This is a genomic window from Vreelandella sulfidaeris Esulfide1 (assembly GCF_054072535.1).
On the sequence record NZ_CM133364.1, the window covers coordinates 341,336 to 397,805 of the forward strand.

General features: G+C 55.3%; 51 protein-coding genes, 1 tRNA gene and 3 rRNA genes (2 of these 55 cut by a window edge). 22 read left to right on the plus strand and 33 right to left on the minus strand.

What is annotated here, in order from left to right; genetic code table 11:
• The 4 genes from truB to ACW44H_RS01670 form a co-directional block, all read left to right on the plus strand.
• On the plus strand, window positions 1-147 hold the 3' portion of the coding sequence (gene truB / locus ACW44H_RS01655; protein WP_457506400.1) for a tRNA pseudouridine(55) synthase TruB. It extends 774 nt beyond the left edge of the window; only the last 147 of its 921 coding nucleotides appear in the window; the start codon falls outside the window, past its left edge; the stop codon is at window positions 145-147.
• Between the two features lie 122 nt (window positions 148-269).
• Entirely contained in the window at window positions 270-539 is a 270-nt protein-coding gene (gene rpsO / locus ACW44H_RS01660; RefSeq protein ID WP_007111823.1) for a 30S ribosomal protein S15, read from the plus strand.
• A 187-nt stretch (window positions 540-726) separates the two neighbouring features.
• Window positions 727-2,895, plus strand: coding sequence for a polyribonucleotide nucleotidyltransferase (gene pnp, locus ACW44H_RS01665; protein WP_457506402.1), 2,169 nt, complete (start codon window positions 727-729; stop codon window positions 2,893-2,895).
• Window positions 2,896-3,033: 138 nt separating this feature from the next.
• A complete protein-coding gene (locus tag ACW44H_RS01670) occupies window positions 3,034-4,203 on the plus strand; it encodes an MFS transporter (protein WP_457506404.1) in 1,170 nt (389 codons plus the stop codon).
• Window positions 4,204-4,273: 70 nt separating this feature from the next.
• Here the strand turns inward: ACW44H_RS01670 and ACW44H_RS01675 are convergent, their stop codons facing one another.
• From ACW44H_RS01675 to dksA, 11 genes are all read right to left on the minus strand, one after another.
• The gene (locus tag ACW44H_RS01675; protein WP_457506406.1) at window positions 4,274-5,452 is read right to left on the minus strand and encodes an acetyl-CoA C-acetyltransferase; all 1,179 of its coding nucleotides are present in this window, start codon (window positions 5,450-5,452) and stop codon (window positions 4,274-4,276) included.
• A gap of 205 nt (window positions 5,453-5,657) precedes the next feature.
• On the minus strand, window positions 5,658-6,038 hold the full coding sequence (panD, locus tag ACW44H_RS01680; RefSeq protein WP_113269730.1) for an aspartate 1-decarboxylase: 381 nt from the start codon (window positions 6,036-6,038) through the stop codon (window positions 5,658-5,660).
• A gap of 28 nt (window positions 6,039-6,066) precedes the next feature.
• Window positions 6,067-6,939 (minus strand): pantoate--beta-alanine ligase, encoded by an 873-nt coding sequence (panC, locus tag ACW44H_RS01685; RefSeq protein ID WP_457506408.1) that lies wholly within the window; start codon window positions 6,937-6,939, stop codon window positions 6,067-6,069.
• 96 nt (window positions 6,940-7,035) lie between these two features.
• On the minus strand, window positions 7,036-7,827 hold the full coding sequence (panB, locus tag ACW44H_RS01690) for a 3-methyl-2-oxobutanoate hydroxymethyltransferase (protein WP_457506409.1): 792 nt from the start codon (window positions 7,825-7,827) through the stop codon (window positions 7,036-7,038).
• A gap of 187 nt (window positions 7,828-8,014) precedes the next feature.
• Window positions 8,015-8,506, minus strand: a complete 492-nt coding sequence (gene folK, locus ACW44H_RS01695; RefSeq protein ID WP_457508889.1) for a 2-amino-4-hydroxy-6-hydroxymethyldihydropteridine diphosphokinase — start codon at window positions 8,504-8,506, stop codon at window positions 8,015-8,017.
• Window positions 8,507-8,515: 9 nt separating this feature from the next.
• On the minus strand, window positions 8,516-9,898 hold the full coding sequence (gene pcnB / locus ACW44H_RS01700) for a polynucleotide adenylyltransferase PcnB (RefSeq protein ID WP_113269726.1): 1,383 nt from the start codon (window positions 9,896-9,898) through the stop codon (window positions 8,516-8,518).
• Window positions 9,899-10,785: 887 nt separating this feature from the next.
• A complete protein-coding gene (locus tag ACW44H_RS01705) occupies window positions 10,786-12,174 on the minus strand; it encodes a sigma-54-dependent transcriptional regulator (RefSeq protein WP_457506411.1) in 1,389 nt (462 codons plus the stop codon).
• Entirely contained in the window at window positions 12,152-15,112 is a 2,961-nt protein-coding gene (locus ACW44H_RS01710) for an ATP-binding protein (protein WP_457506413.1), read from the minus strand. The genes ACW44H_RS01705 and ACW44H_RS01710 overlap by 23 nt, the downstream gene beginning before the upstream one ends.
• Entirely contained in the window at window positions 15,102-15,278 is a 177-nt protein-coding gene (locus tag ACW44H_RS01715; protein ID WP_175540387.1) for a hypothetical protein, read from the minus strand. Before ACW44H_RS01715 ends, ACW44H_RS01710 begins: the two co-directional genes overlap by 11 nt.
• A gap of 1 nt (window position 15,279) precedes the next feature.
• Window positions 15,280-16,215 (minus strand): tRNA glutamyl-Q(34) synthetase GluQRS, encoded by a 936-nt coding sequence (gluQRS, locus tag ACW44H_RS01720; RefSeq protein WP_457506415.1) that lies wholly within the window; start codon window positions 16,213-16,215, stop codon window positions 15,280-15,282.
• A gap of 124 nt (window positions 16,216-16,339) precedes the next feature.
• A complete protein-coding gene (gene dksA, locus ACW44H_RS01725) occupies window positions 16,340-16,777 on the minus strand; it encodes an RNA polymerase-binding protein DksA (RefSeq protein WP_088702211.1) in 438 nt (145 codons plus the stop codon).
• Between the two features lie 216 nt (window positions 16,778-16,993).
• Between dksA and ACW44H_RS01730 the strand changes: the two genes are divergently transcribed.
• On the plus strand, window positions 16,994-18,154 hold the full coding sequence (locus ACW44H_RS01730) for an aminotransferase class I/II-fold pyridoxal phosphate-dependent enzyme (RefSeq protein ID WP_457506418.1): 1,161 nt from the start codon (window positions 16,994-16,996) through the stop codon (window positions 18,152-18,154).
• On the plus strand, window positions 18,154-18,882 hold the full coding sequence (sfsA, locus tag ACW44H_RS01735) for a DNA/RNA nuclease SfsA (RefSeq protein ID WP_457508891.1): 729 nt from the start codon (window positions 18,154-18,156) through the stop codon (window positions 18,880-18,882). Before ACW44H_RS01730 ends, sfsA begins: the two co-directional genes overlap by 1 nt.
• Before the next feature lie 25 nt (window positions 18,883-18,907).
• Here the strand turns inward: sfsA and ACW44H_RS01740 are convergent, their stop codons facing one another.
• The 6 genes from ACW44H_RS01740 to ACW44H_RS01765 form a co-directional block, all read right to left on the minus strand.
• Entirely contained in the window at window positions 18,908-19,357 is a 450-nt protein-coding gene (locus ACW44H_RS01740) for a DUF4426 domain-containing protein (RefSeq protein ID WP_457506420.1), read from the minus strand.
• A 41-nt stretch (window positions 19,358-19,398) separates the two neighbouring features.
• The gene (gene metW / locus ACW44H_RS01745) at window positions 19,399-19,992 is read right to left on the minus strand and encodes a methionine biosynthesis protein MetW (protein WP_447045442.1); all 594 of its coding nucleotides are present in this window, start codon (window positions 19,990-19,992) and stop codon (window positions 19,399-19,401) included.
• On the minus strand, window positions 19,992-21,203 hold the full coding sequence (gene metX / locus ACW44H_RS01750; RefSeq protein WP_457506422.1) for a homoserine O-succinyltransferase MetX: 1,212 nt from the start codon (window positions 21,201-21,203) through the stop codon (window positions 19,992-19,994). The genes metW and metX overlap by 1 nt, the downstream gene beginning before the upstream one ends.
• Before the next feature lie 114 nt (window positions 21,204-21,317).
• Window positions 21,318-21,911 (minus strand): YggT family protein, encoded by a 594-nt coding sequence (locus ACW44H_RS01755; RefSeq protein ID WP_457506424.1) that lies wholly within the window; start codon window positions 21,909-21,911, stop codon window positions 21,318-21,320.
• A 41-nt stretch (window positions 21,912-21,952) separates the two neighbouring features.
• Window positions 21,953-22,777, minus strand: a complete 825-nt coding sequence (gene proC / locus ACW44H_RS01760; protein WP_457506426.1) for a pyrroline-5-carboxylate reductase — start codon at window positions 22,775-22,777, stop codon at window positions 21,953-21,955.
• A gap of 80 nt (window positions 22,778-22,857) precedes the next feature.
• Window positions 22,858-23,574 carry a YggS family pyridoxal phosphate-dependent enzyme gene (locus ACW44H_RS01765; protein WP_457506428.1) on the minus strand — a complete coding sequence of 239 codons (717 nt, stop codon included), beginning with the start codon at window positions 23,572-23,574 and terminating at the stop codon, window positions 22,858-22,860.
• A gap of 32 nt (window positions 23,575-23,606) precedes the next feature.
• Here ACW44H_RS01765 and ACW44H_RS01770 point away from each other — a divergent pair, with 32 nt between their 5' ends.
• Complete coding sequence (locus ACW44H_RS01770; RefSeq protein WP_457506430.1) at window positions 23,607-24,650, plus strand: type IV pilus twitching motility protein PilT; 1,044 nt, start codon at window positions 23,607-23,609, stop codon at window positions 24,648-24,650.
• 33 nt (window positions 24,651-24,683) lie between these two features.
• Here ACW44H_RS01770 and ACW44H_RS01775 read toward each other — a convergent pair whose 3' ends face one another.
• Entirely contained in the window at window positions 24,684-25,826 is a 1,143-nt protein-coding gene (locus ACW44H_RS01775) for an anhydro-N-acetylmuramic acid kinase (protein ID WP_457506432.1), read from the minus strand.
• 143 nt (window positions 25,827-25,969) lie between these two features.
• Between ACW44H_RS01775 and tyrS the strand changes: the two genes are divergently transcribed.
• The 6 genes from tyrS (at window position 25,970) to ACW44H_RS01805 (ending at window position 33,854) form a co-directional block, all read left to right on the plus strand.
• Window positions 25,970-27,169, plus strand: a complete 1,200-nt coding sequence (gene tyrS / locus ACW44H_RS01780) for a tyrosine--tRNA ligase (protein ID WP_457506434.1) — start codon at window positions 25,970-25,972, stop codon at window positions 27,167-27,169.
• Between the two features lie 431 nt (window positions 27,170-27,600).
• A 16S ribosomal RNA gene (locus ACW44H_RS01785) occupies window positions 27,601-29,129 on the plus strand.
• A 309-nt stretch (window positions 29,130-29,438) separates the two neighbouring features.
• Window positions 29,439-32,328, plus strand: a 23S ribosomal RNA gene (locus ACW44H_RS01790).
• Between the two features lie 155 nt (window positions 32,329-32,483).
• Window positions 32,484-32,599, plus strand: a 5S ribosomal RNA gene (rrf, locus tag ACW44H_RS01795).
• Together the 16S, 23S and 5S rRNA genes form the textbook arrangement of a ribosomal RNA operon.
• A 381-nt stretch (window positions 32,600-32,980) precedes the next feature.
• Entirely contained in the window at window positions 32,981-33,169 is a 189-nt protein-coding gene (locus ACW44H_RS01800; RefSeq protein WP_113268435.1) for a hypothetical protein, read from the plus strand.
• Between the two features lie 109 nt (window positions 33,170-33,278).
• Window positions 33,279-33,854, plus strand: coding sequence for an isochorismatase family protein (locus ACW44H_RS01805; RefSeq protein WP_457506436.1), 576 nt, complete (start codon window positions 33,279-33,281; stop codon window positions 33,852-33,854).
• 13 nt (window positions 33,855-33,867) lie between these two features.
• Here the strand turns inward: ACW44H_RS01805 and yaaA are convergent, their stop codons facing one another.
• Together yaaA and ACW44H_RS01815 are read right to left on the minus strand one after the other, a co-directional pair.
• Window positions 33,868-34,647 (minus strand): peroxide stress protein YaaA, encoded by a 780-nt coding sequence (gene yaaA / locus ACW44H_RS01810; protein WP_457506438.1) that lies wholly within the window; start codon window positions 34,645-34,647, stop codon window positions 33,868-33,870.
• A 137-nt stretch (window positions 34,648-34,784) separates the two neighbouring features.
• Window positions 34,785-35,816: an NADP(H)-dependent aldo-keto reductase gene (locus ACW44H_RS01815; protein WP_113268438.1), complete on the minus strand. Its 1,032-nt coding sequence runs from the start codon at window positions 35,814-35,816 to the stop codon at window positions 34,785-34,787.
• 246 nt (window positions 35,817-36,062) lie between these two features.
• Between ACW44H_RS01815 and ACW44H_RS01820 the strand changes: the two genes are divergently transcribed.
• Window positions 36,063-36,557: a tetratricopeptide repeat protein gene (locus ACW44H_RS01820; protein ID WP_113268439.1), complete on the plus strand. Its 495-nt coding sequence runs from the start codon at window positions 36,063-36,065 to the stop codon at window positions 36,555-36,557.
• Window positions 36,558-36,589: 32 nt separating this feature from the next.
• Window positions 36,590-37,093 carry a hypothetical protein gene (locus tag ACW44H_RS01825; protein ID WP_457506440.1) on the plus strand — a complete coding sequence of 168 codons (504 nt, stop codon included), beginning with the start codon at window positions 36,590-36,592 and terminating at the stop codon, window positions 37,091-37,093.
• A gap of 41 nt (window positions 37,094-37,134) precedes the next feature.
• On the opposite strand, the gene ACW44H_RS01830 is transcribed toward ACW44H_RS01825, so the two are convergent.
• The 6 genes from ACW44H_RS01830 to ACW44H_RS01855 all read right to left on the minus strand — a co-directional run bounded on the left by ACW44H_RS01830 (window position 37,135) and on the right by ACW44H_RS01855 (window position 40,384).
• Complete coding sequence (locus ACW44H_RS01830; RefSeq protein WP_457506442.1) at window positions 37,135-37,677, minus strand: LOG family protein; 543 nt, start codon at window positions 37,675-37,677, stop codon at window positions 37,135-37,137.
• A gap of 49 nt (window positions 37,678-37,726) precedes the next feature.
• Window positions 37,727-38,248 (minus strand): DUF501 domain-containing protein, encoded by a 522-nt coding sequence (locus ACW44H_RS01835; protein ID WP_457506444.1) that lies wholly within the window; start codon window positions 38,246-38,248, stop codon window positions 37,727-37,729.
• Window positions 38,220-38,546: a hypothetical protein gene (locus ACW44H_RS01840; protein ID WP_113268443.1), complete on the minus strand. Its 327-nt coding sequence runs from the start codon at window positions 38,544-38,546 to the stop codon at window positions 38,220-38,222. The genes ACW44H_RS01835 and ACW44H_RS01840 overlap by 29 nt, the downstream gene beginning before the upstream one ends.
• Before the next feature lie 42 nt (window positions 38,547-38,588).
• Window positions 38,589-38,996 (minus strand): acyl-CoA thioesterase, encoded by a 408-nt coding sequence (locus ACW44H_RS01845; RefSeq protein WP_457506446.1) that lies wholly within the window; start codon window positions 38,994-38,996, stop codon window positions 38,589-38,591.
• Window positions 38,997-39,090: 94 nt separating this feature from the next.
• Entirely contained in the window at window positions 39,091-39,897 is an 807-nt protein-coding gene (locus ACW44H_RS01850; RefSeq protein WP_457506448.1) for a hypothetical protein, read from the minus strand.
• Between the two features lie 55 nt (window positions 39,898-39,952).
• Entirely contained in the window at window positions 39,953-40,384 is a 432-nt protein-coding gene (locus ACW44H_RS01855) for a hypothetical protein (RefSeq protein WP_457506449.1), read from the minus strand.
• 38 nt (window positions 40,385-40,422) lie between these two features.
• Here ACW44H_RS01855 and ACW44H_RS01860 point away from each other — a divergent pair, with 38 nt between their 5' ends.
• Complete coding sequence (locus ACW44H_RS01860) at window positions 40,423-41,589, plus strand: MalY/PatB family protein (RefSeq protein ID WP_457506451.1); 1,167 nt, start codon at window positions 40,423-40,425, stop codon at window positions 41,587-41,589.
• 16 nt (window positions 41,590-41,605) lie between these two features.
• Here ACW44H_RS01860 and ACW44H_RS01865 read toward each other — a convergent pair whose 3' ends face one another.
• Both ACW44H_RS01865 and ACW44H_RS01870 read right to left on the minus strand, forming a co-directional pair.
• Window positions 41,606-42,550 carry a co-chaperone YbbN gene (locus tag ACW44H_RS01865; RefSeq protein ID WP_457506453.1) on the minus strand — a complete coding sequence of 315 codons (945 nt, stop codon included), beginning with the start codon at window positions 42,548-42,550 and terminating at the stop codon, window positions 41,606-41,608.
• A 207-nt stretch (window positions 42,551-42,757) separates the two neighbouring features.
• Window positions 42,758-43,816 carry an SDR family oxidoreductase gene (locus tag ACW44H_RS01870; protein WP_457506455.1) on the minus strand — a complete coding sequence of 353 codons (1,059 nt, stop codon included), beginning with the start codon at window positions 43,814-43,816 and terminating at the stop codon, window positions 42,758-42,760.
• Window positions 43,817-43,955: 139 nt separating this feature from the next.
• On the opposite strand from ACW44H_RS01870, the gene ACW44H_RS01875 reads away from it, so the two are divergent.
• A complete protein-coding gene (locus ACW44H_RS01875; RefSeq protein WP_457506457.1) occupies window positions 43,956-44,921 on the plus strand; it encodes a LysR substrate-binding domain-containing protein in 966 nt (321 codons plus the stop codon).
• On the opposite strand, the gene ACW44H_RS01880 is transcribed toward ACW44H_RS01875, so the two are convergent.
• Window positions 44,890-45,282 carry a gamma-glutamylcyclotransferase family protein gene (locus ACW44H_RS01880; protein WP_457506459.1) on the minus strand — a complete coding sequence of 131 codons (393 nt, stop codon included), beginning with the start codon at window positions 45,280-45,282 and terminating at the stop codon, window positions 44,890-44,892. The two genes, ACW44H_RS01875 and ACW44H_RS01880, sit on opposite strands and share 32 nt — an antisense overlap.
• Before the next feature lie 67 nt (window positions 45,283-45,349).
• Window positions 45,350-45,426: transfer RNA gene (locus tag ACW44H_RS01885), tRNA-Met, on the minus strand.
• A 274-nt stretch (window positions 45,427-45,700) separates the two neighbouring features.
• Between ACW44H_RS01885 and phbB the strand changes: the two genes are divergently transcribed.
• Window positions 45,701-46,447 carry an acetoacetyl-CoA reductase gene (phbB, locus tag ACW44H_RS01890; protein WP_113268452.1) on the plus strand — a complete coding sequence of 249 codons (747 nt, stop codon included), beginning with the start codon at window positions 45,701-45,703 and terminating at the stop codon, window positions 46,445-46,447.
• A 119-nt stretch (window positions 46,448-46,566) separates the two neighbouring features.
• Here phbB and ACW44H_RS01895 read toward each other — a convergent pair whose 3' ends face one another.
• A complete protein-coding gene (locus ACW44H_RS01895; protein WP_457506461.1) occupies window positions 46,567-49,383 on the minus strand; it encodes a DUF349 domain-containing protein in 2,817 nt (938 codons plus the stop codon).
• A 182-nt stretch (window positions 49,384-49,565) separates the two neighbouring features.
• Between ACW44H_RS01895 and minC the strand changes: the two genes are divergently transcribed.
• From minC to sbcB, 4 genes are all read left to right on the plus strand, one after another.
• Complete coding sequence (minC, locus tag ACW44H_RS01900) at window positions 49,566-50,315, plus strand: septum site-determining protein MinC (RefSeq protein ID WP_113268454.1); 750 nt, start codon at window positions 49,566-49,568, stop codon at window positions 50,313-50,315.
• Window positions 50,316-50,471: 156 nt separating this feature from the next.
• Entirely contained in the window at window positions 50,472-51,290 is an 819-nt protein-coding gene (gene minD / locus ACW44H_RS01905; protein WP_113268455.1) for a septum site-determining protein MinD, read from the plus strand.
• Window positions 51,287-51,538: a cell division topological specificity factor MinE gene (gene minE, locus ACW44H_RS01910; RefSeq protein WP_035564989.1), complete on the plus strand. Its 252-nt coding sequence runs from the start codon at window positions 51,287-51,289 to the stop codon at window positions 51,536-51,538. Before minD ends, minE begins: the two co-directional genes overlap by 4 nt.
• Window positions 51,539-51,632: 94 nt before the next feature.
• Window positions 51,633-53,126, plus strand: coding sequence for an exodeoxyribonuclease I (sbcB, locus tag ACW44H_RS01915; protein ID WP_457506464.1), 1,494 nt, complete (start codon window positions 51,633-51,635; stop codon window positions 53,124-53,126).
• A gap of 26 nt (window positions 53,127-53,152) precedes the next feature.
• Here the strand turns inward: sbcB and ACW44H_RS01920 are convergent, their stop codons facing one another.
• A complete protein-coding gene (locus ACW44H_RS01920) occupies window positions 53,153-56,038 on the minus strand; it encodes an insulinase family protein (RefSeq protein ID WP_457506466.1) in 2,886 nt (961 codons plus the stop codon).
• On the minus strand, window positions 56,038-56,470 hold the 3' portion of the coding sequence (locus ACW44H_RS01925) for an SOS response-associated peptidase (RefSeq protein ID WP_113268458.1). The gene runs 254 nt beyond the window's last position; the window shows 433 of its 687 coding nt (coding positions 255-687); its start codon lies beyond the right edge, outside the window; its stop codon occupies window positions 56,038-56,040. Before ACW44H_RS01925 ends, ACW44H_RS01920 begins: the two co-directional genes overlap by 1 nt.

The window sequence follows — 56,470 nt, forward strand, 5'->3', positions numbered from 1 at the left end:
CAGCCCGCTGCTCTTGAAACCGGCGCATTAGCTCCGGACGAAGTAGCCCGACTTTATTACGCCGAGACGTTTATCGGCCTTGGCGTAGTGAAAGGTGCTCAGGAAGTGGCGCCTAAGCGACTGTTAAGTACCGTCGCTATCTCGTAAGCAGCGTTGCAAGGATGCAGCCGTGTGCGAGAAAATCGCTAGTAGAAAGTAGCAGCTTGAGACTGCAAATATGCGTGGTCTCACCCATTCATTTTTAGGCATATTGCTTACTGGAGAGACAGATGGCTTTAACCGCTGAGAAGAAGGCCGAGATCGTTACTGAATACGGCCGCGGCGACAACGATACCGGTTCCCCTGAAGTGCAGGTTGCACTGCTGAGTGCCAATATCAATGGCCTGCAGGACCACTTCAAGACCAACAAGCAGGATCACCACTCTCGTCGTGGTCTGATCCGTATGGTTAACCAGCGTCGTAAGCTGCTGGATTACCTAAAGCGTAAAGATTTCGAACGCTATCAGTCTCTGATTCAGCGTTTAGGTCTGCGCCGCTAAGTTTAACGGCAACGATCAGAAACGGGCAGCTCCCAAGGAGCTGCCCGTTTTTTTATGGGTCGCATTTAGCAAAGAGGGAGCTGAAAGAAAGAACTGAAAGAGGGAACTGGTAGCCCTATCGCGCTCCAGCGCCTAGAATGGTAACGAGTCAAAACGACCTAAACGAATAGACAAGTAGATATTGATAATGCTGAAGGAAGTCGCTGTGAATCCGGTAAAGAAAACGTTCCAGTACGGTCGTAGCACCGTCACGCTCGAAACCGGGCGTATTGCTCGCCAGGCCACTGGCGCTGTCATGGTTACAATGGACGATACCGTCGTATTGTGTACCGTGGTAGCGAGAAAAGAAGCTAACCCGAGCCAACCCTTTTTCCCCCTCTCGGTACATTACCAAGAGAAAACCTACGCAGTGGGCAAAATTCCTGGCGGCTTCTTCAAGCGCGAAGGGCGGCCGACTGAAAAAGAGACGCTCACCTCGCGTCTGATTGATCGCCCTATTCGTCCGCTATTCCCTAAGGGCTTTATGAACGAAGTGCAGGTTGTCTGTACCGTTCTTTCTACCGATCGTAATCACGATCCGGATATTGCCGCACTGCTTGGCACCTCAGCGGCGCTGAGCATCTCTGGCGTGCCGTTTAGTGGCCCGATTGGTGCAGCCCGCGTTGGTTTTAACGAAGAGCAGGGTTACTTCCTCAATCCCACCGTGGAAGAGCTCGCTACTTCTGAGCTGGACATGGTCGTCGCCGGTACTGAAAAAGCGGTGCTGATGGTTGAGTCCGAAGCCAAAGAGCTGCTTGAAGACGAAATGCTGGGTGCCGTACTGTTCGGTCACCAGGAGATGCAGGTTGCGATTAGCGCGATTAAAGAGCTAACCGCTGAAGCGGGCAAACCGCGCTGGGAGTGGCAAGCTACCGAAGAGAACCAAGCGCTGAAAGCTGCCATTGCCGATGCTTTTGAGGCCAAGGTGGGCGATGCCTACCGCATTACCGACAAAATGCAGCGTCAGGATGCATTGGCGGAGCTGAAAGACCAGGCGATTCAACAACTGGTGGCCGATGAAGGCGAACCGGTTAACGACAAGTTCAGCAAAGATGACGTCAAAGGCGCCTTCGCGGGCTTGGAAAAGCGCGTTGTGCGTTCACGCGTCGTCAAAGGCGAGCCGCGTATCGATGGTCGTGACAACCAAACCGTGCGTCCCTTGGCCATCGAAGTAGGTGTGCTACCCAAAGCACACGGTTCTGCCGTTTTCACCCGCGGTGAGACCCAGGCGATTGCCGTGGCGACGCTGGGTACGCTGCGTGATTCCCAGCTTATCGAATCATTGGAAGGTGAGCGTAAAGACCGCTTCATGCTGCACTACAACTTCCCTCCCTACTCAGTGGGCGAAGCTGGCTTTATGGGTGGCCCGAAGCGTCGTGAAATCGGTCATGGTCGCTTAGCGCGTCGTGGCGTGCAGGCAATGCTGCCGTCAGAAGACGTTTTCCCCTACACCATTCGTGTGGTGTCTGAAATTACCGAGTCTAACGGCTCAAGCTCGATGGCCTCAGTGTGCGGTTCTTCGCTTGCTTTGATGGACGCGGGCGTTCCGCTCAAAGCGCCGGTCGCCGGTATCGCCATGGGCTTGGTAAAAGATCCAGACGGCTTTGCGGTATTGACCGATATCCTGGGTGATGAAGATCATCTTGGCGATATGGACTTTAAAGTCGCCGGTTCTGAAGAGGGCGTGACCGCCCTGCAGATGGACATCAAGATCGAAGGCATCAATGAAGAGATTATGGAGCTCGCGCTGCAGCAAGCACTGACCGCGCGTCTGAGTATCCTCGAGCAGATGAATGTCGTGATCAGCCAGAGCCGTAGCGATGTCTCTGACAACGCGCCGTCCATGGCAACGATTAAAATCGATCCAGATAAAATCCGTGACGTAATTGGCAAGGGCGGCGCTACGATCCGTAAAATTTGCGAAGACACCGGTGCGTCTATCGATCTGGATGATGACGGTACCGTTCGCATCTACGCTGAAGACAAAGCCGCTGCGAAGCGAGCGATTGACACCGTATTGGCGATTACCGCTGAAGCGGAAATCGGCAAGCTGTATCACGGCAAGGTCGTGCGTATTGCCGATTTCGGCGCGTTTGTTAACATTATGCCGGGTACTGATGGTCTGGTGCACATCTCTCAGATCGTTGCCGAGCGAGTGAATAACGTACGTGACTTCTTGAACGAAGGCGATGACGTGATTGTTAAAGTGCTCGATATCGACAATCGTAACCGCGTGAAGCTGTCGATGAAAGAGATCACTGAAGAAGAGAAAGCCGCTTTTGCAGCGGAAACAACGGAAACCGAATCTACGATTTAAGCGTTAATTTATTAATGACGATCTAAATCGCTGGTTAGGTTCCTGACACCGCCCTCGTAGCCTCTGGCTGCGGGGGCGGTGTTTTTTATTGAGCGTAAGCTTATTAAACGAAGGTTGGTTAGGCAGGGAGCAGCAGCTATGGAGCAGGAACAGGCACCGCGCTGGTGGGCGGTGGTGGCCGTGATGATTGGCATCTTTTTATTGGTAACTGCAGAGCAACTGCCGATTGGACTGCTATCTCAGGTGGCATCGAGTATGGATGTTACCCCTGGCATGGCAGGATTAATGGTTACCGTGCCTGGTGTGGTTGCGGCCTTTTCAGCCCCGCTGTTACCGGTTGCTGTAGGACGCTTGGATCGACGTATTATGCTGACGCTACTCATGGTTGTGATGGTGGTGGGCAGTGCTTTTTCGGCATTGGCAAGCAGCTTTGTATTGTTGCTTGCCGCTCGTGTATTGGTAGGGCTTAGCATTGGTGGCTTTTGGGCAGTTGCTGGCAGTATCGCGCCCCGCTTAGTACCCGAGGAGAAGGTGCCTAAGGCGATGACGATGATATTTGGTGGCGTTGCAGCAGCCTCAGTGTTGGGTGTGCCATTGGGCACGCTATTGGGGCATTTCAGTAGTTGGCGAGTGGCCTTTGGGGCGTTGGGCGGACTAAGCTTGTTGACGGCCATTGCGTTGTGGCGCTGGCTGCCGCCGTTACCGCCAAGAGAGCCAGTGCGTCTGCGTGTATTGGCGCAACAGTTTAGCAACCGTGGTGTTCGGGTGGCGGTGTTAACCACGGCTTTTGTGGTGGTCGGGCACTTCGCTGCCTACACCTTTATTAGTCCCATCCTGCAGGAGATCAGTGGTATTTCCCAACGCCATGTGGGCAGCTTGCTACTGCTTTATGGGGCGGCAGGCATTGTGGGCAATATTGCGGCAGGCATGTTCGCCGGACGGCATCCTTACCGAGCAGTGCTGGCGATTCCCAGCCTGCTGCTGGTCTTCGTCGCTGCATTTCCTTTGCTGGGTGTACAGCCAAGTAGCGGCGTTATGCTGCTAATGGCGTGGGGCGCAGTATTCGGCAGCGTATCGGTCAGCATTCAAACCTGGATTTTGCGCACCGCGCCGAATACCGAAGCCGCCACGGCGTTGATGGCGTTTACCTTCAATATGTCGATTGGTTTAGGGGCAATGCTAGGGGGGCGCTTGGTCGATGGCACTAGCCTGTCCATTGCCATGTGGGCCGCGTCAGGATTATTCCTACTGGGCGCGCTATTGGTATGGCGAACGCCTTCGCGCATTGTGGGGGAAAAGCGTCGTTGAGCAAGAACGAACCAAAAAAATACCCCCGTAAAAACGGGGGCATTGTTTGTTAGTTGCCTGAGAGGAACGATTAAGGCCGTTCAATAGCCAAGGCCACACCCTGACCACCGCCGATGCACAGCGTCGCGAGGCCTTTCTTGGCATCGCGGGCAATCATTTCATGCAGCAACGATACCAGCACGCGGCAACCGGAAGCCCCGATAGGATGGCCTAAAGCGATTGCGCCGCCGTTAACGTTCACCTTGCTGACATCCCAGCCCAGCTCTTTGTTGACCGAAAGCGCTTGTGCAGCGAACGCCTCGTTGGCTTCTGCTAAATCCAGGTCGTCCAGGCTCCAGCCCGCCTTTTCCAGGCAGCGGCGTGTCGCTGGTGCTGGGCCAATACCCATAATGGCGGGGTCAACGGCAGCGTTAGCATAACCGGCAATTCGCGCTAGCGGTTCGAGGCCAAGCTCTTTGGCTTTTTCAGCGGAACAAATCATCACCACGGCAGCACCGTCGTTTAATGAGGAGGCGTTACCCGCGGTAACGGTGCCATCTTTTTTAAACGCAGGCTTCATGCCGCCAAGTTTTTCGGCAGTGACTTCGCGCGGGTTTTCGTCGGTATCAAAAACGACCGGATCGCCTTTGCGCTGAGGGATATGTACCGGCACGATCTGACTTTTGAATTTACCCTCTTTGATAGCATTCGCAGCGTTCTGCTGGGACTGAGCGGCAAACTTATCCATCTCTTCGCGGGTAATACCGTATTTCTCGGCTAAGTTTTCAGCGGTGATGCCCATGTGGTAATTGTTAAAGGCGTCCCACAAGCCATCGTGTACCATAGTATCGATCGCTTTCCAGTCGCCCATGCGTTGGCCGTTACGCGAGTTGGGCAATACGTGGGGAGACGCAGACATGTTCTCCTGGCCGCCCGCCAGAATAAGTTCTGCATCACCGCAGCGAATGGCTTGTGTCGCTAGGTGGACTGCTTTAAGCCCAGAGCCACATACTTTATTGATGGTCATGGCCGGGACGGAATCCGGCAGGCCCGCTTTGATGGACGCCTGACGAGCTGGATTTTGACCCACACCCGCGGTAAGCACCTGTCCTAGCAGCACTTCGTCAACTTGATCAGGGGCGACACCAGTGGATTCGAGGATATCTTTAATCACTAAAGCGCCAAGATCACTTGCAGGGATGCCAGCAAGCGAACCACCAAAAGAACCAACAGCGGTGCGACGAGCCGCAACAATGACTACTTCTTTCATAAGATGACTCCTGGAATAAATAACAGACAGTCTGAAGCCAGATGCCTGATAGGCGTACTCTGTCAGCCGTACTCTTTTATTTGTACTCTGTCAGCCGTCTCTTCAGCATAGGGGAAGGGGGTGCTTTGCGGCAATACGCATTTATAGGCAAATAAAAACGGGCCAACATGTGGCCCGTCATCGAAAAGGGTTAGATACGCTAAGACTACGCTAATTGGACGGGAATAATATTGCTGGTGTGGCTGACGTGGTTGCCTTCCTGGAGATACACCAGCGCAGGCTGATGGGTTTCCAGTTCGGTATTAGAGTAGTGGGCGTAGCTGCAAATAATGATGCGGTGGCCCGGTGCGGCGAGGTGGGCCGCAGCGCCGTTGATCGAGATGAGCTTGGAGCCTTCTTCACCGCGAATAGCGTATGTAGTGAAGCGTTCTCCGTTTTCGACGTTGTAAATTTGAATCTGCTCGTTTTCGCGAATACCCGCTAGGTCGAGTAAATCACCGTCGATGGCGCAGGAGCCTTCATAGTTGAGTACTGCATGAGTAACGCGTGCCATGTGCAGCTTGGCTTTGAGCATAATGGTATGCATGTGAATTCCTTTATGACCCGATGTTTGGTTATTCTCTGTTACCACTGACAGTGCTAGCCGGGAGTTGAACAGGGAGGTTGTCAATTAGCCGCGCAGGACCTAGCTTGGCAGCCGCCAGCAGTATCGCCTGGCGCGTTGTAGAGCTAACTGGGCCGAGCATGGTATCGCGCAGCTCTAGGTAATCTGGTGTAAAGCCCGCATCATACAGCGTGGTGTTGCCCTGGTGTAATACCTTTTCGATAGACTCGCCGCGCTCCAATGCGCTACGCAGTGTACATAGTGTGCGATACAACGCGGGCGCTTTAGCTCGTTCCTCGCTATTCAAATAGCCATTGCGTGATGACAGCGCCAAGCCATCCTCCGCGCGAACGATAGGCACACCGATAATCTCGACCGGCATGTGCAGATCCCGCACCAGCTTGCGAATGACGGCAAGCTGTTGGTAATCCTTTTCCCCAAAGCAGGCAATGTCTGGCTGTACCAAGTTGAACAGCATGCTGACCACGGTGGAAACACCGTCGAAGTGACCTGGGCGTGAACCGCCGCACAGCCCTTCACCCACCATGGGCACATGGACACGGGTCTGTGCGTCCAAGCCGTTGGGGTAGAGCGAGCTCACCGCCGGGGCGAACAGTACGTCGCAGCCGGCTTTGATAAGCTGCGCTTGATCGGCATCAAAGGTACGCGGATATCCGTCTAAATCTTCCCCTGGGCCGAATTGCATTGGGTTTACAAATAGGCTTGAGACTACGATATCGGCGTGCTGGCGCGCGCAGGCCACCAGTGCTAGATGCCCGGCATGGAGGTTACCCATGGTGGGCACCAAGGCAATGCGCTGACCGCGCTGGCGGTGTTCCTGCAGCGTGCTACGTAGCTGATCAATTTCTCGCAAAGTGCGCATAGTCGTTTCAAGTTAATATTAAAAGGTGGCGGAGAGGCGAGCCGTTCGAAACTGTTTTTTGAACCTGTCTTTAAAGAAGGGCCTTAAAGACCGTTTTCAAAAACAGTGCTCTTGGGCCGGGAAGGTGCGGTTTTTGACGGCGTTGTGGTAAAGCTCGAAGGCTGCTTGAATGTTGTCTGCGTCGGTCATGAAGTTTTTAACGAAGCGCGGCGTGCGACCGTGGGTGATGCCGAGCACATCGTGCATGACCAGAATCTGACCATCGGTATCGGGGCCAGCGCCAATGCCGATCACCGGCACATCCAGCGCTTCGGTCACCGCTTTGCCCAAGCTGGCAGGGACGCATTCGAGCAGGATCACCGAGGCACCTGCATCGACCAAAACTTTAGCATCGTTAATGATCCGTTCGGCATGAGCGGCGTCACGCCCTTGCACTTTATAACCGCCTAACTGATGCACCGTTTGGGGGGTTAAGCCCAGATGGGCACAAACCGGTACGCCGCGGCGGGTCAGTTCTCGAATGCCATCGGCCATCCATGCTTCGCCTTCCAGCTTAACCAGTTCCGCCCCTGCACGCATCACGACGCCCGCATCTTCCAGCATGCGCTCGGTGGTGGCGTTGCTCATAAATGGCAAGTCAACCATCAATAGGCTATGGCCTTTGCCACGTGCCGCGCAGCGGGTGTGGTAGGCAATGTCGTCGATAGTGACGGGTAAGGTACTGTTATGGCCTTGTAGCACCATGCCCAGCGAATCGCCGACCAACAATACATCAATGCCTGCCTGGCTTGCCGCATGCGCAAAGGAGGCGTCATAGGCGGTCAGGCAACTGAATGTCTCACCAGCCTGCTTGTAGGCTTGCAGCGTGCTTAGGGTGACGGTTTTCATGGCGTACTCTCGTGTTCTACGTAAGGCCGATACGACAAAGGCTATGCTTGAAAACGTGCTGCGCTTACTGAATTTTCAGACATACCCGAGGCAGCCGACCATTATTGTGTATGGCGTAACCGGCAATTGTTACCTGAATGGGTGGTCGGTGTCGAGATTTGTGTCAAATGGTAGCGTTAGCCGCACACTAGGCGTCGGGTAGGCGTTCCAAGCCTTGTTTCTCAACTCGTTCAAGCCATTCAGATAGCGGCTGTTGGAGAAAGTTGAGCGAGGGGGCGATCTCTGAAAGAGGGAGGAGTACAAAGGCCCGGGCAGTCATTTGCGGGTGTGGTACGCGCAAACGCGACGAATTAATCTGGTCATTAGCGTAGAGCAGCAGGTCAAGGTCGAGCGTGCGGGGCCCCCAGTGACGCTGGCGGCGGCGGCGATGCTGTTGTTCCAGGGCCTGAAGTTGGTCAAGCAGGGCCAATGGCGAAAGGCGCGTTTCCAGCGCTACCACGGCATTGATAAAGTCCGGTTGGTCCTGCGGCCCGACAGGACGACTAGCATAGAGCGATGACGCTGCTGTCAATCGACTCAACGGCAGTGTGGCAAGCTCGTTCAGGGCTTGAAGAACTTGCTCAATAGGTGACTCAAGATTGCTGCCAAGGCCAATATAGGCAAGTTGAAATGCCACTATTGGGTCTCGCTATTCTGTCGCACGCGGCTTACGCCGCCGTTTGCGACGACCATCGCCTTGACTTGCCGGGTCGCCGCCAACTTTTTGCAGCAAGCGACGCTGCTCGTGCTCATCACCGCGCTGAAAGGCGGTCCACCAGTCGCCCAAACCGCGCGGTATCTCGCCCGCTTGTTCACGTAGCAGGAGTAAGTCATATCCCGCTCGAAAGCGTGGATGCTCACGAGTTTGAAAGGCTTTTTTACCACGCCGTTGAGGCAGCCGCTGCTGCAGTTCCCAAATTTCCCGCATGGGAATACCAAAGCGCTTGGGAATTGATGTGAATTCTAACTGACGAGAGACCACTTGCTGAGCGGCGGCTTGCAAGGCAGGAATAGCCGGCATGCCCTCTTGCTCCAGCTCTTCCTGGCGTTGTTTAACCGGCGCCCACAAAAATGCTGCCAGCAGGAAGGCCGGAGTGACCGGGCGCTCTTCGGCAATGCGTTTGTCGGTATTGGTAAGCGCTTGCTCAATTAGCTCTTCTGCCCAGGCGGCATCGGCCATGGCTTCTTCTGCTTCAGGGAACAGCATGCCGAATAGACCGTAGTGGCTCAGCATACGAAAGGTCACTAAACCATGGCCCGACATAAACAGCTTGAGCACTTCATCGAATAGCCGCGCTGGCGGTATCTGCAGCAGCAGCGGCGCCTGATCGTACATCGGCGCTTCGGTGGCAGGGTCTAGTGTGAAGTCCAGTTTGGCTGCAAAGCGCACCGCCCGGAGCATCCGCACGGGGTCTTCGCGATAACGCGTCGCCGGGTCGCCAATTAAACGCAGGGTGCGCGTTTCAATGTCCTTCGCACCATTGGCAAAATCGGTGATGCTGAAGTCGGCAATATTGTAGTAGAGCGCATTAACAGTGAAGTCGCGACGCAACGCATCCTCTTCGATATTACCCCATACATTGTCGCGCAGCAGTAACCCTTCATCGGACTGGTGGGCAATGTGATCGCCATGCTCGTCTTGGGGTTTGCCACGGAAGGTGGTGACCTCGATGACCTCGCGGCCAAAGCGCACATGGACAATCCGAAAACGGCGGCCGATCAGTCGCGAATTACGAAACAGATCGCGTACCTGCTCGGGAGTGGCGTTGGTGGCAACGTCGAAGTCCTTGGGCATTTTGCCAAGCAGTGCATCGCGAATGCAGCCGCCCACCAAGTAAGCGTCGTAACCTGCGCCACTAAGGCGATAAAGCACTTTTAGAGCAGCATCGCTAATATGTTGGCGAGAAACAGGGTGCTCGGACCGAGGGATGTTACGTGGAGAGAGTGCGTTGGTAGTGCTCTCTTGGGGATCGAGCAAGGTCTTCAATTGCTCCCCCGGGCTGTGTAGGAAACGGGTAAATCCTTTAAACATGCGATAATTTCAACTCGCAGGGTACGAAAAAATAGTCATTATTAAGCACTTCAAACGAGTACTGAACATAAACAGTTAGTGGCTGAGTGTAGCCGACCCTCTATGTCTTGCAAAGAGGGGCTTGCAAAGAGCTGTTTACAAAGCACTTGACGCTTGCGCGGATAACGCAAGCCTCAGACACGGAAAAGGGAGGCTAAGAGAGCCTCCCCTATTAAGCAGCAAATCAGCGTCCATGCTGCTGTTTTTCTTCATGATGGCACATCGCCCTGAATACGCACCGCAGTCGGTAGGCGTAAGGATCACGATGGTTCCGACCGCCTCGTATTCAAAACAATAATCCAACCGCGAACTTTTCTCCCCCCGGGGAATTATTATTGGCGCCGGGGTGTACACATTGACTGCTATTGTTGTTGTTAGGATGCAAGTTCTTGTATACGTCGCGTCCTTTCGGGCTACTTACACTCTTTATTGTTGTTGTCAGCGCCTGTGTTGCCTGCGCCAGTAAGTAATGAGACTCAAGCCTGTTGTTTTTATTGGTACCGTTATCTCTACCTGGCCCTGTTGTTTTTATTGTGGCTCAGGTTAGGGCGGATCATGTTGTTTTTGTTAGTGACCTACCGCTATGCCCATTTTGTTTTTCTTACTCAGTAATATTGCAGGCGCTGTGCCACCTGTTAGATAAATCATAAATTTCAGGTGGTTGGCATTTTAAAAAAAGTATAGGAATTTTTTGGTGGGATAAGTGTTACCCCTTTTGCGTCCGTTTGTGCACGCCGTTGTGTGGGAAGGTAACAGTTTTATAGCCGCGAAGAAGCGGGCAATTGCTATTTAAATCAGCATATTAGACGATGGTCTTAGTTGGCCGCTGCCAAGCCGATACCAGCTCATTAGCCTGGACGGCGGGCAGTTTTTTTGCGCGGTATGCCTAGCCGCTGGCGCCGTTCCCAGAGGTTTTTCCGGCTAATACCGAGCTTTTGCGCCAGCTCGGTTTCACTCATTTGATCTTGGTGTTCAAGTACAAAGTGCTGAAAGTAATCTTCCAAAGAGAGGTCATCTTCATTCTCTTCAGCGGTTTTATCTACGCTGCCGCTGAGCACTGAGGAGCTGGCGGAAGGGGAATGGGGACGCGTCGGTGTTGGCGTCAAACCTAAGTCATCCGGGTGGATGAGATGCCCCTCGGCAAGAATAACCCCGCGTTCAAGGGCGTTCTCCAGCTCACGAACATTGCCCGGCCAAGGGTAATCACGCAGGTCCTGGCGGGCCGCTCGGGATAGGCGCAGGCCCGTGCGCTCATGACGTTTACACGCTTTGTCGAGCAGAATATCGGCAATCTCAAGGACGTCCTCCTCACGCTCGCGCAGGGGGGGCAGCTCGATCTGCATGACATTCAGGCGGTAGTAAAGGTCGAGGCGGAACTCGCCGGTTTTTGACAGTGCGCGTAGGTCACGGTGGGTGGCGGCAATTAAGCGGACATTAACGTGGCGGGTTTCTACCGAACCAATTTTACGGATTTCCCCCTCTTGCAGCACACGTAACAGGCGCGCCTGGGCATCCAGCGGCAGTTCACCAATTTCATCCAAAAATAGCGTGCCGCCATCAGCGGCTTCCACCAAGCCTGTGCGTGCTGCGCTGGCGCCGGTGAAAGCCCCTTTCTCATGGCCGAATAGTTCGGATTCGATCAGTGTTTCGGGAATTGCCGCGCAGTTTACGCTGATCAGTGGTGCTTTAGCGCGCTTACTCTGCTGGTGAATGGCGCGCGCCACGAGTTCTTTGCCAGTGCCCGACTCGCCTAGAATCAATACGGTGACATCGGCTGGCGCGGTTTTACGAATGCGGGTATACACCTGCTGCATGGCAACGCAGTTGCCGATCATGGTCTGGCGGCCGCCGCCTGCGTCAGTGATATCCGGCGGCGGGCTTTGCTGCATCGACTGCTTATGCAGGATCCGCTCAACGGTTTCCAGCAGTTCGGCGTGGTCAAACGGCTTGGCGACATAATCCACCGCGCCCTGTTTTAACGCATCTACCGCCGAGCGCATGCTTGCATAGCTGGTCATGATCAATACCGGCACGGGGGCTGCAGCGGCAATCAGAGATGTACCTGGCTCGCCGGGTAGGCGCAGGTCGCTGATAATGAGATCGAACCCTGTAAGTTCAAGCTGGCACGCCTCCTCCGCATTGCCGGCTTCGCTGACCGTGTAGTCGTGACGTTCCAGCAGCCGCTTTAACGCGCTGCGAATAATCGCTTCATCTTCAACAATCAGAATCCTGGGCATGGGTTAGCTGATCATCCTGTTGGTAAAGCGGCAGCCATAAGGTAATGGCAGTGCCGCGAGGCTGTCCGGGCGGTGGTGAGGCCACCTCTATTTTACCCTGGTGCTCGGCGATAATTTGATAAGCCAGTGAAAGGCCGAGACCGGTGCCTTCGCCTGCTGGTTTGGTGGTGGTAAAGGGTTCAAATAAGTGATCACGTACTTTTGGATCGATGCCCTGGCCATTGTCGGTTATCCGCCACCAGGCAAGTTGCTCATGGCAGCCTGCGTCAATGTGCACTTGCCCACCTGGGCCGCAAGCATCTCTGGCATTGCTGAGTAGGTTAACCATCACCTGGGTTAACCGTTGAGCATCGCCACGTACCACCAGATTATCGGGTATAGCATACGTTAAAGTAACATCCTCTCCCGAGCGGGCTAGGTGGATCAAGTGCAAGGCATCTTCGCTTATCGATGCAAGCGCAACGGGGGAGCTGGGGAGTGGCACCGTTTGACGACCACCGTGGGCAAAGCCAACCAGTGAGTTGACGATTTTGGTGACTCGCTGAGTGAGTTGCTGTATTTGGTCAGCGGTTTCCAGCAGCGCCGGATCGCTGGTGTCATAGCGTAGATTTTGCGCCAGTGACGAGATGCCGGTAATCGGGTTGCCGATTTCATGGGCGACCCCGGCAGCTAGTTGACCGATTGAGGCGAGGCGCGCTGCATGCACCAGCTCGTCTTCCAGCCACTTCATTTCGGTATGGTCTTCAATCAGGATGACACTACCGCCGCGGCTGTCATGGCCGCTGAGAATCGCTTTATGCAGGGTCAGAAAGTAGTCCTTGCCGTGCAGCGTAACGGGCTGTTTATAAAGCGGCGTTGTCGTGGCCGCTAATACGCTCCCCAGCAGGCTGGGCCAGGGGGCGGGTAGGCTGTCGCGGCGCGAGCCGATGACGCTTTCACCGCTGATCCCCGAAAGCTGTGAAAGTGCTTGGTTCCACATCAGCAGCTCATCATCATCGCCCAATACGCATAGCCCTACAGGCAAATAAGCCAGCGTTTGGCGATGGTGGCGGCGCAAGCCATCAAGTTCCCGGGCTAGCCCGGTGAGCCGCGAGCGGTAGGCTTCCAAGCGGCTCTCGACAAAGTGGATGTCGTCGGTTTCAGGGGTGTTGTCGTGGCGGTAGGGAAGGTAGCGGTCAACAATATCCCGCGCCACGGATGGCCCCATTAATCCTGAAAGATTGGCCTGGATTCGGTCGCGTAAACGGCGCAGTGCGTAGGGGCGACGCTCTTGAGGCGTTAAGTTGAGCGCTTTCAAAGCACGAGCAACTTCGCGGCTGGCGGCTTCATCGCCGAGGGCATGGGCCAGGTGGGCGGAAAAGTCGCTAGCCGTCGCGGCTTCTAATGGAAAACGCTTGGAACGGATCACCGCATCCACCGAACACGCCTCCGCGGCGGATTGTTCCCCTTCAGAAGTACGCGTAAACAGCGATATGACAATCAGTAGCAGGATATTGGTGGTTAACGACAGCAGCGTGATGTTGTACCACAGCGGTGCATCGGCGGGAGTGAGCGGCGTAAAGGGCAACGATGGCGCAGGCAGGGAGAACATAAGTGGCACCCAGAGGCCCCACAACCACACAATGACGCCCGCGACCAAGCCAACAATCATTCCTTTACGGTTTGCGCCCGGCCAATAGAGGAGTGCCAGCATGCCGGGCAGGCATTGGGCCATACCCACAAAGGCGGCTAATCCCAAGCCGATTAAGCCGTGATGGCGGCCTACCCACTGGTAAAACAGCCAGCCGCTAATGATCACCGCAACCATCAGCCCACGACGTAACCACAATAGCCAGCCGTATAAATCGCTGCGTGCCTCTGGCGGCCTAGCCACCAGCACAATGTGGTTGAGCAGCATGCCAGATAATGCCAGGGCGATCATAATCATGGTGCCACTGGCGGCGGCGAGTCCGCCGATAAACGCCAGCGCCCCTACCCACCAGTGTTCTGTCATCACAAAAGCGGCATAAGCCGCGATGGGGATGTCGGGATTGACTGATTGAGCCGCCCACCAAATCAAGGGTACGGGCAGCGCCATTAGCAGTAAAAATAGCGGCAGCGCCCAGCTGGCTTGTAGCAAGGTATGTCGCGATAGGCTTTCTGCGAAACTGATATGAAACAGGTGCGGCATCATAAAGGCCGCGGCGAAAAACAGCAGTAGCAGGGTTCGCCACTGAGCTGGATCAAGCTGAGGTGTCTGTTGCTGAAGGGCGGCGCCAGGACCTTCCAGCCACAAGTGAAGGTCGCCAGGGCCGTCAAAAACCATCCACAGTGCCACCGCGCCGAGCCCGAGCATTGCCAGCAGCTTAACGAGGGATTCGAACGCGATGGCGCTGAGGAGGGTGTCATGGCGGCCATGAGCCTGAGAGTGACGTGCGCCAAACATCACTGAAAAGATGGCAATCAGCGCACAAAAAAGCAGCGCAACGCTGCTCCCTGCTTGGCTGGCGCTCAAAAAATCGATGGCATCGCCCAGGGTTTGTACTTGAATGCCGAGCAGGGGAAGCACTGCCAACAGACTGACTAAGGTGACCAGCGTACCCGCCCACCGTGAGCGAAAGCGAAAAGCAAACAGATCTGCAAGAGAGGTCAACTGATAGGTGCGGGTGATGCGCTGAATAGGCACCAGCAGGACGGGGGCGAGCAAAAATGCCCCTGCTGCGCCTAGATAGTAAGCAAGAAAGCCAAACCCTGCATGGGCGGCCATTTCCACGCTGCCGTAAATTGCCCAGGCGCTGGCGTAAACACCCAGTGTAAGGGTATAGACAATCGGGTGGTGGGTAATGCGAACGGGCACCCAGCCACGTTCCACTGCAAAGCCACAGCCAAACAGTAATGCCAAGTAGCCTAGTCCAAGCAGCAGGACGCCAACTATCTCAACGTGCACCTCAACGTTCATCAAGCTTCCTCTTTTGCTCCAGCCAGAGCGTTAAGGCAATCAAACCGCCCCAGATGGCAAACGGGCGGTACCAGGCAGACTCAGGGTCACTCCAACCGTTCATTAGCAGCGGTGAGAGCAAGTAACCGCCGAACACCAAAAACAACATGATGCGATAGACGTACATATCAGTCTCCTGTTGGTATTGAAGGTGGTGTCGATGGTGGCATTGATGCTGGCGTTTGGCGGTGAGCCGTAGGCCGTAATCGTTGCAGCGACCAATTTGCTATCGCCCAGTGTAACTGAGTCGCTGGTGACTCAGAGGCAAGCACTTGCGGCGGCGCTTGATCCAGCGCTTCAAGCGCCTGAAAAAGCTGGCGGCGCACGCCTTGCTCATTCTCGCTCAAAGCGGGGGCCAGATTTTGCTTCGAGAGCTTTTGGCCCTCGGTAGTGACGATGAGCGGCAAGTGTAGGTAGCGTGGCTGCGGTAACTGAAGCGCACTCTGCAACTGGTGCTGCCAAGGGGTGTTGTCGAGCAAATCGAGCCCGCGTACCACATCGGTAATCTGCTGCTCGGCGTCATCTACTACCACGGCGAGCTGATACGCCCATAGGCCATCTTTGCGCTTTAAGACAACGTCGCCCAGATCAGCCGGGTCAAACCGCTGTTCGCCGAACAGCCGGTCTTGCCAACAGGTCGGGCGCTTGCCAAGGTCGCTGCGCAGCCGCCAGGCCACCGGTTTATTCGCATCGCAAACACCCTCGCGACACCAGCCGGGATAGATATCAAACGCCTGCCACTGCTTGCGCGAACAGCTGCAGGGATAGGCAAGGCCAAGTTGGATAAGCTGGTCGAGAGCCTGTTGGTAAGCATCGCCGCGGGTGTGTTGCCACATAATCGCTTCGTCCCACTCCAAACCGAAGGTTTCCAGCTGGCGTAGAATAGTGCTCGCCGCACCTTGAGGGCAGCGCGGTGGGTCGATATCTTCTATGCGTACCAGCCATTGCCCACCGGCCGCACGGGCGTCTAAATAGCTGCCTAAGGCGGCGACCAGCGAGCCAAAGTGCAGCGGACCCGAGGGGGTAGGGGCAAAGCGGCCACGGTAGCGGGACGAGCGGGGCATATCAGGTTGTCCTAGTCAGCGTTGTCCTAGATAGTAGCGCCCTCTTGGGTAGGTCAGGCGAGCGCCGTCAACAAAAACGGGCACCCATAGGTGCCCGTGCTTGGCTATCACGTTCCAACTGAACTCAGCCGCCGAGCTGTTTCTCTTTCAGCTCCGCCAATGTCTTGCAATCCACGCAGAGCGTAGCGGTCGGGCGAGCTTCCAATCGACGGATGCCGATTTCGACACCGCAGGCTTCGCAAAAGCCGTAGTCATCATCATCGATTTTATCGATGGTTTCGTTGATCTTCTTGAGCAGTTTACGCTCACGATCCCGGGTGCGTAACTCCAGGCTGAAGCCCTCTTCCTGGGTAGCGCGGTCGGCGGGGTCGGCGTAGTTGTTAGCATCCTCTTGTAGGTGGCGTACGGTACGATCCACCTCTTCCATGAGATCCTGTTTCCAATCCAGCAGCAGCTGACGGAAGTGTGCTAGCTGCTGCTCGTTCATATACTCTTCGCCCGGTGCTGGCTCATACGGGGTGAAGGACTTGGACGCTTCCGGTTTCTTTTCTGCTACTGGCATGGGACTGCCCCTTACATATGTGACTACTGATCGACCATGAGCGACTGTCACGATCTCACGCCAAAGGGATGCTTGTTTAGCTGAAAAATGACTGGGTTGCAAGCATAATGGCGAGCTTTCTACGATAGTCGGGCCTTGAATATGACTAGCGCCATGTTTTAGTTAGTTTTTCAATATTTGCCCGGTTTTTTAAAATGATGAGATGAAGGAGCCGTTATGGCCTGGAATTCGCGCGTCGATCACGTTGCCCCGTTTCGGGTCATGCATTTGTTGGAAATGGCCCAGGCGCGGGAAGCCGCCGGCCACGACGTGATCCACTTGGAGGTGGGCGAACCCGACTTTGCTACGCCGGAGCCGATTATTGCTGCTGGGCAGCAGGCGCTGACCAGTGGCCATACTCGCTACACCCCCGCAGCGGGCTTACCCGCACTTCGCGAGGCGATCGCCGGGCATTATGCTGAGCACTTTAATGCCACGGTGGACCCTACGCGTATATTGGTGACGCCAGGTGCGTCGGGGGCGCTGATGTTGGCGAGCCAGCTATTGGTCGAAACCGGCTCACGAGTACTAATGGCGGATCCGAACTACCCTTGCAATCGCCACTTTATGGCATTGGCGGGTGCTGAGATCGACGCGGTATCGGTTGGCCGTGATAGCGGCTGGCAGTTGGATGCGGCGTTGGTCGCCGAGCACTGGCGCGAGGAGACGAGCCTTGCCATGCTGGCATCGCCCTCTAACCCTACCGGCCACACGTTGAGCGCGCAGCAGCTCTCTGCCGTACTGACGGCGGTTGCTGAGCGTGAAGGCGAGGTTATCGTCGATGAGATCTATCAGGGGCTCAACTACGATGATGCGCCACTATCGGCGACCTCGCTCTCGGCCAACGCCTTTGTAGTCAACAGCTTCTCAAAATACTTCGGCATGACCGGCTGGCGCTTGGGCTGGCTGGTGGCACCTGAGCATGCCGTGGAGCCGTTAACGCGGCTGGCGCAAAACATGTTTTTGGCCGCAGCGACACCTTCACAGCATGCGGCGCTGGCGGCGTTTACGTCCGAGTGCCGGAATATTCTTGAGCAGCGCCGTGAAACCCTGAAAGAGCGCCGTCAGGTGCTATTGAAAGGCTTGGCAAGCTTAGGGCTGGCGCCGGATCTACCACCCCAAGGGGCGTTCTATTTGTGGCTGGATATCTCCCGCTACAGCCGCGATAGCCAGACCTTCTGCGAGCGCCTGCTGCTGGAAGAAAATGTGGCGATTACCCCCGGCATTGATTTTGCCGTACGCGGCGGTGAACACCATGTGCGGATTGCTTTCACCAATGATGTTGCCCGTTTGGAAGAAGCGGTGGCGCGGATTGAGCGTTTTGTGAGCAGGCTGTGATGCTGGCCTATCCAGCGCTGGTGCCGGGCACACTGATCAAGCGTTATAAGCGCTTTCTAGCCGATGTGCGCTTGGATGATGGCCGAGAGGTAGTCGCACACTGCCCCAATACCGGCTCAATGAAAGCGGTGAACGTGCCGGGCTGCCGAGTGTGGCTGTCACCTAGCGATAACCCTAAGCGCAAACTAGCCTGGACCTGGGAGTTTATCGAGCTGCCGCAGGCCGGTGGACAGGTGGCGCTCGCCTCAGTGCATACCGGCCGCGCTAACCGTATCGTGGAATCGGCACTGGAGGCGGGGACTTTGGCACCATTGGCAAGCTATGCCACTTTGCGCCGAGAAGTGAAAGTGGCCGATGCCCGTCTCGATTTTATGCTCGATGATCCTGTGAGGGGGCGTGCTTATATCGAGGTGAAGCAGGTCACCCTGAAAGAGGAGGATGGTCACGGCTACTTCCCCGATTCGGTCAGCGTGCGCGGTACCAAGCATCTGCATTCGCTGAGGGTGCTGGCGGAGCAAGGCGAGCGGGCGGTGTTGCTGTTTTGTGTCGCCCACGAAGGCATTGCTGACGTGGCCGCCGCAGCCCATATCGACGCGACTTACGCCGCAGCTCTGGCGGAGGCCTCGGCCAGCGGGGTGGAAGTGCTGGCCTATGGTATTACCGTAGAGAGAGAGCAGGGGCACCCGACGGGGGTGCAGTTAACCCGGAAGCTGCCCGTGCGGTTATAAGGTGTTTTGCGGCTAAGGTTAAGGTCTAACGGTCAATATAGAAACGCTGAATAAAGTTCACCGGCTCGGGGGCGGCGTTACGGTCGTAGCGCACGCTTAGCTCAAAGCGCATGCTTTCATCTTCGCGCATGGTAAAAGGTGCAAGATGGTAAGTGGCATCGCCGTCGTGCACGGTGCGAAAACTGAGCGATTCCTGAACGCCCGTCAACCCACTCACTTGGCCTTGCACGCTGGCGTTAACAGGACGTGTGCTGCCATCCTCCTGGCGCTCGCGTACGCTGATATTCACCAGGCCGCGATTAGCGCTTCGCTGGAGGTTGTTTGCCTGAGCCACTTCCGGGGTTAAAAAACTGCTGTTCACCGCGCTGTAATGAATCTCGTAATCGCCCACGCTGACGAACTGCTCAGCGTGGGCAGCAGCGGTAGCGAAGAGCGTGCCGACAAGAGCGGCACCGATCATTAATCTACGTAACATGGCGTGGCTCCTTGGATGATCGATAAGTTGAATGTCTAAGCCTAGCGTCGGCGAACGCGGAAAATGGCAATTTCACCAAATAGATTGGGCCAAAGCCGCGATTTCCAGTGTCCTTGATGATCTCCCACGCCCACTGCACGATCAACAATGACGAGCCCCTTCTCGCGGCACAGATGCTCAAAGTCGTTGAACGTTGAGAGGTGGATATTGGGCGTGTCGTACCAGGCGTGGGGAAGCGATTTGGATACCGGCATATAGCCACGCAGACCCAAATGAACGCGGTGACGCCAGTAGGCGAAGTTGGGAAAAGTGATAATGCCCTCTTCGGCGACGCGCAGCATTTCATCGAGCATCTTGTCCGGACGGCGCAACGCCTGCAGCGCCTGGGTCATGATCACCTGATCATAGCTATTGTCACAAAAGCTGCTTAAACCATCATCCAGGTTGTGCTCAATCACGCTAACACCGCGTTCCACGCAGGCATTAATGCCGTCGTGATCAATCTCCAAGCCATAACCTGTCACGCCCTTGTTGCGCGCAAGTGTCTCAAGCAGTTCGCCATTGCCACAGGCGAGATCAAGCACATGTGCCCCTTCAGGCACCCAGTCATAAATCAGTTCAAGATCGGCGCGCATCATGACGCCTTCTCCGAGCTCGTTACATATTCGGCCGGTTCGGCAAGATTAAGCTCGCGGGCAGCGCGGTTCATAAAGGCACTGAAGATGGCATCGTAGCGCGGCTCCGAGAGCAAGAAGGCATCGTGGCCATGGGGCGAATCAATGTTGGCGTAGCTGACTGACTTGCCTGCACGGGTGAGCGCATCGACCAGCTCTCGCGAGCGCGAAGGTGGAAAGCGCCAGTCGGTAGTAAAGCTGACAATCAAAAACGGACACTGCGCAGGCGCCAAGGCTTTGGCAAAGTCACCGCCTTGGGTAGCCGCTGGGTCAAAGTAGTCCAGTGCTTTGGTCATCAACAGGTATGTGTTGGCATCGAAGGCGGTGGAAAATGTATCCCCCTGATAACGCAGATAGGATTCCACCTGAAACTCAACATCAAAACCGAAGTTGAGGTCGTCGCTACGCAGGTCGCGGCCAAATTTGCTGCCCATGGCATCTTCTGACAAGTAGGTGATATGGCCTACCATGCGCGCGAGCTTAAGCCCGCGTTTGGGCACGGTGTCGTGCTCGGCGTACCAGCCATCAAAGAATTCCGGGTCGGAACGAATCGCTTGGCGGGCCACTTCGTTAAAGGCGATATTTTGCGCCGAGAGCCGGGGTGTCGCTGCAATGACGACTGCATTGGCGACCCGCTCGGGGTATGTCATCGTCCACTGCATTACCTGCATGCCTCCCAGGCTGCCACCTACCGCAGCGGCCCAGCGCTCAATCCCCAGGTGGTCGGCAAGCCTTGCCTGGCTGGCCACCCAGTCACTGACTGTCACCATGGGGAACTCAGGCCCCCACTGACGGCCGGTTTCCGGGTTATGACTAACCGGGCCGGTACTGCCGTGGCAGCCGCCCAAGTTGTTTAACGACACAACAAAAAATCGGTTGGTATCGATCGCTTTGCCGGGGCCGATATGGGCGTCCCACCAGCCGGGCTTGCGGTCTTCCTCGCTATGGTAGCCCGCGGCGTGATGATGACCTGAAAGCGCGTGGCAAATCAGTACCGCGTTGCTGCGATCAACGTTCAGCGTGCCGTAGGTTTCGTAAATCAGCTCGTAGGCTGGCAGCACTTTGCCGCAAGCGAGGGAGAGCGGCGTGTCGAAACGCGCTAAATGTGGCGTAACAAGGCCGACGGAAGACGGCGGCCGGTCTGCAAACGCAAGTGTATCTGAGTCAGGCATTGAAGGCGTTAGTCCTGCTGAAAGAGTGCGACTGAATGAAGCCCGTCGAATAGAACTATTGAAACTAAATCTACTGAAACAGAATTCATTAGAACAAAAGATTGGCAATTGCCATCACAGCCCGACCAGTGCGCCAGAAATACCCGCAGCACGGATCAGGGAGCCGACCACTAAACCGTCAATCAGGTTAATGGCAATAAACACCACAATGGGTGAGAGGTCGATCATACCTAGCGACGGGATGACTCTGCGCACGGGGGCCATAATCGGTTCCACCAGTTGCATCACAAGCAGCGCACCTGGGTGGCTGGCGTTGGGCGCTACCCAGCTCAGAATAATCATCACAATTAAAGCGAAGAAGTAGATCTTTAAAATCGCGTTCGCTAAGGCCGCCACGCCTGCGATCAGCAGTCCCGCAATGGGGGGCATGCCAACGCCGATCACCATAAAAATGGCGATGATGCTGACTATTTTTAATACAAAGCCCGCTGCTAACGTTGCGAGGTCAAAACGACCAGCCACGGGGCCTAAAAAACTCTGGAAGAGACCCACCAACGGCTGGGTAATCTTGACCACCGACTGGCTGAGTGGGTTGTAGTAGTCGGCCCTTGACGCTTGCAGCAGAAAGCGCAGCATGAGTAAAAAGAGGTAAATATTGATCAGGGTATTTACCAGCATTAACCCTGCACTGCCCAATTCATTGCCCATTATTTCGTCTCCTCGATGATTCGTTGCTGAACGACTGCGTGTTAGTGGCCGCTCAGTTCCTTGGCCATTGCCTGGGCGCGGTCGGCGCAGGCCTGCATGGCGTCGGCAATCGTGGTGCGCAATTGTGCCTCTTCCATATGTTGAATGGCACGTTCGGTGGTGCCGCCCGGCGACATGACGTTCTGTTTCAGCGTGGCGGGGTCTTTATCGCTCTGCTGTGCCATGGTGGCGGCACCCAGCGCGGTTTGAATAGCCAGACGGCGCGCGGTGGCGGCAGGTAGGCCGAGTTTAACTGCGGCTTCTTCCATGGCTTCGAACATCAGGAAAAAGTAGGCCGGGGCACTGCCAGAAACAGCGGTGACTGCATCTAACAGCGCTTCTTCTTCTACCCACTCGACAATGCCGACCGCTTCCATTAGCTGGGTGGCCACGTCACGCTGGGCATCGCTGACGTGGGCATTGGCGTAGAGGCCGCTGGCGCCATAACCGACCAGCGAGGGTGTATTGGGCATGCAGCGCACCATGGCGTTTTGGCCGCCTAGCCACTGGTCGATAGTGTCAGCGTCCAGACCGGCAGCAATCGAGATAACCAATGGCTGCTGACGCTGTACGCTGTCGCGCAGCGCTTCGCAGACGCTGCGCATGATTTGTGGTTTTACCGCTAATACTACTACGTCGCTGTCCGCCACCGCCGCGTTGTTGTCGGTGTCGGTATTGATGCCTAAGCGCTGCTTGATCGTTGCCAGTTCGCTGTCATTGGGCGCGGTGGCGGTGATGGTCTTTGCATCTACGCCGCTATCGATGAGGCCGCCGATAATGGCGCTGGCCATGTTGCCGGCCCCAATAAAGGTAATCTTGTTCGCCATCTAGGTATCCTTTAGTGAAGTGTGATAGCTGACTCAGTCAGCGTGCGAGTTGCACTTGCTAGCAGCATGTCGTGATGTGCTTAAGGCATTTGACGGGCGCCAAAAATCGCGGTGCCTAATCTTACCAGCGTGGCGCCTTCCAGTACCGCTGCTTCTAAATCGTCGCTCATGCCCATCGAGAGTGTATCGAGAGGCGCGTCGGGCAATGTACGCTGTAGCGCGGTTAAACTTTCACGAAGCGCGGCTAATGGCTTGCGCTGAGCGTCGACACCCTCCGCCGGGGCGGGAATCGCCATTAAGCCGCGCAAGTGCAGGTTAGGCAGCGTGGCGACTTGTTTGGCCAATTCCACTACTTCCTCCGGCAGTACACCGGCTTTGCTCTCTTCACGGCTGACGTTAACTTGCAAGCAGATATTCAGCGGCGCAAGGTGCGTGGGTCGCTGTTCGCTGAGGCGCTTGGCAATTTTTAGCCGATCAACGCTGTGTACCCAGTCAAAATGCTCGGCCACCGAACGAGTCTTGTTGGACTGCAGCGGCCCAATGAAATGCCATACTATGCCATCAAGATCAGCGAGTTCAGTCTGCTTCTCCAGCGCTTCCTGCAAGTAGTTTTCACCAAATTCGCGCTGGCCAAGCTGCCAGGCTTGACGAATCATTGCTGCTGGCTTGGTTTTGCTGACTGCCAGTAGCTTGGCTGCATCTTTGGCACGCCCCGCGTCTTCTAATGCACTCCGCAGGCGTTCACGCGCCTGAGCGTATGAATAGCCGAGTGACTCGTTAAGCGCGATGTCTGTCATACTCAAGCACCTTACCGCAGCTGGGAAGAGAGATGGATATTACCGAACTGCTAGCATTCTCGGCAAAGCAGAATGCCTCTGACTTGCACCTTTCGGCCGGTTTGCCGCCTATGATACGTGTTGATGGCGACATTCGTCGGCTCAATGTGCCCGCTATCGATAATAACGATGTGCGCAAATTGATCTACGACATCATGAACGATAGCCAGCGGCGCGACTATGAAGAACACTTGGAAATTGATTTTTCCATTGAGGTGCCTGGCGTTGCGCGCTTTCGTGTTAACGCATTTACGCAGGCTCGCGGTGCAGGGGCGGTATTCCGCACCATTCCCAGCCAGGTGCTCTCCCTCCAGGCCCTAGGTCTTGGCGAGGTATTTGAGCGCCTGGCAATGCTACCGCGTGGCTTGGTGCTGGTGACCGGGCCGACCGGTTCGGGCAAAAGCACCACTCTAGCCGCGATGATTGACTACATTAACGACCACCGCTACGAGCACATCCTTACCATTGAAGATCCTGTTGAGTTTGTGCACGCCAGTAAGCGCTGTTTGATTAACCAACGCGAAGTGCACCGCGACACCCATAGCTTTGCCGACGCGCTGCGAAGCGCACTGCGTGAGGACCCGGATGTCATTCTGGTCGGCGAGCTACGTGATCTGGAAACAATTCGACTAGCGTTAACCGCTGCTGAAACGGGGCATTTGGTGTTAGGAACGCTGCACACCACATCGGCGGCAAAAACCATTGATCGGATTATTGATGTCTTCCCCGGCGAAGAGAAGGCCATGGTGCGCTCGATGTTGTCGGAATCGCTCCAGGCGGTGGTGTCTCAATCGTTGCTTAAACGTCAGGGCGGCGGGCGTGTGGCGGCGCATGAGGTGCTGATTGCCACCTCAGCAGTGCGTAATCTCATTCGAGAAGACAAGGTGGCGCAGATTTACTCCGCAATTCAAACCGGCGGCAGCATGGGCATGCAAACGCTGGATGCCGCGCTGTCGCGGTTAGTGAAAGAAGGCGTGGTGAGCATCGAAGATGCTCAGGCGCAGGCGAAAGGTACACTCTCGTCGATCGATGAGTAATCCGCGTGCGCCACGCACGGATAGTGGCTTCGTTCATTCGCTGGCGTAAATACCACCCAGCACTCGCGGCCCTGACGCGCCGGTGACCGAGGGCAGGTTGCCCGGCAGGTGGTGCAGGCGTTGATGAGCCAGCCAGGCAAAGGCGCCTGCTTCAATCCAGTCTTCCGGCCAGCCGTATTCACCAGGTGATGTGAAGGTGGCGCGGGGCAGGTGATAGGCAAGGCGCTGCATGACAAAGGTGTTATGAGCGCCACCGCCAGCGGTAATGAGCGTGAGCGGGCCGTCATCGAGCCGCAACTGTGCAATTCCCTGAGCGACACTGACGGCGGTGAGTTCAGCCAGCGTTGCCTGCACATCGGCGGCAGCTTCCTGACCACTGAGGTGACGCTGTAGCCAGTCCAGATGAAAGAGTTCACGCCCTGTGCTTCTCGGTGGCGGCTGCTGAAAAAACGGTTCTGACAACAAGCGAGCCAGTAGTGCTTCATCTACCTTTCCGCTCGCGCCCCAATCGCCGCTCTGGTCAAAACGCCCCCCTTGGTGCAATGCAAACCACCCATCCAACAATACATTCGCGGGGCCGGTATCAAAACCGATGATTGAATCGGCAGCACTGCTGGAAAGCCAGGTTAAATTGGCAAAGCCACCCAGGTTAAGCACCAGCTGATGCGTGTCTGCTCGACCAAACAGCGCCTGATGAAACGCCGGTGCCAGCGGCGCGGCCTGGCCGCCTGCGGCCAGATCGCGGCGGCGAAAATCAGCCACGACTGTGCAGTGGGTGAGCTCTGCCAAAAGACTAGGATTATCCAGCTGTAGTGTGTAAGCCGGGCCACCCGTGTGCCCTGCAGGGGCGTGCTCGATGGTTTGGCCATGGCTGCCAATAGCGCTGATCTGCTCAGGCTTTACCGACAGCGGCGCGAGTAGTTGTTTTACGGCTTGGGCCTGGCACTGGCAAAAAGCATGTTCGGCCGCGGCCAACTGGGCAAAGCTAACCTGCTCCGCATGGCAGAGTGTCAATAGCAGGCTCCGCAGGTCATCAGGCATTGGCTCGGCGTGAGTCGCCAGCAGGCGCGGCGGTAAGTCATTTTCAATGGCGATGAGAGCTGCATCTATGCCGTCCAGGCTAGTACCCGACATCAGGCCAATATAGTAAAGCGGCGAAGCGGTAGGCGTTTTCATAAGCGAACTCGTACAAAGCGGGGGCTAAGATCAAGCCAGAGCTGAACGAAGGCTCAACCAAGGCGAACGGGCATGGTAACATCGTCGGCTATTTAACACCTGAGCGTCCGGCAAGGGCGGTTCTTATATAGTGGAGAGAGGCAATGAGTGAGGTGGATCAGGCTTTAGCGCTGCTGGCGCGGGGTACGCATGAAATCCTGGTTGAGGATGAGTTGAAAAAGAAGCTAGCCTCAGGCCGTAAGCTGCGTATTAAAGCTGGTTTTGATCCCACGGCCCCTGACCTGCACCTGGGGCACAGCGTGCTGCTGACCAAAATGCGTCAGTTTCAGGATCTAGGGCATACCGTCATATTTCTCATTGGTGATTTTACCGGGCGTATTGGTGATCCCACCGGTAAAAATGTGACGCGCAAACCGCTCACCGAAGAGGACGTGAAGGCCAACGCTGAAACCTATAAGGAGCAGGTGTTCAAAATCCTCGATCCAGAAAAAACCGAGGTGCGTTTTAATGCCGAGTGGTTTGGTGAGCTCTCCGCCGCCAAAATGATCGAGCTAGCGGCGCAAAGTACCGTTGCCCGCATGCTGGAGCGCGATGATTTTGAAAAGCGCTACAAGGCCAATCAATCAATAGCGATTCACGAATTCCTTTATCCGTTGGTGCAAGGCTATGACTCGGTCGCGCTTGAAGCCGATGTTGAACTGGGCGGTACCGACCAGAAGTTCAACCTGCTGATGGGTCGCGAAATTCAAAAGCACTTCGGTCAGGAGCCTCAGGTGGTTATCACCATGCCGCTGCTGGAAGGACTGGACGGCGTGCAGAAAATGTCCAAGTCATTGGGTAACTATATTGGCGTCGATGAAGCGCCAGGCTCCATGTTCAATAAGCTGGTCTCCATGCCGGATAGCTTAATGTGGCGCTACTTTGAGTTGCTTTCGTTGAAATCCAACGAAGAGATCGCCGCACTGAAGCAGAGCGTGGCTCAGGGGGCGAACCCGCGTGATGTGAAAATGGAGCTGGCGCGTGAGTTGATTGCTCGCTACCACGGTGATGAAGCGGCAGCTAATGCCCATAAGTCTGCGGGTAACCAATTGGCTGATGGCGAGTTGCCTGAAGACCTGCCTGAAGTGGCGGTGGACTTTGAAGGCAGCGAGCAAGCGCCCATTGCGGCGGTACTCAATAGAGCAGAGCTTGCGAACAACAGCGCTCAAGCTAAAGACATGCTGGGTAATGGGCGGGTCAAGGTCGACGGTGAGGTGGTGGCTAAAGACACCATGCTAGCGACTGGAAAGAGCTACGTGATTCAAGCAGGCAAGAAGCGTTACGCTCGTGTGACACTTATTTGAACTTTCTGCTAAAAAGCCCTTGCCAACCCGGCCGTGAATCCGTAAAGTACGCATCCGCTGCCGGGGACGCCAAGCGTTACCAGCGGTGAATGAAGGTGAAAACCTTCGGTTTGTCAGATGGTTAGCGGTTTCGAAAATCGCACATTGACAACTATCAGGAAATGCGTAGAATACGCCTTCCTCGCTGAGGCAAGCCAGTTCAACGGCGGCCACGTTGCTTTAAGCAGCGTCTATAGCGAAACAGCTCTTTAACAATTTGATCAGGTAATTCATGTGGGCGCTTGCTGATGTTGGTGACAAATCACTAAATATCAAGGCAGGCGAACACAACGATACTCTTAGGAGTATCACAGTGAATTCGTTTGAACCTTGAGCCAAGTTTGATCCGCTTTTGTTGTCCTTGGACGACAAGTAAGGATCACAATGATTTTAAACTGAAGAGTTTGATCATGGCTCAGATTGAACGCTGGCGGCAGGCCTAACACATGCAAGTCGAGCGGTAGCAGGTCCTTCGGGATGCTGACGAGCGGCGGACGGGTGAGTAATGCATAGGAATCTGCCCGGTAGTGGGGGATAACCTGGGGAAACCCAGGCTAATACCGCATACGTCCTACGGGAGAAAGGGGGCTCCGGCTCCCGCTATTGGATGAGCCTATGTCGGATTAGCTAGTTGGTGAGGTAATGGCTCACCAAGGCAACGATCCGTAGCTGGTCTGAGAGGATGATCAGCCACATCGGGACTGAGACACGGCCCGAACTCCTACGGGAGGCAGCAGTGGGGAATATTGGACAATGGGGGCAACCCTGATCCAGCCATGCCGCGTGTGTGAAGAAGGCCCTCGGGTTGTAAAGCACTTTCAGCGAGGAAGAACGCCTGGCGGTTAATACCCGCCAGGAAAGACATCACTCGCAGAAGAAGCACCGGCTAACTCCGTGCCAGCAGCCGCGGTAATACGGAGGGTGCAAGCGTTAATCGGAATTACTGGGCGTAAAGCGCGCGTAGGTGGCTTGATAAGCCGGTTGTGAAAGCCCCGGGCTCAACCTGGGAACGGCATCCGGAACTGTCAGGCTAGAGTGCAGGAGAGGAAGGTAGAATTCCCGGTGTAGCGGTGAAATGCGTAGAGATCGGGAGGAATACCAGTGGCGAAGGCGGCCTTCTGGACTGACACTGACACTGAGGTGCGAAAGCGTGGGTAGCAAACAGGATTAGATACCCTGGTAGTCCACGCCGTAAACGATGTCGACCAGCCGTTGGGTGCCTAGCGCACTTTGTGGCGAAGTTAACGCGATAAGTCGACCGCCTGGGGAGTACGGCCGCAAGGTTAAAACTCAAATGAATTGACGGGGGCCCGCACAAGCGGTGGAGCATGTGGTTTAATTCGATGCAACGCGAAGAACCTTACCTACCCTTGACATCCTGCGAACCCGGAAGAGATTCCGGGGTGCCTTCGGGAACGCAGAGACAGGTGCTGCATGGCTGTCGTCAGCTCGTGTTGTGAAATGTTGGGTTAAGTCCCGTAACGAGCGCAACCCTTGTCCTTATTTGCCAGCACGTAATGGTGGGAACTCTAAGGAGACTGCCGGTGACAAACCGGAGGAAGGTGGGGACGACGTCAAGTCATCATGGCCCTTACGGGTAGGGCTACACACGTGCTACAATGGCCGGTACAAAGGGCTGCGAGCTCGCGAGAGTCAGCGAATCCCTTAAAGCCGGTCTCAGTCCGGATCGGAGTCTGCAACTCGACTCCGTGAAGTCGGAATCGCTAGTAATCGTGAATCAGAATGTCACGGTGAATACGTTCCCGGGCCTTGTACACACCGCCCGTCACACCATGGGAGTGGACTGCACCAGAAGTGGTTAGCCTAACGCAAGAGGGCGATCACCACGGTGTGGTTCATGACTGGGGTGAAGTCGTAACAAGGTAGCCGTAGGGGAACCTGCGGCTGGATCACCTCCTTAAACGATGCGTCACAGTTAGTAAGCGTCCACAATGAATTACCTGATCAGAATGCTGTTACATGAGCAGTGATAAGCGAGTCTGTTTTTTTCACGTTAAAAAGAAAAAATAGCTTTTAAGGTCTTAAAGGTCTTTTTCTTTTTTAATATGAAAGAACGCTTATCACTGCTTATAGCAGTCGCTCTTTAACAATGTATATCATGCTGACAAGAACACTTCTTACGAAGTGCTCTTAAATTGTGATACGTCTCAAGCGTATCCGGCAAAATGAAACGTTATCATTGCGAACCCCAGACTCCTTCGGGTTATAGGGTCAAGCAATGAAGCGCACACGGTGGATGCCTAGGCAGCCAGAGGCGATGAAAGACGTGGTAGCCTGCGATAAGGTTCGGTGAGGTGGCAACAACCTGTGACCCGGACATCTCTGAATGGGGAAACCCACTCATCATAAGATGAGTATCATGCACTGAATACATAGGTGTACGAGGCGAACCAGGGGAACTGAAACATCTAAGTACCCTGAGGAAAAGAAATCAACCGAGATTCCCCTAGTAGCGGCGAGCGAACGGGGACCAGCCCTTAAGCATGAGACTGATTAGGCGAACAGATTGGGAAGTCTGGCCGTAGCGGGTGATAGCCCCGTAGTCGAAAATCTGATCATGTGAAATCGAGTAGGTCGGGGCACGAGAAACCTTGACTGAAGACGGGGGGACCATCCTCCAAGGCTAAATACTCCTGGCTGACCGATAGTGAACCAGTACCGTGAGGGAAAGGCGAAAAGAACCCCGGAGAGGGGAGTGAAATAGATCCTGAAACCGTGTGCGTACAAGCAGTAGGAGCAGACTTGTTCTGTGACTGCGTACCTTTTGTATAATGGGTCAGCGACTTATATTCAGTGGCGAGGTTAACCGTATAGGGGAGCCGTAGGGAAACCGAGTCTTAACTGGGCGACACAGTCGCTGGATATAGACCCGAAACCGAGCGATCTATCCATGAGCAGGGTGAAGATTGAGTAACATCAATTGGAGGCCCGAACCAGGATCTGTTGAAAAAGATTTGGATGACTTGTGGATCGGAGTGAAAGGCTAATCAAGCTCGGAGATAGCTGGTTCTCCTCGAAAGCTATTTAGGTAGCGCCTCATGTAGTACCGCCGGGGGTAGAGCACTGTTTCGGCTAGGGGGTCATCCCGACTTACCAACCCGAGGCAAACTCCGAATACCGGTGAGTAACGCGTGGGAGACACACGGCGGGTGCTAACGTCCGTCGTGAAAAGGGAAACAACCCAGACCGTCAGCTAAGGTCCCGAAATCCTGGTTAAGTGGGAAACGATGTGGGAAGGCTCAGACAGCTAGGAGGTTGGCTTAGAAGCAGCCATCCTTTAAAGAAAGCGTAATAGCTCACTAGTCGAGTCGGCCTGCGCGGAAGATGTAACGGGGCTAAACCAGGTACCGAAGCTACGGGTTCACACTTAGGTGTGAGCGGTAGAGGAGCGTCGTGTAAGCCAATGAAGGTGAATTGAGAAGTTCGCTGGAGGTATCACGAGTGCGAATGCTGACATGAGTAACGATAAAGGGAGTGAAAAACTCCCTCGCCGGAAGACCAAGGGTTTCTGTTCGACGCTAATCGGAGCAGAGTGAGTCGGCCCCTAAGGCGAGGCCGAAAGGCGTAGTCGATGGGAAACGGGTCAATATTCCCGTACCGGACATGGTTGCGATGGGGGGACGAAGAAGGCTAGGTGAGCCAGGCGTTGGTTGTCCTGGTGAAAGCATGTAGGCCGAGATCTTAGGCAAATCCGGGATCTTAAAGCCGAGATGCGAAACGAACTGACCACGGTCAGGAAGTCACTGATGCCACGCTTCCAGGAAAAGCCTCTAAGCTTCAGATCATGTGCGACCGTACCCCAAACCGACACAGGTGGTCAGGGTGAGAATCCCAAGGCGCTTGAGAGAACTCGGGTGAAGGAACTAGGCAAAATGGTGCCGTAACTTCGGGAGAAGGCACGCCGGCGTAGGGTGACGAGACTTGCTCTCTCAGCCCGAACCGGTCGAAGATACCAGGTGGCTGCAACTGTTTATTAAAAACACAGCACTCTGCTAACGCGCAAGCGGACGTATAGGGTGTGACGCCTGCCCGGTGCCGGAAGGTTAAATGATGGTGTTAGCCGCAAGGCGAAGCTCTTGATTGAAGCCCCGGTAAACGGCGGCCGTAACTATAACGGTCCTAAGGTAGCGAAATTCCTTGTCGGGTAAGTTCCGACCTGCACGAATGGCGTAATGATGGCCACGCTGTCTCCACCCGAGACTCAGTGAAATTGAAATCGCCGTGAAGATGCGGTGTACCCGCGGCTAGACGGAAAGACCCCGTGAACCTTTACTATAGCTTCACACTGGACGCTGATGTTGCCTGTGTAGGATAGCTGGGAGGCTTTGAACTCCGGACGCCAGTTCGGAGGGAGCCAACCTTGAAATACCAGCCTGGCATCATTGGCGTTCTCACTCAGGTCCGTTATCCGGATCGAGGACAGTGTGTGGTGGGTAGTTTGACTGGGGCGGTCTCCTCCTAAAGAGTAACGGAGGAGCACGAAGGTACCCTCAGCACGGTCGGACATCGTGCATTGAGTGCAAGAGCATAAGGGTGCTTGACTGCGAGACAGACACGTCGAGCAGGTGCGAAAGCAGGTTCTAGTGATCCGGTGGTTCTGTATGGAAGGGCCATCGCTCAACGGATAAAAGGTACTCCGGGGATAACAGGCTGATACCGCCCAAGAGTTCACATCGACGGCGGTGTTTGGCACCTCGATGTCGGCTCATCACATCCTGGGGCTGAAGTCGGTCCCAAGGGTATGGCTGTTCGCCATTTAAAGTGGTACGCGAGCTGGGTTTAGAACGTCGTGAGACAGTTCGGTCCCTATCTGCCGTGGGCGTTGGATGTTTGAGAAGGGCTGCTCCTAGTACGAGAGGACCGGAGTGGACGACCCTCTGGTGTTCCGGTTGTCACGCCAGTGGCATTGCCGGGTAGCTATGGTCGGACGGGATAACCGCTGAAAGCATCTAAGCGGGAAGCCCCCTTCAAGATGAGACATCCCTGAGGCCTAGAGCCTCCTGAAGGGCCCAGCGAGACCAGCTGGTTGATAGGCACGGTGTGGAAGCGCTGCAAGGCGTTGAGCTAACGTGTACTAATGGCCCGTGAGGCTTGACCTTATAACACCCAAGGGGTCTGGTCGTGATGATAACGAGACATTAACAACACCGGATACGCAGCGTGTGGCCAAGCCAATAGGCAATGGCGGCACGATAGAAAGAGACGAACACAATTGAGCAAACGCTAGTCAGCATGATGTACATAGCCAGTTACGCCTGACGACCATAGCGAGCGTGAACCACCTGATCCCTTGCCGAACTCAGCAGTGAAACCGCTTAGCGCCGATGGTAGTGTGGGGTCTCCCCATGCGAGAGTAGGTCATCGTCAGGCACTTATACCGCAGAAAACCCAGCCACCCGGCTGGGTTTTTTGTTGGCTGGAAGAAAGTCCACCTCACCCCAGATTGCCGCGCTGCGCTCGCGATGACAGAGTCAACGACCAGTGCCACCCATGCTGCATTGGCGAGCAAAAAGGAATCATGTCATGGCGAGGAGCGTAGCGACGTGGCCATCTCAAGTCTGCGGCCGCATACTCCAGAGATTGCTTCACTGCGTTCGCTTTTAAAAAAACTGTCGCCATTTGTGATATTAAAGCAGTTGTTTTAAATCAATCTAGAACAATAGCTTGTGCATTTACTGTGGTATTGTTGCCAAGCAGCATCTAGTATTATGCTGTACGTATCTAGAAGTGAAATCTCAGGAGGAGAAAAATATGACGACGGAATTAGCCAAGAAGTTAGCGATTGCCTTATTTATGGCTTTAATTGCTGGTGGTCTTGCCGCTTGCGATGATCAAGGCCCTGCTGAAGAAGCGGGTGAAAATATTGATGAAAGTGCAGAAGAAGCCGGTGAGAGCATGGAAGAGCTCGGTGAAGATATGGAAGATGCTGCCGAAGACTAGGCTGAGCATGTGTTTACTAAGTTAGCTAAGCAGCCGCTGTAAAGCGGCTGCTTTGTTTTTGTATCGTGACTATTATTGTCCTCATAACGATAAAAATTAAGGAGGCAACGTGCTGCTACAACGTGAGAAAAGTCTATTATTAATGGTCGATTTTCAGGCGGGATTACTGCCTGTGGTCGATGGTGGTCAAGAAGCCGTGAACGAGGCGGCTTGGCTAGGAGAAATGGCGTGCTTGCTTGATGTTCCGGTATGGTTAACCGAGCAGTCGCCAGAAAAATTGGGAGGATCCTCGGCGTCATTGCTCGCCTGCCTAAATAACTATCGGCTCTGGCAGAAACAGCATTTTGGGGCCATGGCGGAAGCTGAATTTCGTGAGGCGCTAAACGCAACGGGCAAAACGCAGATTGTACTGTGCGGAACAGAAGCACATATCTGCGTGCTGCAAACGGGGTTAGGGTTGCTGGAAGCAGGCTACGAGCTGTACTGGCTGAGTGACGCCTCTGCTAGCCGTCGCGCGCAAGAAGCCTCGCTTGCTCGTGAACGTGCCTGCGCAAGCGGCGCTGTGGCTGTGACGGCGGATATGGTGGCTTATGAATGGTTGCATCGTTGCGACACGGCACTGTTTAAAGAGGCGCACCAGCGGCTCTTAAAGCCGCGCTCTTCACGCCTCGTACGTTTTTTTTAGGCCGACGCTCGCGTTAGCGATCGGCTTCTTCGCGCGTAAACACGAAAGTATCGCCCTGGGAAGATGAAGCATCAAAGCGATAGCCTGCAACATCGAACGCCTTGAGCTGTTCTGGGTCGTTAACCTGTTGCTGGATAAGCCAAGCGCTCATCAGTCCCCGTGCTTTCTTGGCGTAGAAGCTAATGATTTTAAAGGTGCCGTTTTTTTCATCTTTAAACACTGGCGTAATGACCCGCGCATTGAGTTGCTTGGTATTTACCGCTTTAAAGTACTCATTAGAGGCGAGGTTAACCAGTACGTTGGAGCCGCTATCGGCAATAGCCTCATTTAAAGCAGGAGCCAAGATGGGCTTCCAATAGGCATAGAGATCCTTACCTGCACTATTGGGCAACTTGGTTCCCATTTCTAGACGGTATGGCTGAATTAAATCCAAAGGCCGTAGAAGGCCATATAAGCCCGAAAGTATGCGCAAATGCGATTGTGCGTAACGGTTCTCGGCCGCACTAAAGCTTTCCGCTTGCAGGCCGGTGTAAACGTCACCCTGAAAAGCCTGTGCAGCGGGTTTGGCATTGTTCAGTGTGAAGGGAGGCTGCCACTCTTCAAAACGAGCGGCATTCAGGCCCGCTAACTTATCGCTGATGCCCATGAGCTCACTGATCTGCTGCGGCGAATAGTCACGTAAAACATCGATAAGCGCTTGGCTATGTTTTAGGAAATCAGGCTGTGTAACCTGTTTAGTCGTCGGTGGGGTTTCAAAATCCAGCGTTTTGGCGGGAGATATAACGCTCAGCATTGCATGCTCCTGGTCGTGCCCTGGTAAGTAAAAGCCGCTTATAAGTGGCCTTAGTATACCAAGCCTCGGCAAAGGCCGAGGCTATAATGGCGATAGCCTGCCAATAACCCCACTGGAAGGCTAGTTGAGCGGCAATTTTAAGGGCAGGGGTTGGGCATGCGGCGATGAATATCGTCGATGGCCTCTAGTACATCGTCATCTAGCTTGAGACTTTCGCTGGCAAGGTTGCTTTCCAATTGTTCCATCGTGGTCGCGCCAATAATGTTACTGGTCAGGAAGCTGCGCGAATTAACAAATGCCAGCGCCATTTGGGCAGGGTCTAGATCATGCTGCTGGGCCAGCGACACATAGGCTTGCGTAGCGGTTTCTGCTTCTGGTGAGGTATAGCGCTTGAAGCGCTCGTATAGCGTCAGGCGGCCTTTCGGCGGCTGGGCGCCGTTAAGGTACTTACCGGAGAGTACGCCAAACCCTAGCGGCGAGTAGGCAAGTAGCCCTACGTCTTCACGATGTGCAATTTCAGCCAAACCGACTTCGAAGGAGCGGTTGAGAAGGTTGTAGGGGTTTTGCACCGAGGCGACCCGCGGTAGGTCCAGCTTGTCGGCAAGCTGCAGCGAGCGCATCACCCCCCAGGGGGTATCGTTAGAGAGCCCAATGGCCCTTACCTTGCCCGCATCCACCAGCTCTTTTAGCGCAGAAAGGGTTTCTTCTAAGGGTGTCGCGTCTTCGTCTTCACTATGTACATAGCCTAGCTTGCCAAAGAAATTGGTTTGACGATCTGGCCAGTGCAATTGGTAGAGATCAACATAATCGGTATTCAAGCGATCCAGGCTGGAGTCGATAGCTTGATGGATATGCTCGCGTGTTAGCCGCGGCCCACCTCGGATATGGTCAAGCCCTGGGCCAGCAGCTTTGGTGGCGATGATCAAATCGTCTCGGGCGCCACGCTGTTTTAACCAACTGCCGATATAGCGTTCAGTAAGCCCTTGGGTCTTCGCCATAGGGGGGACGGGGTACATTTCTGCAGTATCAATAAAATTGATACCAAACGCCACGGCTCGATCAAGCTGTTCGTGGGCTTCGGCTTCGTTATTTTGTTCGCCAAACGTCATCGTGCCTAAGCAGAGTCGACTTACCTCCATGCCGGTCCTACCAAGTGGGCGCGTTTGCATTTTTATCTCCTTACGAAGGCGGAATTGCCAATATAAAAGCCAACATACCAGCGCGGTAAACGGCGTATAGATGGCATGTTAGCGAGGCTCATTGAAAGCAGCAAATTAATGGGGTTGAGTCGTTGCGAAGGCAGGCGTATGCTTGCCAGCCCATCGACCGGCTAAAGGCCGGTTTCTCGTGTGGTTGGTAGCTATTATTGATGGCTGCTAGCCCAAGGTTCCATCAGATAGGCAGGGTGGTTTGCCATGCTGCAGGCATCAACGTTGTTTACTCGGCTAGAATTTCGTCTAGCCGAACGTTTGTTTCATAATCGCTGGTTGTTGCCGCGCTCAAAGCGTACCCAGCGTTTGACAATGCGCTTATTTAAGCGATGTGCGGACGCAGGGCACCCTGATGCGCTGTCCGTTTACGGCCATATGCTGTTTCATCGCAGTCAGACGCCTCAAGACAAGGCGCGGGGCGCACGTTATGTTCTGGAAGCGGCGCATGCCGGGGATATAAAGTCCCAGTACCAAGTGGCGCAAATCCACGAGCATGGATGTGTGCAGTATCCTCGCCGCGAAGACTATGCCGTGACTTGGTACGCAAGGGCTGCCCAGTCAGGTCATTTCTTAGCCGCTGAACGCCTTGCACGTGCTTACCGGCTAGGTGAGTTAGGTTTGGCCGTGGATAGTGAACGAGCGGCTTATTGGCAGCGACAGGCGGAACAGCAGCCGTTAGATGATGTAGCCGTCGCATAGCGCTGCCACACTTTGGTTGAGTGAGGAAGGTTGTGTCCGAGACGCTACCCACAGTACTAGATATTGAAGCGTCCGGATTTGGACGTGGCAGTTATCCCATCGAAGTAGGCATCGCACGTGCTGACGGGAGTTGCTGCGCCTTTCTCATTCAACCATTGGATGAGTGGACACACTGGGATCCAAAAGCCGAGCTGTTGCATGGTATCTCCCGTGATCGACTTATTCAGGAAGGTTACCCGGTACGCCAGGTTGCCCGTTGGTTGAACGATGAATTACGTGAGCTGGGCAAGGCTTACAGTGATAGTTGGGGTTATGACAATACTTGGCTTTCACTGTTATTCCATCATGCGGGTATGCTGCCGCATTTTCGCCTTGAGGCGTTAAGGATTTTGCTAACCGAAGAGCAGCAGGCGTTATGGAGCGATACTAAAGAAGCCATGATTGCCGAACAGGGCATTCACCGCCACCGGGCGGGTGAAGACGCTCGTTTGCTGCAACTGACCTACCAGCATACCCGTCGACTCGTAGAGCCATAAGCTGCTCGGCCTGTTTTGCGATTGCTATCGGCTCGTTAGCGTTATAGCTGGGCTTCCAACGCATCCAGCAGGCTACTCGGCGTTGGTTCATCAAATAGCATCTCGCGAGTGGTGGGTCCTAAAAACCCATGGCTGACTGTGCTGTCTAGAAAGCTCAGCAGCGGTGAATAGAACTCTTCGATATTGAGCAACCCCATCGGTTTTTCATGCAAGCCTAGATAGCCCCAGGTCCATATCTCAAACAGTTCTTCCAAGGTGCCGATCCCGCCGGGCAAGGCAACAAAGGCGTCGGCGTTGGCTGCCATAGTGGCCTTACGTTCGTGCATATTGCGCACCCGGATTAGTTCGCTTAAGCCAAAGTGTGCCTGTTCACGCTCGACTAAGTGATCGGGCATCACGCCAATGACTTCACCGCCTGCCTCTAGTGCTGCGTTCGCCAGTTCCCCCATTAGGCCAATGCGCGCGCCGCCATAAACCAGCGTATGGCCCCGTTCGGCGAGCGTGCGCCCCAACGTTGTAGTTGCCTGACGAAAGGCTGGGCTATTGCCTTCACGAGAACCAAGATAAACGCAGATTCGGGCCATTCGTTTATTCCCTATAGCTAAAATAAAAGGGTGATGAATCACTGATTTCTTAGGGCAGACAACGATCGACCTGATGATGTTGGTCCATCCATTGCCCAATGACATTATCACCGCACAAATGGTGCGCATACTGAGTGTGAAGGCAGCGCACTTGATGCCAATTAGTAATACCGCCAATGCCACGTTCGGTCATCACGTCCGTATAGCCTAACGTCGCGACTTCTTGCCGCTGAGCATCGCTCATATACTCCCAGCGAGCTGCCACATAATCACGATGGCTTTGTAGATAAGCCTCGAGAAATTCTGGCTCTTCCTGAAGCCGCTGTTCCAGTGCTTTGATAACCCCAACGGCTTCAATGCGCGATATCTCAACTTTAAGAATATCCGAGCAGAGCCAATACAGAGTAGGGAAGGGTTTGCCATCGACGATGGGGGCCATGCGCAACACTAGCGGGGTGCCTTCACCGTCGGTGGCGGCCACTGCTTCGATACCGCGCGGTGCACGGCCAAGCTGCTGAGCAATAATGGCGAGCTGACGTTCGTCAGGCGCCTGATTGGTGCGTATCACCATCGGGTTGGTCTCTCACAAATTTGTTGGAGCGGCCAACGGCACGGAAAAAGCAGCGGTTGAGCTGTTCAGGCGACGCGACATAGCACCACGTCCGCTCACAGTACTCAGCGGCTCGTGCCATCAGCACGTCATAAAGGCGGTTAAAAGGGGCATCATAATCGTAGGGGTCGGCACCGAACAAGCGGATATGCGGATAGTCGGCGAAGCGCTCGACAAAATAGCGCTCAAGATCGTTTTCAACAGTACGGTGTTGCACGACGTTATCAGGGTCTATCCAGAGGTTGTAGCGGATTGCCATCGTATTGGCTCCTATTGCCCCGATCGCTCGGGGCAGTGGCGATCAGACGGACTCCGGTGCGTTTTGCAGGTGGGCGGAGAGTGCATCGCGAAGGTCGCCCTCGATCGGCTTGGCGCACTTGGCCTGATGGTCATACTGCACCATAACCGTGTGACCAAGATTAGTGAGTATGCCATGCTGCCGCGCCTCCTGGGTCACGGTAAACGAACTATTGCCTAGGCGCGTTAAATACGTACGTATTTCGATATCGTGACCGTAAAACAGTTCAGCCCGGTAGTCGACTTCCATGCGCGCCATGATTAAGCGCCAGTTCTTCGGATTTAAGTCAGGGGTAAATAATTTGAATAAGTCATTACGGGCTAGCTCAAACCACGCCGGCAGCCGGGTGTTGTTAATATGCCCTAAGGCGTCGGTATCGTAGAAGGCGGGCTCAATGGTACGGGTAAACATGGCTTATCCTTATTTTAGCAATGTTATTAGAGACGATGGTTGGAAGCGGTAGTCGCAACAGCGATGTTTAGGATTAACCCAAGCAAGCGCTTGGTCAAGCGGTGCAGCGTTGATACCACGCAGTGAGTTGCATCCACCCCAACAGCCATAGCGTGGCAGCAGCGAAGCCGGCCAATGTTCCCCAAAGCAACCCCAGTGTGCTGTAAGTATAGGAAACACATAGCGTGTAACTCAGTAGCGAGCCCAGTCCCATCGGGTAGTGCTTGATGACAGTCGCCACCGGTGCTGCTCCATGGTTCAGGTGTAGGATCAGCAAAAAAGGCAGCATCGTGACAGGGAATGCTGCCAACGTTCCTGCCCAGGCGGGCGGCAGCCAGTGGGCTAGGCTGGTAATGGTAAATATAATCACGGTGGCAAGTGCGGCGCGGGCGGCAAGCGCCGGTAACGAGAATGTTCGGCTGGCGGGTATCCTGACATCAGCAATGTTGCGAAATAAGCCGCTGAACAGAGCAATAGCGCACAGTGTCACCAGCGTGCCGCTCAGGCGCGTGAAGTTAAGCTGAGCGAGTAGTGTGCTAACGGCGAGCCAAGCAACCAAACCGCCCGTCACGCCGCCAATAACACCTTTAACGCCCGGCTGTCGCCCTGCCACCCAATAACCGGCCCCTAGCGCCATTGTGGCCGTAAAGCCTGCCAGGGTATGCACCGCACTTTGGGTCGCAAACTGAGGGGAACTTTCCAAGCCGATAAAAAATAGTGCCAACGCCGTGCCTAATGGGTAGCCCGCTAGCAGGCCCGCCATGCGCGGGCTTGCGCGCACCGCAATCGCGCCTAGCCCCAGCACCATGCTGATCGAGAGCCCTAATTTCGCGAGCTGCCAAGTGAGAGGGACTTCAATCATGCGGCGTCATCCTTACTGTTATTGTTTGGGGGCTGTCAGCCTGCGAGCTTGTTAATTAAACCAAACGCAGGCCTTGCTGGTCGCGCCAAGCGGCTTCAAGCGCGTCTTGTAGAGGCGCTTGCAAGTGCGCGGGGAGCGCCTCCTGCGCCGCTTGCAGTGAATCAAACGAGCGGTTGCGCAACCAGCAGTACGCCCAGGCGCAGGCTTCGGCGTCGCTATCGGGGGTCGGACGAGCGGGCATTTGATTGAGCAGAAAGACCGCAGTGCGCGGCGCCCATAGCGGCATTTCACCGAGCTCATCTTGGCTCCAATGCTCCAGGGTCGCGCCGCTGGGCGTGGCGTCGGGCGTGCCTAATTTAGCTACCCGTGCTGTTTCGGCCAAAATGAGCGCTAGCTGATCCGTATTCGCTTGGCCAAGCGAGCGCCATTGCCGCAACAGCGCCGATAGCCCCGCCCGCATCTTGGTATAAAAGTCATCTTGCGGCATGCTTGGCACAACCCCCTATTGAATGAGTGAGATGTTTCATGGTCTACGATTTTGCCACGCCTGTGGAACGACGCCACCCAGAAGGTGGCTGGGCATCGCAAAAATGGCAACGCTACGGCGACGACGTACTGCCTCTTTGGGTCGCCGATATGGATTTTCGCTCCCCGCCAGCGGTGATCGATGCACTGCAGGCGCGCGTGGCCCACGGTGTCTATGGCTATGGCGAAGTGCCCGCTACGTTAACAGAAACCCTGTGCCAGTGGAGCGCCCACCATTACGACTGGCCCATTCAGCCGGAGTGGCAGCAGTGGCTACCGGGTGTCGTGCCGGCCTTGCACCTGGCCGCGTTAGCGCTGACCGAACCAGGCGACGGTGTGTTGACGGTGGCGCCGATCTACCCGCCATTTTTAGAGGTTGCAAAGCGAACTGGGCGACTACCCCAGCAGGCGATGCTCCAAGCGCCTTCAACCCCTAATGAGCCTTGGCAGCTCGATATTGCCGCCTTGGAGGCCGCTATTACGCCCCGTACGCGCATGCTGCTGTGGTGCCAGCCCCACAACCCTACGGGGCGTGTGTGGCGCCATGAGGAGCTCGCAGCGCTAGCTGAGCTAGTGGAGCGCCACGACCTTTGGGTGGTCTCCGATGAGCTGCACTGCGACCTGTTATTGGACGAAGGCGCCCAGCACCGCCCGTTAGCCGCGGCCTTTCCTGAATTAGCGAAGCGCACCATTACACTATGGGCACCGTCGAAAACCTTTAACCTGGCGGGCTTAACCAGCGCCTGCGCGGTGATTCCCGACCCCACACTGCGTGAGCGCTTTGCGGCGGCAACTAAAGGGCTACTTCCCGATGGTAACGTACTCGGCTTGGTCGCGGCGGAAGCAGCGTATCGACATGGCGAGCCGTGGCGCCAGGCGCTGTTAAACGTCTTGCGTGAGCATCGCGCGGCGCTGCAAGCGCGCGTAGCGAATTGGCCGGACGTGCGCTGGAGTGCGCCGGAGTCGACCTATCTAGCCTGGCTGGATATGCGCGAGGCAGGGTTAGGTGATGCGCCCTGCAAGACGCTGCTAAAAGAGGCGGGGGTAGCGCTTTCGAACGGAGCTGCCTTTGGCTGCCCCGGCTTTGTGCGGCTTAATTTTGGTACCACCGCTTCCCAGCTGGAAGCGGCGCTGTCTCGCATGGATTCCCTGCTGAAGCGGGATTGAAAGCCTTCAGAAGACCCTAGTAAAGCATCGCAAAGAGCTTACGACGGTAGGCAACGGTTAGTGGGTGGTCGGCGCCGAGGGCGTCGAATACCTGTAGCAGCGTTTTACGCGCTGCATCATCGTTATAGGTGCGATCCTGCTTCATCAGCGCCAGCAGCGCCTCCAACCCATCATCGTAATGACCGTCGGCCACTTGGCGCAGGGCGCGCTGGTACTGCGCTTCGCTATCGGTGCGATCACCCAGGGCCGCAATCTCTTCGGCTGAGAGTGCCTGCTCGCTAAACTCGATGCTGGCGCGTACGCCACGCGCAGGTGCTGCATCGCGCTCTTCCGGGGGCAGGTTATCAAGTACTTCGCGGGCCTCGCTGCCGCGCCCTTCGGCGACTAGTACGCGAGCGAAGGCTACCTGGTAGGCGTAGTGCTCTGGGTACTGGCCCATCAGGGTTTGGTATATCTCGCGTGCCCCGGCGGTGTCACCGGCTTTAAGCGCTTCTTCCGCCTGCTCTTCAGGGGTAGGCGGCGCTTCGCCGGGGGCTGGGAAGTAGCGATTGAGCCACTCGCGTACTTCTTTCTCCGGCAGCGCACCCTGGAACCCATCCACCAAGCCGCCTTGGCTAATCAGCTTCACATCGGGCACTGAACGCACGCCCAGTTGGCCGCCGATTTCGGGGTTTGCTTCAATATCGAGCTTGCCGAGCAGGAAAGCGCCCGCGTACTCAACCACCAGCTTCTCCAGCACCGCGAGCAGGGTGCTGCTGCTTGCGTTGGACGGCGAGTAGCAGCCCATTAGCACCGGCACCTGCATGGACGCTTCAAGCACCTGCTGAATATTGCCAGCATTGAGCTCGATAATGACATCTTCAGGGCGCACCGCCGCCTGTTCAGCGTTAGGCGCGGTAGCGGCAGCACTTCCGGTATCCGCAGTCAGCGGTTTACCTGAGCGGGGATCAATAATCTGCATGGGTAGACTCGATATCAAAAAATGAATAATAGTTCCCCATGATATGCAGGCATGCCGCGGCGGATTCAAGGAAAAGGGGGGAAATAAAACTCACTGCTAGTGGGTTTCAAGCTACGTGAACCTGATAAAGCAGAAACAGGGCGCGGTTAGGCGCCCTGTTGGAGCTGCTGTTTCTGACATTGTTTCTGGAATTGTTTCTGAAATTGCTTAAGGAATGATGCGCTCCGCGCGTAGGCGGGCGAACAGGTCGAAAAACGCTGCGCGTGTTTCGCGGAAGTGATCAAAACCGAAGTCACGGGACTTGGTGACGTCGTTGACGCACTCAAGCTCGCGCCCCAGGTCGGCATCGGTGTGCCACCAGGAAGCCAGTTGGGTGACATCGGCTTCAACGAGCTCGTTTTGTTTGGCAATCTCGGCCCAGGTAGGCGCAATGTCGGTCATCTGGGTTTCGAGCGGCTGCGGCGTTTCTGGGCAGTCGGCTACTTCGAGCTCGAAGAATTCACCAATTTCATGCCACAACCGACGCCAGCGGAACACATCGCCATTGACTGTGTTAAAGGCTTCATTGTGGGCACCGGGCGTTGTGGCTGCCCACTCCATCTGCCGCGCCAACACGAGAGAATCAGTTAGATCGGTCAAGGCGTTCCATTGCACCTGCGAGCCAGGGAAAGTGAACGGCTTGCCCGTGGCTTTGCAGATAGAGGCGTAAACCGCCAGCGTCACGCCCATATTCATGGCGTTACCCCGGGCGTAGCCGATGACCGTGTGCGGACGGTGCACGTTCCAGCTAAAGCCGTCCCGCTCCGCCGTCGCGAACATGATGTCTTCGAGGGTGTAGTAGAAGTTATCGCCGGGGACGCGGGGCGCTGACTCACGAAACGGCGTCTCGGTCTTGCCGCTGCCATAGTTCTCGAAGGCGCCCAGGTACTGCTTGGTGCCCGTTACTAACGAAACATGCGACAAACCCGCGCCCTGCAAAGCGTCAAGCAAGTTATGCATCATCGCGCCGTTGGCTTCGACATTCGCCTTCTCATTGTCACGCCGCACCCAGGTGCAATAGAAAACATGGGTGATGGGGAGCCCCGCCAGCGCTTCCGCCGTGGCCTCACGATCCAATAGATCGGCAGCGACGGGAATGACCCCTGCTTGTTCAGAAGGGCGACGAGATAATCCATAGACACTCCATCCGCTAGCGGTGAGATAGCTGGCTAAGTTGCCGCCGGTAATGCCGGTCGCGCCGACGACTAATGCGGTGCCTTTGCGCATCATTAACTCCTGTTGCAGATAATTTTTCGGAGCGGGCATCGGAAATACGCTATGTGCCCGATGAAAAGCAGTCTGGTCGCCGATGATCATTGCTACAATTGGAAAAATCGCAAATCTTTATTGCGCTAGGAGCAACTTGATGGATCTCAATGCACTACGCATCTTTGAGCGCGTCGCCGCGACAGGAAGTTTTACCGCCACCGCCCGCCACTTTCATCGCGCGGTGTCGTCGGTCTCGCGTCAGATTGCCTCTTTAGAGGAGGCGTTAGGCCAGCAGCTGTTCTATCGCCACACCCGCGCCGTGACGTTGACCGAGGCGGGGTGGCGCTACTATCAGGAAGTTCGCGAGATACTTGAGCGGCTCGATCTAGCGACGGAAGCGCTAATGGCTCCTAATCGAGAGCCTAGCGGTGTACTGCGCCTCAACGCCCCTGTGGCTTTCGGTCAGCGCCAAATCGTGCCGATTCTGCATCACTTCCAGCGCCGCTACCCGGCGATTAAAGCCGAACTAATGCTGACCGACCAATTGACCGACCCGGTGCGCGAGGGCATCGATATTACCTTTCGCGTCGGCGAACTGGCCGACTCCACGCTGGTGGCGCGCCGACTGGCGTCAATGAATTACGTGGTAGCCGCTGCCCCCGCCTATATACAGCGCTGCGGTAGGCCCAACACTCCAGATGACCTTGAGCACCACGATTGCCTGCTCTACCAGGGCGAAATGGGCCGCCAGCGCTGGTACTTCCACCATGCCGAGCAGCCGCAAGCCTTCGCTTACAAAGTCGACGGCAGCCTGTATAGCAACGATGCGGAGAGCCTGGTGAGAGCAGCACTAATGGGGCAGGGATTGGTGATGTTCCCCACCTGGCTGATCGCTGATGAGCTGGCCTCGGGCACACTGCTGCCCCTGCTCGAAGCGTGGCGTTGTGAAGTCGTGCCGGGTAGACGCGATATCCACGTGCTTTACGCCCAGCGTCGTCTGCACACCCGCAAGGTGAGTGCTTTTCTGGATCATCTTTTTAAGATGGTTGAGCCTATCCCGCATTGGGATCGCTGGCGTGAGCAGGAGGTTGTTAACGAGGGTCTTGCCACTCCCCGCTGCTGATCAACGCACTTTCATCAATATTCGCATTGTAAAGATAACACCACGCCTCCCCGTGTCGGGTAGCCAACACCGCTCGGTCGTATACGCCTTTATCAGGGGCATGGTGAAAATAGTCTTCTAATTTATCAAGCCGCGCTAACTGCTGGGCGTTGATGGCATAAATTTCGACCACCGTACCGTTTGAAGGCGCTAGCTTAGCGCCTGGGTAAGGGCCAAGGTCATAAAGGGTAATTGCGTCCAGTCGGTCATGGCCGATGAGGGTCGCGCCTTCAAGCCAATGGTGATTGCGCCGCCCCTTTTTCAGCGTACCGTATACAGCGACCCTAGGGCAGTGCTGTATATCGCGTTGCAGGTAATCCATTGTGTCGCCTCCCTAATCGACAAACACAAAAAAGCCGCTACCTTTCGGTAACGGCTTTCTCTATGTTTGGTAGCGGGGACCGGATTTGAACCGATGACCTTCGGGTTATGAGCCCGACGAGCTACCAGACTGCTCCACCCCGCATCAACGTGTGGCGTATTCTACAGAAGTTTTATATGAAGTCAAGAAGGGGATTAACACGTTCGGCTTATAGCCGTTGTGTGGAACCTGCTGCAACATGGAAAGAGTGCAGCTATGCTTTAAGTAGCCATAACAAAAAGCTTACGCTGGTGCATTGTTGCTGAACCCAATAGTGCGCTGGGGTAGTACAAGCGCAATCGCGCTTATTCATAATGGCTTGTGGCGCAATGTGCGTGCGGTTAGATCCAAGCCGTTTGTCATATCAGGGAGGTAGTCAATGGCCAATCAATCCCCCGTCGCCTGGGTAACAGGTGGAACTGGTGGTATCGGTACGGCAATTTGTCGTTCGTTGGCAGAGGCGGGTTATCTGGTCGTCGCGGGTTACCGCAACCCCGATAAGGCCAAAACCTGGCTAGAAACGCAGCATGCTGACGGCTATAACAATATTGAGTTGTCGGGTGTCGATCTTTCCAACCATACCGCCTGCCTGGAAGGTGCCCGCGAAATCCATGACAAGTACGGTCCCATTAGCGTGCTGGTGAACTGTGCGGGTATTACCCGTGATGGCACCATGAAGAAGATGTCTTACGAGCAGTGGTACGAAGTGCTCGACACCAACCTCAACAGCGTTTTTAACACCTGCCGTAGTGTCATTGAGATGATGCTTGAGCATGGCTATGGCCGTATCATCAATATTTCATCCATCAATGGTCGTAAGGGGCAGTTTGGCCAGGTCAACTACGCGGCTGCGAAAGCCGGTATGCATGGCCTAACCATGTCGCTGGCGCAGGAAACCGCCACTAAGGGCATCACCGTTAATACTGTATCGCCTGGCTATATTGCTACCGATATGATCATGAATATTCCAGAAAAAGTGCGCGAAGCCATTCGGGAGACAATTCCGGTGAAGCGCTATGGCACGCCAGAGGAGATTGGACGATTGGTCACCTTCTTAGCCGATAAGGAATCAGGTTTTATCACCGGTGCGAACATTGATATCAACGGTGGCCAGTTTATGGGCTAGTGGTTTTCCATGGACTGCTAAATACCTAAAGTCCCTTGCCAGGGAAACGCAAACGGGAGGCTATCAGCCTCCCGTTGTTATTGGATTGTCATTAACCGTATTCGTGTTGCCAAGTTACCCTAAGGTAGCGGGACACGTGCCAAGCGGCTTAGCAGATTATCCAGTTCTTCCACTTCCTCGTCCCATAGCTTGGCAGGCATAGGACCCAGTGCTAGAAGTGCGACCAAGATATCGTTGATGTCTTGATCACGGCTCCGCTCTTGATTGAAGCCTTCATTTAAACGCTCTACCTGAATAGCCAGACGTAGAGGCTCATCGCTTTGGCGTACGCTACCCACGGCCAGCATCGAAAGATGTACTCTTAGCCGGGCTAGGGATTCCGCTATCTTGGCGTAATCGGCGTCTGACAGCGGTGCTGCTACCTGATGGCGCTGCAGATTGCGGGTGCTGTGTGCCATGCTAAAGGCAGCAGGAAGCGAAGCGCTAAGCACCGTTTGCGCATCAACATCGGTCGGTGTGCCTTCGCTGAGATAACGCTGATCTTCAGCTAAGTGAGCATTCACTAGCGGCATAATGGCATGCCACTGCTGAACTGTGTCGGCGACTGCAAGACGATTTAAGCGCTCTCTACGCGCACGAACGATGCCGCTTATGCGTTTCTGCATGCCTTCGCTGCGGCGGTTGCGTGGCAGTGGTTCGAGCTGATTGGCCTGCTCGAGGAAACGGTCCAGCGTAGCGGCTTCGCTGGCCCCATTGGGTTGCCAGCTATCCATTTGATCTATGATTGTTTGCAGCTCATCAAGTTGCTGTTGCTGACGTGTCGCCTGCTCATTTTTATGTGCATCGCGCTGGGCGAAGAGTTGGTCACACTCATGACGAAAGGTTTTCCATAGCGTTTGCTCTTCGCCTTTGGGCGCACGGCCTAGTGCACGCCACTGCTGTTGTAGCTGTTTGGTCAAGTGAATGCGCTGTGCCAGCGGTTGGCTGTCGTCGCTGCGCAGCGAACTGACCTGGCTGATCAAATCCCGTTTTTGCGCGGCGATAGTGTCAGCGCGCTGATCGATCAGTGCCTGTAACTGATGACGAATGGTACCAAAGCGCCGCCCAACGGCCTCGGAGCGTTCGCGTGGTACCGGGCTATGGTGGCGCCATTGATGGCGTGCTTTGTCGCGAATTTGCCGAAGTACATCGGGATCGGCGTCTTCAGAAGGCTGTGCTAGCAGGCTTTCAAGCTGATCGCACAGGGCTTCGCGAGCCTTGAGGTTAGCTTCACGCTCCTCACTGAGACGACTCCGCCAAGGGGCAAGACGTTCATGAATGCGATCCGAGGCGCTGCGAAATCGAGCCGATTGATCGCGATTAGCCGCTGCATCGCCTAATGATTTCCACTCTTTGACCAGTTGGCGATGGTGGCGGTCGAGCGCTTCTTCCGCCATGTAAATATCATTGGCCAGTGCTTCGATGCTGGCACATAGCTGTTCGCGCTTTGGCCCAGCGACAAAACCCCGCCAGTCGCGTAACTCCGCCAGTCTGGCGGCCAAATGCTTTAAGCGCGCTTTAAGCGGTTGAGCGGCGGGGCCTGCCAGCGCTTCTATGCGTGGCTTTAGCCGCTGATGTAGCCGACTAGCACTTTTGAAGGCGCCGCGCTCTAGTAAGTGTTCAAAGGTGTCGAGCTCGCCCGCATACACGTCGAGATTGGTGTTTTCTTCTTCCGGCTGTAATGGCGCGGTGTTTTCAATGTTGAGTGCTGCTTGCGCGCGGCCGAGTAGCGCGGGAGGCGTTAAGGCTTCTGGCCATTGGCATTCGCTAACCTGTGTCGCTAGGGTTGCGTAGTCGCCGTTGGATAGCGAGGTTTTGATGTCATCGCTTATCGCGCACCAGCGCTGCCACGCCTCTAAGCATTGGTCGTAGTGTTGAATCACCAGCGTGTAGCGTTGACGCATAGCATCGCTTGGCGGGTGCATGTCGGAAAGCGCTTGCCAACGCTGGCCGAGTAGTTGGCGCTGAGCGCGCAGACTGTCGATATCCTGCACGGTCATGGCAGAGGCGTGGCAAAGGCCGTCTAAGGTTTCTTCGATACCTTCAAGCAATTGCTCGCGGGTGTTTTCGGCTTCCTCACGCCGCTCGTCGCTCTGTTGGCGAGCCTGCGCTTGGGTTTCGTGGTCGTGTAAGGTTTTGCGACAATTTAGCAAGGCTTGATGGAAACGCTGCTCCTGCTCAGCGCTTGGTGGCTGAGTGAGCTGTTCCCACTGCCGCTCAAGATGGCGAAAACGCCCACCATATAGCGGTTCCCAGGGCGCACGTGCATGTTGCTCTAGTTGCTTCAGGAGCGTTTCGCGCTGTTGTTCTTCAGCTTCCAGCCATTGTGCATCGCTGCGTAAACGGTTGAGGCGATCACGCGCCAAGCGAACCACTTGGCGGTCGCGGCGGGCCTCTTTTAACAACCGCTTGAGCCCTTCTTCATCGTCAATGCGTTCGGCAGCCTGGTGGCGAACAGCTGCCACGCCGTTATGGCAAGCCTGATGAATTAAGTCATCCTCATCGTTAAGCTGACTTAGTGCTGTTAAGCGCAAATTGAGGTTGTCGCCCTGCAAAGCAACTGCATTCAGTATCCTGGGCTCATTGATGCGCTCAACCAATGCTTGACGCTGATGCAGGTCGGTATGACCTTCACGACCGCTGAGCCGTTGGCAAACTGCATTGAACCAGGCTTCGTCCTGATGATGGTGCGGGTAGGCATCGACCAGACCTGCACAGTCATCCAGAGCTATCAGCGCGGCAAGGCGAATCTGGCTATTAGTATCTTTCGTGAGCGACTGCAGCGCTTGGCGCTGTTCTGTTTGTTGAGGGTCTAGTCGCTGAAGGGCCTGACGACGTACTTCGGGGTCGGGGTGTTGCCACCGAGGTGCGAACAGGCGTCTTAACAGTCCGTGCATGGATCATCCTGCTGGTGCGTAGCATGAAAAAAAATCAGTCGTCGGCGACTTAGGCAGTTGCAGTCATCGGCGCTGTCGCTTAGCTTGGCATTACTATGATGTGGTGAAGGACTATTTTCTACACCACAATGCGTGATAGTACGCTACCTTTATCTTATATGAACATGACATGGAGTTCGGCCATGAGCCTTAACGTGGATAGTGCCGCTGTGGCCTTTACCTTCAAAGGCGGCATGCTGCCGATGACCGTCATGGAGCTAAGTAGCGCCGATCCGGAACGAATTCGACTGCAGTTAGCGGGCAAACTTACCCAGTCGCCTGCTTTCTTCCAGCATACACCGGTTGTGCTCAGCGTGGAAAAGCTCGATGAACCTCACTTAGCCCTGGAGCGAATTTGCGCTGTATGCCGTGACCATAAGCTTTTGCCCGTGGCTGTACGTGGTGGGTCTGAGCCAGTTCGCCAATCAGCCTGGGCATTGGGGTTAGGGTGGTTTCCGCCGGTAGAAGAGGGCCGCGGTCGCGTATTGGAGAGTGTCAGAAATTCTCCTGTACATGAAGTAACCCCTGAAGAGACAACGTTGAGCGCGGCAGAATCACCAGCGCTTGCTACGCGGCTATATCGTGGCACCGTTCGTTCGGGGCAACAGGTTAGCGCCGCGGAAGGGGATCTGGTCGTGATTGGGGCGGTAAACGCGGGGGCGGAAGTGTTAGCAGCAGGCAGTATTCATGTATATGGAGCGCTGCGGGGACGCGCTCTGGCAGGTATTCATGGCAATACACAAGCGGGTATTTATTGTCGCGAACTGGAGGCTGAGCTGCTTTCAGTGGCAGGCAATTACAAACGCTTAGAGGATATTGATTCACAGCTTCTGGGCCGTCCCGCAGAAGTTCACTTTGCAAAAGAGCAACTTGAAATTAAGCCACTGGGATAAGGTTGGTATATGCGTACGCTGGTGTTATATGCCTAGCGACGCCGATGACACTATCCGTTACAGTATGGCTTGTTGATGATATTGACGTTCCCGTTATGCGCTGAGCGTCAACTGATCTCGCGCTCGCGACGAACGACTTCAAGAAGGAAGTGACTTTTGGCCAAGATAATTGTAGTGACCTCTGGTAAAGGAGGGGTTGGCAAAACCACCAGTGCAGCAGCAATTTCTACAGGGCTTGCGCTGCGCGGAAAAAAAACCGTAGTGATCGATTTTGATGTGGGGCTGCGTAATCTTGACCTCATCATGGGCTGCGAGCGACGTGTGGTGTATGACTTAGTTAATGTTATTCAAGGCGAGGCAGGACTCAATCAAGCCTTGATTCGCGATAAGCGCGTCGAAAATTTGTTTATTTTGCCGGCTTCTCAAACCCGCGATAAAGACGCACTGACCCAGGAGGGCGTTGCGGAAATTCTGGAAAAGCTGAAAGAAGACTTCGATTATATTCTCTGTGATTCCCCCGCGGGTATTGAGCGTGGCGCCCAGTTGGCGATGTATTTTGCCGACGAGGCAATTGTGGTCACCAACCCTGAAGTCTCTTCAGTGCGCGACTCGGATCGTATTTTAGGGCTGTTAGCCTCCAAAACCCGACGTGCTGAGCAAGGCGCAGACCCTATCAAGGAGCACCTGCTGGTCACCCGCTATAACCCTGAACGTGTCACCTCCGGCGATATGCTGACATTAGACGATATTCGCGAAATTTTAGCGATTAACTTGCTGGGCTTGATTCCTGAATCGGAAGCCGTACTGCGCGCGTCTAACCAAGGCGTACCAGTGACCCACGATATCTCTAGTGACGCGGGTCAGGCCTATAGCGACACCGTATCGCGCCTGCTTGGCGAAGACATGCCGCTGCGCTTTCATGAGATGCAACGCAAAGGCCTGCTAAGCCGTATGTTTGGGGGAGGTCGTCGATGAAACTGCTTGAGTTCTTGAAGCGTGAGCGCAGGAAATCCGCCTCGGTAGCCAAAGAACGTTTGCAAATTATTGTAGCGCATCAGCGTAGCCAGCGCGGCCAGCCTGACTATATGCCGTTGCTTGAGCGTGAACTGCTTGAGGTGATTCGCCGCTACGTGCATGTGGATGATGACGCTATTCAGATTTCGTTGGATAGCGAAGATAACTGCTCCGTGCTTGAACTGAATGTTACTTTGCCGAAGAGTTGAGTCCCTTACCTAAGTCCAAGCGTTGAAGACGGGGCGAGAGGGGTGGCGGGTATGCTAGGCTTGGGCTTTTCATTGCTCAGCGGAGTGTTTGTTCATGGCGCCACCCAATGCTGCCCCTGCCAGTTTTCTCTGGCATGACTATGAAACCTTCGGGGCTGATCCGCGCCGCGATCGGCCCGCGCAGTTTGCTGCGCTGCGAACCGATGCCAAGTTAAATGAAATCGGCGAGCCGATCGAACTCTATTGCAAACCGGCCGATGACTACTTACCCCACCCCGCGGCCTGTTTGATCACCGGTATCACCCCTCAAAAAGCTCAACGCCATGGTCTCCCCGAGGCAGAATTCGCGGGTGAAATTCAGCGCCATATGAGTGAGCCGGGTACCTGCGTGGTGGGCTACAACAGCCTGCGTTTTGATGACGAAGTCTCCCGCCATCTGTTTTACCGTAATTTGCTCGATCCTTATTCCCGCGAGTGGCAAAACGGCAATTCCCGTTGGGATTTGATCGATGTTGTGCGCGCCTTCTATGCGCTGCGCCCGGATGGCATTGAGTGGCCTTTGCGTGAAGATGGCGCCCCCAGCTTCAAGCTTGAGCACTTAACCGCGGCGAACGGCATTGCCCATGAGGGCGCCCATGACGCCGTGGCCGATGTGCGCGCTACGATCGCGTTGGCGCGCTTGCTCAAAGAGCGCAATGCGAAGCTGTTTGATTATCTGCTCGGACTTCGTGGTAAGCGCGCAGTGGCCAAACAGCTCGATTTGCCCGGCGCCAAACCACTGCTGCATATTTCCCGGCGTTACCCCGCCAGCCGGGGCTGTAGTGCGTTAGTCATGCCGCTGGCTGAACACCCCACCAATCCCAATGGGGTGATCGTTTACGATTTAAGCGTTGATCCCCGCGATATGCTGAGCATGTCGGCGGAGCAGATTCGTGAGCGCGTGTTTGTCAGCCAGCAGGATCTAGCCGAAGGCGAGGCGCGTATTCCGCTGAAAGTCATCCATATCAATCGCTGCCCGGTGGTCTTCCCCGCCAGTGCCCTAAAAGACGTTGAAGGTCCCCGGCAGGGTGAGTACGGGGCCATCGTTGAACGCTTGGGCTTGGATGTAACCGCCTGCCGTCAACACTGGAAAACGTTGCGAGATGCCAGTGGTGTTGCAGAAAAAGTCGCCGAGGTATTTAGCGCAGGTTACGAAGATGCACCACAAGACCCGGATTTAATGCTCTATTCAGGCAGTTTTTTCTCGGCTGCTGATCGCCAGCAGATGGAGCGGGTTCGAGAAATGCAGCCTTGGGATCTGGTAGGGCAGCGCTTTGCGTTTCAAGATCCACGCTTGGAAGAGATGCTGTTTCGCTTTCGTGCGCGGAGCTACCCGGATACCTTGGAAGGCGAAGAGCGTGAACAGTGGGAGTCGTATCGCTGGATGCGCATTAATGACCCTGCGCTAGCAGGCTTTACGCTAAAGGCCTTTGCACGAGAAATTGCCCAGTACAATCAGCAAACGCTCAGCGATCGCGAACGGCAGATTCTGGAAGAGCTGGTGATGTTCGTGGAAGCCATGATGCCGGCCCAGGCGTTTGACGCCTGAGCCGAGATCAGTAACGGGGTTTAGCGTTAAGGAGTCGCTTGGTCGTTACGTGTTTTAGGCAGCGGTGAGCGCGCTTCTCGGTAATCACTTACATCGCTAGGCTCGTCGCCTGGGTTAAAGCGTATATCCAGAGCGTGCCCGCGAAGCGCTGGCCAGAGAGCCTTGATATCTTCAAGGCTAACATCAAGCACTAGGTCGGCCTGTTGTTCACGACGGTCAAAGCGTACGTCCTCCAATGCTGTTGCCTGCCAGTAACGGTTGGCCATACTCTCAAGACTGGTGTCGCGCTGACGCAGCTGATCGTGTACCGCTTGGCGATAGGGCGCCAGGTCTTCGTCGCTTAACTGGTCGAGTCGCTGATCAGCCTCTTCAAGAAACGCATCCATACGCTCTGCGATAGTGTCGCTCTCTACATCGGATGACTGAACCACGAGGGCAATCCCCGGTGCTTCGAGTAGCGGCGAATAACCCGCATTAACGATATAGCCGAGTTGTTGTTCCGTGCGTAGCTGTTGGTAAAACGGCGTTTCCAACCACTGAGCGATCACGCTAGTCGTTGCTTGCTCTTGCGGTGTTTGGTCGCGAGCTTGCAGATAGCGCAGGATCAACGACTCATCCCGTGAACTGTGAGGGTGCAGTACATTATGCTCTTCACTAACCGCGAGTGGGGTTAGGTTGGCTATATCGTCGCGCGTCAATTGCGGCCGGAGCTTTGCACGTATTAGCTGTGTTTGTTCGCGAGCCAGTTCCGCATCGAGATTACCCACTGCCATAGCATCGACATAGAGGTCGTCTAGAAAACGTTGACGAAAGTCCTCTAAATGGCTTCGTTCAAAGCGATCGCTGGCGGCAAGCAGTTCAGCAGTTGACCACTGGGGTGTGAGCAAGGCTTCGCCCAGCGTGCGGCTGGCTTGGCCATACAACGATGCCTGGGGCGCGTTGCGCCATTCGCGTTGAAGCTGGTAACGCACGCGTTCAAAGGCACTGTTCGTGATGGCGGCATTTTCTAATTGCTCAAGCGCCTGTTCAATTAACGGGGTTTGGCCATCCCGCCAGCCTGAGAAAGAGAGCGTCATACCGCGTGAGTGAGGGTAGGCGCTAAACGCTTGACCTGCCAGCCAGGCGGGATAGAGAGATTCGTTCAGGCTGTCATTGAGCCAACTGGCGAGCAGCCGGGTGAGCACCGCCTCTTCGGCTGAGTAGCTAGCGGTGGGGTTCTGTAGGCTGATTCGCCACTCAACTTTTGGCGTATCAAAACGTGCGCTCTGCATATGCCAAGCGGTAAACGAGGGCGTATCGACTAACAGGCTCGGCTGCTCATCCTGCCCTTCCAGCAGCGTCAGGTCACTGGCGATGAAGGGGTTGGGTCCTGGTAGCGCCAGTCCGCCAAGGGCCTGGCTCGACTGGTCGGGTGTTTGCTCTTTCCATTGCGTATTGAACCAGGGGGTAACCGTGTCGCTCTCTACATCCGGCGCAGAGTAAACACGCAGCATATTATCCGACGTTAGCGCATCCAGGTAAGCTTGCTGACGTTCCTCATCGGGGCCGTCCATGCGGTAAGGCGCGTACTGTACGTCTTCCACCGGATAGCGTGATAGATTCATGGCGAGACGGGTCGCTTCCTGTTGCGGGGCACCATGCTGCTGAAAGCGGAAAGCCTGCTCATTGAGGTCTGCCTGTTCCTCGTAGCGCCAATCAGCGAGGCCCTCGTTACGCAGTTGCTCGATGGCCGCAAAGAGGGTGGCTTCGATATCGTCCAAGCGCTCGGCGCCCGTAGGGGTAAGACTGATGGAAACAGTAAACAGCGCCTCGTTACCATCGCCGCGGCCAACACCGGCTGAAAGTCCATCGGCGAGCCCTGCGTCACGCAGTACCGCCAGCAAACTGCCTTCGCTCTCATTGCCTAGTAGGTGGGCGATTAGCTGTGCTGGTTTGGTGCGATAGTCATCTATGGGGTCGGGCACCGGAAAATAGAAACGTAACTGACGGCGATCTTGCAGCGACTGACGCTCGATATAGCGGGGGAGAGTGTCGGCTTCCACCAGTGGCGCATCAACAGTGGGCACGCTTAAGTCGTTGTCAGGAATATCAGCAAAGCGTTCGGCTACCCACTCCTCCAGCGTATCGAGCGGCTGTGGAGCCACTACTGCCAGGTTCATCACATTGGCGTCGTAATGCTGGTGGTAGAAATCGATGACCCGCTCGCGCAGCGTTGCTTCGCCTTCAGGCGGGCTAGCTAAGGTTTCCCGGCTACCCACGGCAAAGCCGGTGGTGGGGTTGTCAGGGTTGAGCAGTTGATTGAGTACATCGTTTTCGCGCCGGGATTCATCGCGAATACGCGCCATGTACTCCGAGTGAACGATATTGCGCTCGCTTTCCAATTGATCAGCGTTAAATAGCGGCGAGAGGAAAAATTCGCTGAAACGGTCAAGCGCGCCCGGCAGTGCCGATGGCTCAATATCAAAGAAGTAATTGGTATCCTGCTGCGCCGTAAAGGCGTTATGAGAGCCCGCATTATTGGAAATATAACGCTGGTAAGCATCGGATTCTGGATAGGGCTCGGTGCCTAAAAACAGCATATGCTCTAGAAAATGCGCTAACCCCTGAAGGTCATCGGGATCTTGGGCGCTACCTACCCGTACATTCATTGACGCCGCCGCCTTGTCCGCTTCCGGATCACTCACAAGCAGCACATTAAGGCCGTTTTCAAGCGTCAAAACGCGGTAGTCCCGGCTGTCATAAGGGCTAATGATGGGGGTGGCTGTTTCCTTAACGCCATCAGCAGCCTCCCCGGCAACTGAGTTATCGCTTGCGGCGAATGCGAGTGGCGACATCGCGATGCTTGCGATAACGCCAATTAGGGCGCCCTGGGGCAGAAGATGCCAACGCTTTAAACAAGTGGAACGCAACATTACAGCTCCTGTGACACAGCCCAGCGCAGCATCGACCCAGTAGGGTGGGCACAAGCCGATGACTGATAGGCGGGATTATTGACATGGTTAGATACCGGAAAAGCGCCCAACAGTTCCAAAGGAGCAGGCGCTAACAGCGAATTAAGCGTTTCTGAGTCAGTATTCGGGTCAAGCCAAGCCGCTAACGCATGGCTGGGAATGACAACTGGCAATCGATCAGTTAAGGGCGATAAAAGTAGATTGGCGGGCACGGTGATCAATGCCGCGGAATCGGTAAACGCCGTTAACGTGGTGTGGTAACGGCACCATAACGCCCCCAGCAGGAGCGGCGCCCGTGAGACTTGGGTCACTAAATAGGGTTGTTTACTGCGCGGCTGCGTTTTCCAAAGATAGAAGCCGCTGACAGGAATAACGCAGCGGCGCGAGCTAAAG

What these genes read in the sequence shown, in the direction of transcription:
- rpsO (WP_007111823.1), top strand. Translation starts at nt 270, where the DNA reads ATGGCTTTAACCGCTGAGAAGAAGGCCGAGATCGTTACTGAATACGGC.
- pnp (WP_457506402.1), top strand. Translation starts at nt 727, where the DNA reads ATGCTGAAGGAAGTCGCTGTGAATCCGGTAAAGAAAACGTTCCAGTAC.
- ACW44H_RS01670 (WP_457506404.1), top strand. Translation starts at nt 3,034, where the DNA reads ATGGAGCAGGAACAGGCACCGCGCTGGTGGGCGGTGGTGGCCGTGATG.
- ACW44H_RS01675 (WP_457506406.1), bottom strand. Translation starts at nt 5,452, where the DNA reads ATGAAAGAAGTAGTCATTGTTGCGGCTCGTCGCACCGCTGTTGGTTCT.
- panD (WP_113269730.1), bottom strand. Translation starts at nt 6,038, where the DNA reads ATGCATACCATTATGCTCAAAGCCAAGCTGCACATGGCACGCGTTACT.
- panC (WP_457506408.1), bottom strand. Translation starts at nt 6,939, where the DNA reads ATGCGCACTTTGCGAGAAATTGATCAGCTACGTAGCACGCTGCAGGAA.
- panB (WP_457506409.1), bottom strand. Translation starts at nt 7,827, where the DNA reads ATGAAAACCGTCACCCTAAGCACGCTGCAAGCCTACAAGCAGGCTGGT.
- pcnB (WP_113269726.1), bottom strand. Translation starts at nt 9,898, where the DNA reads ATGTTTAAAGGATTTACCCGTTTCCTACACAGCCCGGGGGAGCAATTG.
- ACW44H_RS01705 (WP_457506411.1), bottom strand. Translation starts at nt 12,174, where the DNA reads ATGCCCAGGATTCTGATTGTTGAAGATGAAGCGATTATTCGCAGCGCG.
- ACW44H_RS01710 (WP_457506413.1), bottom strand. Translation starts at nt 15,112, where the DNA reads ATGAACGTTGAGGTGCACGTTGAGATAGTTGGCGTCCTGCTGCTTGGA.
- ACW44H_RS01715 (WP_175540387.1), bottom strand. Translation starts at nt 15,278, where the DNA reads ATGTACGTCTATCGCATCATGTTGTTTTTGGTGTTCGGCGGTTACTTG.
- gluQRS (WP_457506415.1), bottom strand. Translation starts at nt 16,215, where the DNA reads ATGCCCCGCTCGTCCCGCTACCGTGGCCGCTTTGCCCCTACCCCCTCG.
- dksA (WP_088702211.1), bottom strand. Translation starts at nt 16,777, where the DNA reads ATGCCAGTAGCAGAAAAGAAACCGGAAGCGTCCAAGTCCTTCACCCCG.
- ACW44H_RS01730 (WP_457506418.1), top strand. Translation starts at nt 16,994, where the DNA reads ATGGCCTGGAATTCGCGCGTCGATCACGTTGCCCCGTTTCGGGTCATG.
- sfsA (WP_457508891.1), top strand. Translation starts at nt 18,154, where the DNA reads ATGCTGGCCTATCCAGCGCTGGTGCCGGGCACACTGATCAAGCGTTAT.
- ACW44H_RS01740 (WP_457506420.1), bottom strand. Translation starts at nt 19,357, where the DNA reads ATGTTACGTAGATTAATGATCGGTGCCGCTCTTGTCGGCACGCTCTTC.
- metW (WP_447045442.1), bottom strand. Translation starts at nt 19,992, where the DNA reads ATGCGCGCCGATCTTGAACTGATTTATGACTGGGTGCCTGAAGGGGCA.
- metX (WP_457506422.1), bottom strand. Translation starts at nt 21,203, where the DNA reads ATGCCTGACTCAGATACACTTGCGTTTGCAGACCGGCCGCCGTCTTCC.
- ACW44H_RS01755 (WP_457506424.1), bottom strand. Translation starts at nt 21,911, where the DNA reads ATGGGCAATGAATTGGGCAGTGCAGGGTTAATGCTGGTAAATACCCTG.
- proC (WP_457506426.1), bottom strand. Translation starts at nt 22,777, where the DNA reads ATGGCGAACAAGATTACCTTTATTGGGGCCGGCAACATGGCCAGCGCC.
- ACW44H_RS01765 (WP_457506428.1), bottom strand. Translation starts at nt 23,574, where the DNA reads ATGACAGACATCGCGCTTAACGAGTCACTCGGCTATTCATACGCTCAG.
- ACW44H_RS01770 (WP_457506430.1), top strand. Translation starts at nt 23,607, where the DNA reads ATGGATATTACCGAACTGCTAGCATTCTCGGCAAAGCAGAATGCCTCT.
- ACW44H_RS01775 (WP_457506432.1), bottom strand. Translation starts at nt 25,826, where the DNA reads ATGAAAACGCCTACCGCTTCGCCGCTTTACTATATTGGCCTGATGTCG.
- tyrS (WP_457506434.1), top strand. Translation starts at nt 25,970, where the DNA reads ATGAGTGAGGTGGATCAGGCTTTAGCGCTGCTGGCGCGGGGTACGCAT.
- ACW44H_RS01800 (WP_113268435.1), top strand. Translation starts at nt 32,981, where the DNA reads ATGACGACGGAATTAGCCAAGAAGTTAGCGATTGCCTTATTTATGGCT.
- yaaA (WP_457506438.1), bottom strand. Translation starts at nt 34,647, where the DNA reads ATGCTGAGCGTTATATCTCCCGCCAAAACGCTGGATTTTGAAACCCCA.
- ACW44H_RS01815 (WP_113268438.1), bottom strand. Translation starts at nt 35,816, where the DNA reads ATGCAAACGCGCCCACTTGGTAGGACCGGCATGGAGGTAAGTCGACTC.
- ACW44H_RS01820 (WP_113268439.1), top strand. Translation starts at nt 36,063, where the DNA reads ATGCTGCAGGCATCAACGTTGTTTACTCGGCTAGAATTTCGTCTAGCC.
- ACW44H_RS01830 (WP_457506442.1), bottom strand. Translation starts at nt 37,677, where the DNA reads ATGGCCCGAATCTGCGTTTATCTTGGTTCTCGTGAAGGCAATAGCCCA.
- ACW44H_RS01835 (WP_457506444.1), bottom strand. Translation starts at nt 38,248, where the DNA reads ATGGTGATACGCACCAATCAGGCGCCTGACGAACGTCAGCTCGCCATT.
- ACW44H_RS01840 (WP_113268443.1), bottom strand. Translation starts at nt 38,546, where the DNA reads ATGGCAATCCGCTACAACCTCTGGATAGACCCTGATAACGTCGTGCAA.
- ACW44H_RS01845 (WP_457506446.1), bottom strand. Translation starts at nt 38,996, where the DNA reads ATGTTTACCCGTACCATTGAGCCCGCCTTCTACGATACCGACGCCTTA.
- ACW44H_RS01850 (WP_457506448.1), bottom strand. Translation starts at nt 39,897, where the DNA reads ATGATTGAAGTCCCTCTCACTTGGCAGCTCGCGAAATTAGGGCTCTCG.
- ACW44H_RS01855 (WP_457506449.1), bottom strand. Translation starts at nt 40,384, where the DNA reads ATGCCGCAAGATGACTTTTATACCAAGATGCGGGCGGGGCTATCGGCG.
- ACW44H_RS01860 (WP_457506451.1), top strand. Translation starts at nt 40,423, where the DNA reads ATGGTCTACGATTTTGCCACGCCTGTGGAACGACGCCACCCAGAAGGT.
- ACW44H_RS01865 (WP_457506453.1), bottom strand. Translation starts at nt 42,550, where the DNA reads ATGCAGATTATTGATCCCCGCTCAGGTAAACCGCTGACTGCGGATACC.
- ACW44H_RS01870 (WP_457506455.1), bottom strand. Translation starts at nt 43,816, where the DNA reads ATGCGCAAAGGCACCGCATTAGTCGTCGGCGCGACCGGCATTACCGGC.
- ACW44H_RS01875 (WP_457506457.1), top strand. Translation starts at nt 43,956, where the DNA reads ATGGATCTCAATGCACTACGCATCTTTGAGCGCGTCGCCGCGACAGGA.
- ACW44H_RS01880 (WP_457506459.1), bottom strand. Translation starts at nt 45,282, where the DNA reads ATGGATTACCTGCAACGCGATATACAGCACTGCCCTAGGGTCGCTGTA.
- phbB (WP_113268452.1), top strand. Translation starts at nt 45,701, where the DNA reads ATGGCCAATCAATCCCCCGTCGCCTGGGTAACAGGTGGAACTGGTGGT.
- ACW44H_RS01895 (WP_457506461.1), bottom strand. Translation starts at nt 49,383, where the DNA reads ATGCACGGACTGTTAAGACGCCTGTTCGCACCTCGGTGGCAACACCCC.
- minC (WP_113268454.1), top strand. Translation starts at nt 49,566, where the DNA reads ATGAGCCTTAACGTGGATAGTGCCGCTGTGGCCTTTACCTTCAAAGGC.
- minE (WP_035564989.1), top strand. Translation starts at nt 51,287, where the DNA reads ATGAAACTGCTTGAGTTCTTGAAGCGTGAGCGCAGGAAATCCGCCTCG.
- sbcB (WP_457506464.1), top strand. Translation starts at nt 51,633, where the DNA reads ATGGCGCCACCCAATGCTGCCCCTGCCAGTTTTCTCTGGCATGACTAT.
- ACW44H_RS01920 (WP_457506466.1), bottom strand. Translation starts at nt 56,038, where the DNA reads ATGTTGCGTTCCACTTGTTTAAAGCGTTGGCATCTTCTGCCCCAGGGC.